This is a genomic window from Marinobacter sp. AN1, from assembly GCF_026013985.1.
Classification (GTDB): Bacteria; Pseudomonadota; Gammaproteobacteria; order Pseudomonadales; family Oleiphilaceae; genus Marinobacter; species Marinobacter segnicrescens.
Genome location: NZ_CP110342.1, coordinates 4,014,285 through 4,071,955, shown reverse-complemented (window position 1 = coordinate 4,071,955; position 57,671 = coordinate 4,014,285). Strand labels below are relative to the sequence as shown.

48 protein-coding genes (2 of these 48 cut by a window edge) are annotated in these 57,671 nt (G+C 60.9%); 25 read left to right on the top strand and 23 right to left on the bottom strand.

Annotation, left to right across the window (positions count from 1 at the left end):
• A protein-coding gene (locus LJ360_RS18720) for a 3-hydroxyacyl-CoA dehydrogenase NAD-binding domain-containing protein (protein ID WP_264994728.1) crosses the window boundary here: on the bottom strand, positions 1 to 1,766 show its 5' portion. Its footprint begins 328 nt before the window's first position; 1,766 of the gene's 2,094 nt are visible here — the first part of the coding sequence; the start codon lies at positions 1,764 to 1,766; its stop codon lies beyond the left edge, outside the window.
• Between the two features lie 248 nt (positions 1,767 to 2,014).
• Between LJ360_RS18720 and LJ360_RS18715 the strand changes: the two genes are divergently transcribed.
• Positions 2,015 to 2,659: a TetR/AcrR family transcriptional regulator gene (locus tag LJ360_RS18715; RefSeq protein ID WP_264994727.1), complete on the top strand. Its 645-nt coding sequence runs from the start codon at positions 2,015 to 2,017 to the stop codon at positions 2,657 to 2,659.
• A 36-nt stretch (positions 2,660 to 2,695) separates the two neighbouring features.
• Here the strand turns inward: LJ360_RS18715 and LJ360_RS18710 are convergent, their stop codons facing one another.
• The 4 genes from LJ360_RS18710 to LJ360_RS18695 form a co-directional block, all read right to left on the bottom strand.
• Positions 2,696 to 3,565, bottom strand: a complete 870-nt coding sequence (locus tag LJ360_RS18710; protein ID WP_264994726.1) for an alpha/beta fold hydrolase — start codon at positions 3,563 to 3,565, stop codon at positions 2,696 to 2,698.
• A gap of 242 nt (positions 3,566 to 3,807) precedes the next feature.
• A complete protein-coding gene (locus LJ360_RS18705) occupies positions 3,808 to 5,685 on the bottom strand; it encodes a carbohydrate binding domain-containing protein (RefSeq protein WP_264994725.1) in 1,878 nt (625 codons plus the stop codon).
• Positions 5,686 to 5,789: 104 nt separating this feature from the next.
• Positions 5,790 to 6,497 carry a hypothetical protein gene (locus LJ360_RS18700; RefSeq protein WP_264994724.1) on the bottom strand — a complete coding sequence of 236 codons (708 nt, stop codon included), beginning with the start codon at positions 6,495 to 6,497 and terminating at the stop codon, positions 5,790 to 5,792.
• Between the two features lie 181 nt (positions 6,498 to 6,678).
• Entirely contained in the window at positions 6,679 to 7,569 is an 891-nt protein-coding gene (locus LJ360_RS18695) for a DMT family transporter (protein WP_091852167.1), read from the bottom strand.
• Positions 7,570 to 7,679: 110 nt separating this feature from the next.
• On the opposite strand from LJ360_RS18695, the gene LJ360_RS18690 reads away from it, so the two are divergent.
• The 3 genes from LJ360_RS18690 (at position 7,680) to LJ360_RS18680 (ending at position 10,007) form a co-directional block, all read left to right on the top strand.
• A complete protein-coding gene (locus LJ360_RS18690) occupies positions 7,680 to 8,633 on the top strand; it encodes a LysR substrate-binding domain-containing protein (protein ID WP_091852164.1) in 954 nt (317 codons plus the stop codon).
• Positions 8,630 to 9,256 carry an exopolysaccharide biosynthesis protein gene (locus LJ360_RS18685; protein WP_091852161.1) on the top strand — a complete coding sequence of 209 codons (627 nt, stop codon included), beginning with the start codon at positions 8,630 to 8,632 and terminating at the stop codon, positions 9,254 to 9,256. Before LJ360_RS18690 ends, LJ360_RS18685 begins: the two co-directional genes overlap by 4 nt.
• A 76-nt stretch (positions 9,257 to 9,332) precedes the next feature.
• Entirely contained in the window at positions 9,333 to 10,007 is a 675-nt protein-coding gene (locus LJ360_RS18680) for a histidine phosphatase family protein (protein ID WP_264994723.1), read from the top strand.
• 22 nt (positions 10,008 to 10,029) lie between these two features.
• On the opposite strand, the gene LJ360_RS18675 is transcribed toward LJ360_RS18680, so the two are convergent.
• Positions 10,030 to 12,645 carry an acyl-CoA dehydrogenase gene (locus LJ360_RS18675; RefSeq protein ID WP_264994722.1) on the bottom strand — a complete coding sequence of 872 codons (2,616 nt, stop codon included), beginning with the start codon at positions 12,643 to 12,645 and terminating at the stop codon, positions 10,030 to 10,032.
• A gap of 208 nt (positions 12,646 to 12,853) precedes the next feature.
• Here LJ360_RS18675 and ftsH point away from each other — a divergent pair, with 208 nt between their 5' ends.
• Both ftsH and LJ360_RS18665 read left to right on the top strand, forming a co-directional pair.
• Positions 12,854 to 14,734 carry an ATP-dependent zinc metalloprotease FtsH gene (gene ftsH, locus LJ360_RS18670; protein ID WP_264994721.1) on the top strand — a complete coding sequence of 627 codons (1,881 nt, stop codon included), beginning with the start codon at positions 12,854 to 12,856 and terminating at the stop codon, positions 14,732 to 14,734.
• A 134-nt stretch (positions 14,735 to 14,868) separates the two neighbouring features.
• Positions 14,869 to 16,515: a methyl-accepting chemotaxis protein gene (locus LJ360_RS18665; protein ID WP_264994720.1), complete on the top strand. Its 1,647-nt coding sequence runs from the start codon at positions 14,869 to 14,871 to the stop codon at positions 16,513 to 16,515.
• A 23-nt stretch (positions 16,516 to 16,538) separates the two neighbouring features.
• Here LJ360_RS18665 and LJ360_RS18660 read toward each other — a convergent pair whose 3' ends face one another.
• Positions 16,539 to 17,426 carry an AEC family transporter gene (locus LJ360_RS18660; protein WP_264994719.1) on the bottom strand — a complete coding sequence of 296 codons (888 nt, stop codon included), beginning with the start codon at positions 17,424 to 17,426 and terminating at the stop codon, positions 16,539 to 16,541.
• Positions 17,427 to 17,591: 165 nt separating this feature from the next.
• On the opposite strand from LJ360_RS18660, the gene ovoA reads away from it, so the two are divergent.
• The 4 genes from ovoA (at position 17,592) to LJ360_RS18640 (ending at position 22,817) form a co-directional block, all read left to right on the top strand.
• On the top strand, positions 17,592 to 19,730 hold the full coding sequence (gene ovoA, locus LJ360_RS18655; RefSeq protein ID WP_264994718.1) for a 5-histidylcysteine sulfoxide synthase: 2,139 nt from the start codon (positions 17,592 to 17,594) through the stop codon (positions 19,728 to 19,730).
• Positions 19,727 to 20,911 (top strand): MalY/PatB family protein, encoded by a 1,185-nt coding sequence (locus tag LJ360_RS18650; RefSeq protein WP_264994717.1) that lies wholly within the window; start codon positions 19,727 to 19,729, stop codon positions 20,909 to 20,911. Before ovoA ends, LJ360_RS18650 begins: the two co-directional genes overlap by 4 nt.
• Positions 20,912 to 21,097: 186 nt before the next feature.
• Positions 21,098 to 21,631, top strand: a complete 534-nt coding sequence (locus LJ360_RS18645; RefSeq protein ID WP_264994716.1) for a macro domain-containing protein — start codon at positions 21,098 to 21,100, stop codon at positions 21,629 to 21,631.
• Between the two features lie 91 nt (positions 21,632 to 21,722).
• Entirely contained in the window at positions 21,723 to 22,817 is a 1,095-nt protein-coding gene (locus LJ360_RS18640) for a malate dehydrogenase (RefSeq protein WP_264994715.1), read from the top strand.
• A 6-nt stretch (positions 22,818 to 22,823) separates the two neighbouring features.
• On the opposite strand, the gene LJ360_RS18635 is transcribed toward LJ360_RS18640, so the two are convergent.
• From LJ360_RS18635 to LJ360_RS18625, 3 genes are all read right to left on the bottom strand, one after another.
• Positions 22,824 to 23,756 (bottom strand): DMT family transporter, encoded by a 933-nt coding sequence (locus LJ360_RS18635; protein ID WP_264994714.1) that lies wholly within the window; start codon positions 23,754 to 23,756, stop codon positions 22,824 to 22,826.
• Between the two features lie 49 nt (positions 23,757 to 23,805).
• Positions 23,806 to 25,209 (bottom strand): succinylglutamate desuccinylase/aspartoacylase family protein, encoded by a 1,404-nt coding sequence (locus LJ360_RS18630; protein WP_264994713.1) that lies wholly within the window; start codon positions 25,207 to 25,209, stop codon positions 23,806 to 23,808.
• Positions 25,210 to 25,454: 245 nt separating this feature from the next.
• Positions 25,455 to 27,098: an MBL fold metallo-hydrolase gene (locus LJ360_RS18625; protein WP_091852128.1), complete on the bottom strand. Its 1,644-nt coding sequence runs from the start codon at positions 27,096 to 27,098 to the stop codon at positions 25,455 to 25,457.
• 172 nt (positions 27,099 to 27,270) lie between these two features.
• Here LJ360_RS18625 and LJ360_RS18620 point away from each other — a divergent pair, with 172 nt between their 5' ends.
• On the top strand, positions 27,271 to 27,696 hold the full coding sequence (locus LJ360_RS18620; protein WP_091852125.1) for an acyl-CoA thioesterase: 426 nt from the start codon (positions 27,271 to 27,273) through the stop codon (positions 27,694 to 27,696).
• Positions 27,697 to 27,702: 6 nt separating this feature from the next.
• Here LJ360_RS18620 and LJ360_RS18615 read toward each other — a convergent pair whose 3' ends face one another.
• The gene (locus tag LJ360_RS18615) at positions 27,703 to 28,980 is read right to left on the bottom strand and encodes an MATE family efflux transporter (RefSeq protein ID WP_091852220.1); all 1,278 of its coding nucleotides are present in this window, start codon (positions 28,978 to 28,980) and stop codon (positions 27,703 to 27,705) included.
• Between the two features lie 163 nt (positions 28,981 to 29,143).
• Positions 29,144 to 30,688, bottom strand: coding sequence for a class I adenylate-forming enzyme family protein (locus tag LJ360_RS18610; RefSeq protein ID WP_264994712.1), 1,545 nt, complete (start codon positions 30,686 to 30,688; stop codon positions 29,144 to 29,146).
• 292 nt (positions 30,689 to 30,980) lie between these two features.
• Between LJ360_RS18610 and LJ360_RS18605 the strand changes: the two genes are divergently transcribed.
• From LJ360_RS18605 to LJ360_RS18550, 12 genes are all read left to right on the top strand, one after another.
• Positions 30,981 to 31,769, top strand: a complete 789-nt coding sequence (locus tag LJ360_RS18605) for an SDR family NAD(P)-dependent oxidoreductase (RefSeq protein ID WP_091852119.1) — start codon at positions 30,981 to 30,983, stop codon at positions 31,767 to 31,769.
• Entirely contained in the window at positions 31,769 to 32,215 is a 447-nt protein-coding gene (locus tag LJ360_RS18600) for a PaaI family thioesterase (RefSeq protein WP_091852116.1), read from the top strand. The genes LJ360_RS18605 and LJ360_RS18600 overlap by 1 nt, the downstream gene beginning before the upstream one ends.
• A 45-nt stretch (positions 32,216 to 32,260) precedes the next feature.
• Positions 32,261 to 33,475 carry an acyl-CoA dehydrogenase family protein gene (locus LJ360_RS18595; RefSeq protein WP_248233667.1) on the top strand — a complete coding sequence of 405 codons (1,215 nt, stop codon included), beginning with the start codon at positions 32,261 to 32,263 and terminating at the stop codon, positions 33,473 to 33,475.
• 13 nt (positions 33,476 to 33,488) lie between these two features.
• Positions 33,489 to 34,256 (top strand): SDR family NAD(P)-dependent oxidoreductase, encoded by a 768-nt coding sequence (locus LJ360_RS18590; protein ID WP_264994711.1) that lies wholly within the window; start codon positions 33,489 to 33,491, stop codon positions 34,254 to 34,256.
• A gap of 7 nt (positions 34,257 to 34,263) precedes the next feature.
• A complete protein-coding gene (locus tag LJ360_RS18585; protein ID WP_091852109.1) occupies positions 34,264 to 35,337 on the top strand; it encodes a phosphotransferase in 1,074 nt (357 codons plus the stop codon).
• Complete coding sequence (surE, locus tag LJ360_RS18580) at positions 35,334 to 36,125, top strand: 5'/3'-nucleotidase SurE (RefSeq protein ID WP_264994710.1); 792 nt, start codon at positions 35,334 to 35,336, stop codon at positions 36,123 to 36,125. The genes LJ360_RS18585 and surE overlap by 4 nt, the downstream gene beginning before the upstream one ends.
• A gap of 110 nt (positions 36,126 to 36,235) precedes the next feature.
• A complete protein-coding gene (locus LJ360_RS18575; RefSeq protein WP_264994709.1) occupies positions 36,236 to 37,894 on the top strand; it encodes a long-chain fatty acid--CoA ligase in 1,659 nt (552 codons plus the stop codon).
• A gap of 340 nt (positions 37,895 to 38,234) precedes the next feature.
• Entirely contained in the window at positions 38,235 to 39,098 is an 864-nt protein-coding gene (locus LJ360_RS18570) for a branched-chain amino acid ABC transporter permease (RefSeq protein ID WP_091852101.1), read from the top strand.
• Positions 39,099 to 39,100: 2 nt separating this feature from the next.
• Positions 39,101 to 40,135 carry a branched-chain amino acid ABC transporter permease gene (locus tag LJ360_RS18565; protein ID WP_091852098.1) on the top strand — a complete coding sequence of 345 codons (1,035 nt, stop codon included), beginning with the start codon at positions 39,101 to 39,103 and terminating at the stop codon, positions 40,133 to 40,135.
• Entirely contained in the window at positions 40,128 to 40,895 is a 768-nt protein-coding gene (locus LJ360_RS18560) for an ABC transporter ATP-binding protein (RefSeq protein ID WP_091852095.1), read from the top strand. The genes LJ360_RS18565 and LJ360_RS18560 overlap by 8 nt, the downstream gene beginning before the upstream one ends.
• A complete protein-coding gene (locus LJ360_RS18555; RefSeq protein ID WP_091852092.1) occupies positions 40,882 to 41,589 on the top strand; it encodes an ABC transporter ATP-binding protein in 708 nt (235 codons plus the stop codon). The genes LJ360_RS18560 and LJ360_RS18555 overlap by 14 nt, the downstream gene beginning before the upstream one ends.
• Before the next feature lie 73 nt (positions 41,590 to 41,662).
• Positions 41,663 to 42,802, top strand: coding sequence for an ABC transporter substrate-binding protein (locus LJ360_RS18550; RefSeq protein WP_091852089.1), 1,140 nt, complete (start codon positions 41,663 to 41,665; stop codon positions 42,800 to 42,802).
• Positions 42,803 to 42,899: 97 nt separating this feature from the next.
• On the opposite strand, the gene LJ360_RS18545 is transcribed toward LJ360_RS18550, so the two are convergent.
• Positions 42,900 to 43,358, bottom strand: coding sequence for a MaoC family dehydratase (locus tag LJ360_RS18545; protein WP_091852087.1), 459 nt, complete (start codon positions 43,356 to 43,358; stop codon positions 42,900 to 42,902).
• A gap of 107 nt (positions 43,359 to 43,465) precedes the next feature.
• Between LJ360_RS18545 and LJ360_RS18540 the strand changes: the two genes are divergently transcribed.
• A complete protein-coding gene (locus tag LJ360_RS18540) occupies positions 43,466 to 44,479 on the top strand; it encodes an NADP-dependent oxidoreductase (protein ID WP_264994708.1) in 1,014 nt (337 codons plus the stop codon).
• Between the two features lie 98 nt (positions 44,480 to 44,577).
• Here the strand turns inward: LJ360_RS18540 and tpx are convergent, their stop codons facing one another.
• The 3 genes from tpx to LJ360_RS18525 all read right to left on the bottom strand — a co-directional run bounded on the left by tpx (position 44,578) and on the right by LJ360_RS18525 (position 47,419).
• Complete coding sequence (gene tpx / locus LJ360_RS18535; protein WP_264994707.1) at positions 44,578 to 45,075, bottom strand: thiol peroxidase; 498 nt, start codon at positions 45,073 to 45,075, stop codon at positions 44,578 to 44,580.
• A 129-nt stretch (positions 45,076 to 45,204) separates the two neighbouring features.
• Positions 45,205 to 46,422 (bottom strand): multidrug effflux MFS transporter, encoded by a 1,218-nt coding sequence (locus LJ360_RS18530; protein WP_264994706.1) that lies wholly within the window; start codon positions 46,420 to 46,422, stop codon positions 45,205 to 45,207.
• A gap of 94 nt (positions 46,423 to 46,516) precedes the next feature.
• On the bottom strand, positions 46,517 to 47,419 hold the full coding sequence (locus LJ360_RS18525) for a LysR family transcriptional regulator (protein ID WP_264994705.1): 903 nt from the start codon (positions 47,417 to 47,419) through the stop codon (positions 46,517 to 46,519).
• Between the two features lie 89 nt (positions 47,420 to 47,508).
• Between LJ360_RS18525 and LJ360_RS18520 the strand changes: the two genes are divergently transcribed.
• Positions 47,509 to 48,432, top strand: coding sequence for an acyltransferase (locus tag LJ360_RS18520; protein ID WP_091852074.1), 924 nt, complete (start codon positions 47,509 to 47,511; stop codon positions 48,430 to 48,432).
• A 25-nt stretch (positions 48,433 to 48,457) separates the two neighbouring features.
• Here the strand turns inward: LJ360_RS18520 and LJ360_RS18515 are convergent, their stop codons facing one another.
• From LJ360_RS18515 to LJ360_RS18485, 7 genes are all read right to left on the bottom strand, one after another.
• Entirely contained in the window at positions 48,458 to 50,443 is a 1,986-nt protein-coding gene (locus LJ360_RS18515; RefSeq protein ID WP_264994704.1) for a ribonuclease R family protein, read from the bottom strand.
• Positions 50,444 to 50,559: 116 nt separating this feature from the next.
• Positions 50,560 to 52,293: a diguanylate cyclase gene (locus tag LJ360_RS18510; RefSeq protein ID WP_264994703.1), complete on the bottom strand. Its 1,734-nt coding sequence runs from the start codon at positions 52,291 to 52,293 to the stop codon at positions 50,560 to 50,562.
• A 162-nt stretch (positions 52,294 to 52,455) separates the two neighbouring features.
• Complete coding sequence (locus tag LJ360_RS18505; RefSeq protein WP_091852065.1) at positions 52,456 to 52,902, bottom strand: DUF411 domain-containing protein; 447 nt, start codon at positions 52,900 to 52,902, stop codon at positions 52,456 to 52,458.
• A 120-nt stretch (positions 52,903 to 53,022) separates the two neighbouring features.
• Positions 53,023 to 55,812 (bottom strand): heavy metal translocating P-type ATPase, encoded by a 2,790-nt coding sequence (locus LJ360_RS18500; protein WP_264994702.1) that lies wholly within the window; start codon positions 55,810 to 55,812, stop codon positions 53,023 to 53,025.
• Positions 55,805 to 56,248: a MerR family transcriptional regulator gene (locus LJ360_RS18495; RefSeq protein ID WP_091852062.1), complete on the bottom strand. Its 444-nt coding sequence runs from the start codon at positions 56,246 to 56,248 to the stop codon at positions 55,805 to 55,807. Before LJ360_RS18495 ends, LJ360_RS18500 begins: the two co-directional genes overlap by 8 nt.
• 580 nt (positions 56,249 to 56,828) lie before the next feature.
• Positions 56,829 to 57,140 (bottom strand): hypothetical protein, encoded by a 312-nt coding sequence (locus tag LJ360_RS18490; protein ID WP_264994701.1) that lies wholly within the window; start codon positions 57,138 to 57,140, stop codon positions 56,829 to 56,831.
• An 83-nt stretch (positions 57,141 to 57,223) separates the two neighbouring features.
• A protein-coding gene (locus tag LJ360_RS18485; RefSeq protein ID WP_320108777.1) for a putative bifunctional diguanylate cyclase/phosphodiesterase crosses the window boundary here: on the bottom strand, positions 57,224 to 57,671 show its final stretch. Its footprint extends 1,814 nt past the window's final position; 448 of the gene's 2,262 nt are visible here — the last part of the coding sequence; its start codon lies off the right edge, out of view — the gene reads right to left on this strand; the stop codon is at positions 57,224 to 57,226.

Below are 57,671 nucleotides of genomic sequence, written 5' to 3'. Positions count from 1 at the left end.
CACTCGTCGACAACCTTGTCCACTTCCGGATCGTGCAGGGCCTTGCGGTTGCCCGGTTCATACTTGTAGAAGCCGGAGCCGGTCTTCTGGCCATAGCGGCCCATCTCGCACAGGCGGTCGGCAATGAGGTTCTTCTTCATGCCGGGGTTTTCCGCGTACAGGCGCTTGCGGATGGCCCAGCCGATATCGCCGCCGGCCAGGTCGGCCATGCGCAGCGGTCCCATGGCAAAGCCGAACTTCTCGATGGCCTTGTCGATCTGCTGCACGCTGGCGCCTTCCTCCAGCATGGTCAGGGCCTCACGGGAGTACTGGTTGATCATCCGGTTGCCGATAAAGCCATCGCAGACACCGGAAACCACCGCTGTCTTGCGAATGGTCTTGGCGAGCTTCATGGCGGTGGCCAGGACGTCCTTGGCCGTTTTGTCACCACGCACCACTTCCAGCAGCTTCATGATGTTGGCGGGGCTGAAGAAGTGCAGGCCGATCACGTCTTCCGGGCGCTTGGTGAAGCTGGCGATCTTGTTCACGTCCAGGGTGGAGGTGTTGGAGGCCAGGATGGCGCCGGACTTGCAGATCTCGTCCAGCTTGTTGAACACCTGCTCTTTAACGCCCATTTCCTCGAACACCGCCTCGATGACCAGGTCTGCGTCCTTCAGGTCGTCATAGCTCAGGGACGGTGTCAGCAGGTCCAGCTTCGCCTTGGCCTTGTCCTCGGTCATGCGGCCTTTCTTCACCTGGCCTTCGTAGACCTTGCGGATGGCTTCCACGCCACGGTCGAGGCCTTCCTGCTTCATCTCGACGATGGTGACCGGAATGCCGGCGTTCAGGAAGTTGATGGAAATACCGGTGCCCATGGTGCCGGCACCGATCACGCCCACCTTGTTGATGTCACGGGTGGGGGTGTCAGACGGCACGTCGGAAATCTTGCTGGTCTTGCGCTCGGCAAAGAAGGCGTGGCGCAGGGCGGCGGACTCCGGGGTCTGCATCAGGTACTTGATGCCGTCACGCTCGACCTTCATGCCCTCGTCGAAGGGCTTGGTGGCAGCGGCTTCCACCGCTTCGAGGCACTTCAGCGGAGCGGGGTAGTTCTTTGCCATGGCACCGATGGTGTTGCGGGCGAACATGAAGAAGCCTTCCGGGTTGGGATGCTTCACCTTCAGGTCGCGTACCTTCTTCAGTGGCATCTTGTCGGCAACTACCTTGCGGGCGAAGGCCAGGGCGCCTTCCATCAGGTCGCCTTCGATGATTTCGTCCAGCAGCGGGGTGCCTTCAAACTTCTTCGCCGGCACTACCGCGCCGGAGACGATCATGTTCAGGGCCTGCTCGACACCGATAACCCGCGGCAACCGCTGGGTGCCACCGGCGCCCGGCAGGATGCCCAGCTTCACTTCCGGCAGGGCGAGGGTGGCGTCCGGCTTTGATACCCGGTAGTTACAGCCCAGGGCCAGTTCCAGGCCGCCGCCCATGCAGTTACCGCTGATGGCCGCGATAACCGGTTTTTTGGCGGTTTCCACATAGTGGATGGCGGTGGTGAGGATGGGCTCCTGCATCACTCTCGGGGTGCCAAACTCGGTGATGTCAGCGCCGCCGGAGAAAGCCCGGTCAGAACCGGTGATGACGATGGCCTCGATGGCGCTGTCCTGCTCTGCTTTCTTGATGCCGTCGACAATGCCCTGGCGCAGTCCGAGGCTGAGGCCGTTGACCGGCGGATTGTCCAGGCGGATAACGGCTACATTGCCGTTGGTGTCGTAGTGTGCGGTGCTCATGCTCGCTCCTTATTGGCGGTGGCAACAGGTGCCGTATAGCTCTGTCGGCTCTTTCCGGGACAGGTCGGTCCCCGGTTCGGCGCCTTATGGATAATGGAATGGGGGAGTTTTATTCCATACACTGGTGTCTGGAGAGTCCGTACAGTAATGTATGTTGGCGTAAAAGGTCAACGGGGTTGTACACTCCGCGCCCCTTGGCCTTCCAGGACCCAAACTGGCACACCCGCCACCCGATCGACAGGCAGACTATGGCATCCGACTCCAAAGGTACCCCCAGGGCCTCCGGAAAAACCGGCAAGCCCCAGTTGACCCGCGACGACTGGCTGGATGCCGCCGCTGGTGAGGTAGCCAGTGGTGGTTTTGGCAGTTTGCGGGTGCTCACGCTCGCCAAGAAACTCGGCGTTACCCGGGGCAGTTTCTACTGGCATTTCCGGGACCATGAAGACCTGGTAGACAGCTTCCTGGACCGCTGGCGGGACCGGCGGTTCGTCGAGCTGGACTACATGCGGCCTAAAGGGGAACACCCGGAAGAGGAACTGCACCAGTTGCTGCAACTGCTGCTGACTGACGCCTCCCGTAACGTACGCCGGTTACAGGTGGAACTGGCCGTGCGGGACTTTGCCCGCCGTAACCGCCATGCCGCCGAGATCGTCGAGGAGGTGGACCAGGCCCGGGTCGAGCAGAACAAGCTGTTGTTCCGCAACCTGGGCAGCGCCGATAGCGAAACCGAGGACCTGGCGATGCTGATGTACGTGGCATCTGTGGGTTCCCAGGTGGTGCTTTCCGGCCGCAAGGGTAACGAGGATGCGGTCGCCAGGATCGAGAACCTGGTGGCCCGGCTAGCCCTGGGGCAGGGCGGCGGCAGCGTGCGCGTGAAGGACGAAGAAGAGTAGGGCGGCCATCAGGACCGCCCTTTACGGAATGCCCGTTCAGCGGGCGTCGAAAAAGCCGTTCATGTGACCAGCCACCTCTTCCGGCTTTTCTTCCTGCAGGAAGTGCCCGGCATCCACCTGTTCCACCCGGATCTCTTCAAAGCAATCCTCGATGTGGTTCAGGTACTCCGGAATGATCACCTTGTCCTTGTTGCCGTAGATGTAGAGGCTCGGGATTTTCCATTTATGGCCTGACAGGGTGGCCCAGCGCTTGGCATCCTCCTTGAACGCGCGGTAATAGCTGGCGCCCGCGCCCGGGGTGCCGGGGATGCTGTACATGCGCACGTATTCGGCCACAGCGTCCTCCGGAATCGGTTTCACCACGCCGTTAACGAAGAAGCGGATCCAGGTGTCCTCATTGCCGGGGATCATCGCCTCCGCCAGGCCGGGGGCCTGCTGGAAGTGCTGGTACCAGTACGCCTTGCCGCTGCCGGAGCGGACCTTTTCGATCACTTCCATGTTGCCCTTGAGGTTATTGATGATGGCGATGTTCATGATCACCATCTTCTGGATCCGGCCCGGGATCGCCAGGGCCACTTCCTGGGCCACGATGCCACCCCAGTCATGGCCCACCAGTTGGAACTCCCCGATGCCCAGCTCGTCCAGCATGCTGACCACATCTTCCGCCAGGGCCTGTTTCATGTAGTGCTGTTGGCCTTCTGTACGCTCGCTGTCACCCAGGCCCCGCAGGTCAGGTGCGATCACCCGTAGCCCTTCTTTCAGGTGGCGACCGGTGTGCTCCCAGCAATAGGAGCTTTCGGGCCAGCCGTGAATCATGACCACCGGGGCGCCGGAGGGGTCACCGCCCTCGCGCCAGGTGAACGTGCCGCGTGGGGTGGAGAGGGTTTTGGGTTCGCTGAGATACATGGTGGGGCTCCTGCCTGTTGTTCTGTCGTTGGTGTTGGTTGGAATCAGGTTGCAAAACAAAACCTGATCCTAGACAGCCGGATGGTGGCTTGTCCAGTGGGTTGCGTCAGGGGAGGTGGGCGTGAGCGGGAAAGGATCAGGAAAAAGGGGGCACCCGGCCAGGGAAGCCGGGTGCCCAAGAGGTCACCGAGTACTTCTTCTGTTGCCGGCTGGCGGATACATCGCCAGCCGGAAAGCCTTTACTACAGGCCGAGTTTGACGTTATCGATAATAATGCGGCTCGAGGTGGCGGCGCCCATCACATGCAGTCTCAGCTGGTTAATATTGCCGGAAGGCTGCAGGCTGAACTGGCTGTTGATCGTGGACCAGCTGTTGGTGGCAACCTGGCCGCCGCCGAGCTTTTGCCAGTGGGCGCCTTCGTCATCTATGTACCACGCCCAGAGTTCCACCGCATCCGTGGCCTGGCGGCGGTTGCTCAGCATCACATCGAACGACGCCTGGTACGTCTTGCCGGCTTCCAGCAACCCTGTGGCCTCCAGCACCGGGCCGGCATTGGTGCTCATCCGGAACAGGGAGGCCAGGCCGAAGTTGCCTTCACTGGCGGTGCGGGTGCGGAAGACCCAGCTGCCCATATAACCGGACCAGCCGTTGCCGCCCTGCTCGAAGCCTTCTTCCAGGAGGGTGGTATTGCCGCCGTTGTTGTCATCACCCCCGTCGTCATCCGGGGCATCGGCGAGCTTCTCAAGCCGGACTTCATCCGCCACGAAATCAACGCCTTCGGCGGGGCCAGCGATCAGCAGGCGTGCCTGCCGGACGCCACCCTCGGCAGCGACGGTAAAGGTTTCGTCGTACTGGCTGAACTCGTTGGCGGTTACCGACAGTTCCGGGAGATCCTGGAAGTGGGTGCCCTGGCTGTCAGCGATTTCCAGGCTGATCCGGACCACGTCACGGATATCGGTCCCGGCCAGCGCCAGCTTCGCGGAGACCCGGTATTGTGCACCTGCTTCCAACCCATCTTCGATCAACTGCACGGGGCCGCCGTAATACTCGGTGCGGTCCGTTACCAGCAGCAGGTTGTCGCGGCCACAGCTGGTGTTGATGCTGGCGGTGGTCAGGCTGGCGGCGTTGTTGAAGCTGCCCCAGGGCGACAGCTCATTGAAGTCCGGTGCCCGGACCAGGTTGTTCTCGGCCAGCTTCGGCTTGTCACAGACTGGCAGCTCGGGGTCGTTGCCGTTGTCATCACCGTTGTCCCCGCCGTTGTTGTCACCGTCGTCCGGATCACCCGGGTTGCCATCGCCGGGGTTACCGGTATCCGGCTCTTCCTCTTCCGGGTCACCGTCGTCAATGACTGCCGTGGGCATGAAATCCGCCACCTGCGCCGCCAGGCGGTTGATGGCGGTCACCGCATCGGCGCCATCACTGCGATTGATGTCTGAGCCACAGGGCTGACCTTCGCAACGGACCTGGTCCGGGCTGGCGAACTGTGCCAGGTGGTTGCGGGTGCCGTAGGACTGGGGGTAGGCCATGACGGTACTGAACAGGCCCGAAACCCCATGGCCACGGCCCCAGGGGAACACGGAACCGAAGGAGTTCTGGGCATGGGAGTGGCCCAGAGACATGTTGTGGCCCAGCTCGTGGGCAAAGGTGTTATAGCCGCAGCTGACGCCGGTCATGCTGTAGCCATAGGCGGAGGCGTTGGTATAGAAGCGACCGGCATTCTCGTTGCCGCCGGGTTGGTAGCCGACACCGCAGATGTAGCCGGCGCCGCTGCGTTGCGGGGTGCTGATCAATGCGACCAGGTCCGCCCCGTATTGTTGACGCAGGCGGGCGACGTTGCTGTCGGACCGGAACCGGCCAAGAACATTGCCATCTACACTGCCGTAACTGCCCTGTACCGGTTCGGTGCCCACCAGCCGCAGCTGTACGTCGACATCACTGTTACGGTAGGCCTGGTTGGCGTGTTCCACATAGGACACGATGCGGGCTTGGATGTCCTGGCCGGAGGAGGTTGCGGCGGCTTCGCCCGTGTAGAACACCAGTACGTCGACCTGGTTGGCGAGGGCCAGCGGGCTTCCCAGGGCGAGGGAAAGGCCGGCCAGCCAGTGAATGGGTTGTTTCATAGCGTCAGTCCCTGATCAAGGGTGTGTTTGTACGACGGGTACTCCTGTCCGCCGTGGGGTTCGAGGTACTGCAGGCAGCAGCCGCCGCCTTACCGCAATATCGGTTAGCCAGAGGGTGGCAGTTGCTCCACGCCAGGCACCGGAATGGCATCATCCTCACCGGCCAGGTTGTCCTGTATGTCGGTTTCGCTGGTCAGGGTGGTGTCGCCGGTCTCGTTGTCGATGACCGCCGAGTAGACCCCCTCGCGGGTGCTGATCACCACATAGGTGGATTTCTTGCCCCGGGTAACCACAACGTTGTCGTCTTCGTGGCCACCACTGACCGGGCCACGGAATACCTGGATGTCGTTGAGCTGGTTATGGGTGCTTTCCAGGCGGGCGCTGAGGGTGCGGTCCAGGTCCGGTAGCTGCAGTGCCAGTTGCTGCCCCACGTGCAGCGAAGCGGCGGCTTCCTGGTCACCTTCCATACGAATGGCCGGGACGCCGTCCACCTCGGTCTTTTCAGGGTCACCGTCGGTACGCCACAGGGAAACCACGGGTCTGGCGTTACGGGAAGGGCTGTTGGGCCTCGCTGGCAGGGCGGAGGTGGCTTCGGGGTCTGGCCAGCGGGAAACGTTATCCGGCACACCGGCATCGGCCAGGCCTGCGGCAGGTGGTTCTCGGGTATCAGGGTTGTCGGTTGCCCGGGTGCCGGCTTCCGGGGTTTGTGCCGGTGATGCAGACTCCGGGTCGCTGGAAACCGGGGCAAACAGGAACAACAGTGCCGCGATGACAACGGCGATGCCTGCAACAAAGGCCAGGGCTTTGGACATGGGCGCCTCCTGCGAATAAATCGGTTCCGTATTTGTTGAGGCCATAGTGCCTGCTCAGCGCAGCCGACCTCATGTGAAAATCTGTTAAGTATCCCGAATTGGGAACCGGTTCAAAGACCTATGCGTGGGTCAGGCCTTGCCGGTTTGGGCGAGAATGGGGTGGTTCCCTGGGGGCGCGGGTTTATGCCCCCTGGGCCTCGGCGCCCGGCCGCCGATGAATCAGGCGGCGCTTGCGGCGCTGGTTCAGGCCGATCAGCACCAGGGGAACGATAATCATCAGGCTGCCGGTAAGGAACCACAGATCCGGTATTTCGCCAAACGCCAGCCAGCCCACGGCGATGGCCCAGATCAGCCCGGTGTACTCGGCGCTGGTGACCTGGTTGGCATCCACGTGTTTGTAGCCCTTCAGTACACTCGCGTTGTAGCCCAGGATGAACACTGCCGAACCAACGGCACTGGCAATGATTTCCCACCGCCAGGGGGCCCCTTCCCACATCGCCAGCGCGAAGCTGGCGGGAATGGCCAGTAGCGAATTGAGGAACAGCTTGTGCAGCGTGGACTGTCCGGAAGGCAGCCGGCGCACCATCAGTGCTGCTACCGCCAGGCAGAAGGCGGTGCCCAGCGCTGATAGTGCGGAGAAGTCCAGCGCTGTCGGCCGCAGGATCACCAGCACCCCGGCAAAGCCACTGATCACTGCCAGCACACTCAGGGGTGAGAGCCGCTCACCGTATACCAGCACCGACAGCACCATCAGGATCACCGGCGCTGCGTAGAAAACCGCGTTGGCCGTGGCCAGGGGCAGGGTGGTCAGGGCGACTACCATGCACAGCAATCCGGCCAGCAACACATGGGAGCGAATGGCATGGACCACGAACCCCTCGAACAACCGCCCGTATTCTGCCCGCTTCAGCAGCGGCATCAGCAGGAGGACGGTAATGAGATTACGCAGGAAAGCAAACTGGAACACCGGGGCTTCCGGCTCCATCAGTTTGATAAAGACGTCGGACACAATGGCCAGGGCATTGCCGATGATCAGCAGCAGAATAGCGCTGTTGACGGTTTTGCCCGACATGGTGCCTCCCTCTGGTTAATAGTGGCGTGTGTGGTGAAAGGGGGAAGTATAGGTTGGCAAGAATATCCGATAAAATGATATTTATTGCTCATCTATGAGAAAATTCGATAATGAAACTGCCACCCCTGAAATCCCTGCCCGTGTTCGAGGCAGTTGCCAGGCTCAACAGCTTCTCCCGTGCCGCTGAGGAGCTCAGCGTTAGCCAGAGCGCGGTCAGCCACCAGATCAAGCAGCTGGAAACCTTCCTGGGTGAACCCCTTTTCGAACGTCATGGTCGCAGCCTGGCCCTGACCCGGGGGGGGCAGGACTACCTGGAGGGCATCTCTTCGGCGCTGGTCCAGATCGACCGTGCCACGGGCCAGCTTCTGGGCCGTCAGGACAGCAGCCTGCGCCTGGCGGTATTCAGTTCCTTTGCGGTGCGATGGCTGGTGCCACGACTGCCGGACCTGCACCGCCAGCACCCGGAAATCCAGCTGATACTGGAGATGACCGGTGAGCACCCGGTGTTGTCCGGCCGTGTTGCTGACAGCTTCATTACCATCAATACGGATTCACCCGCCTACAGCTATGATCTGTTATACCGGGAACGGCTGTTTCCGGTGTGCAGTCGTCAATACTGGCAGGCGCTGGAGGGGAACGTGCTTACCCCCGAAAACATGGCGGAGCACACGCTGCTATCTACCTTCAGCATCTACAACCGGACGTGTGGCGACTGGGAGGCCTGGTTCGCGGAAGCCGACATGGGCATTCCTGCTACGGCCCAGGTCCAGCACTTCAGTCATATGCTGCTGGCACTGGAAGCGGCCCGTTATCATCAGGGTATCGCCCTGACCAATGACTATATGCTGAGCAACCGGGATGATGCCGGCGATTTTGTGCGCTTGCCCCTGCACAGCGTGGTCACCGGGGACAGTTTCTATTTCGCCATCAAGGCCAGCCGGCGCCAGGAGCCCGGATTGCGATCTTTACGAAACTGGTTGCTGGCCCGGGCTATCGACAGTGGCTTGCTCGATGACAAGCCCGTTATAAACGGCAATGCGGGCAACCGGAAGGAGAATGAATGAGCCAATCGAAGGACTCCGGGTCTGCCGATGGGCATCGCCTTGACAGCCTGGAGGGTCTGCTGGACCGGATTCGGGACACCGATGGTGATGGTCGGCGGGTAACGGTGAGGGAGATTCTGGATGCGGCCGGTACCCGAAGTTTCGGTCCCGTGGCGGTGGTGGCCGGACTGGTGGTGCTGGCACCACTGATTGGTGACCTGCCGGGCGTGCCCACCCTGATGGGGATGCTGGTCATTCTTACCGTTGGCCAGCGGCTGTTTCGCCGGGATTACATCTGGCTTCCCGCATGGTTGAGCCAGCGTCGGGTGCCACGGGACAAGCTGCACAAGGGGCTGGCATGGATGCGCAAGCCGGCCCGTTTCCTGGACCGCTTCACCGGGCCCCGACTGACCTGGCTGATGACCGGGGGTGGCAACCTGCTGCTGGCGCTGGCCTGCCTGGTGGTGGCACTGGCCCTGCCGCTGATGGAATTCGTACCCTTCAGTGCCAACGGCGGCGGCCTGGCCCTGATGGCCTTCGGCCTGGCCATGATTGCCCGGGACGGCGTGGTGGCAGTGCTGGCACTGGTGCTCAGTAGCGGTACCCTGGGGTTTATCGGCTGGCAGCTGGCCAGCAATTTCTGAACCGGTCGACTGGTCAACTGACCACAGCTGAGGCAGGATGTGGCTTTTGCAGTCACACACAGGTAGCACGTATCCCATGGCAAAACTCTTTATCGTCCGACACGGGCAGGCCTCCTTTGGCCAGGCAAACTACGATCAACTTTCCGAGCTTGGCTGGCAGCAGGCCCGCTGGCTGGGGGAATACTTCGCCGAGCGTGAACTGAACTTTCACCGGGTGGTGGCTGGCGACCTGCAACGTCAGCAGGACACCGCCAAGGGGGTGCTTGAGGGCATGGCACACGCTGGTATCGACGTTTCCACCCATCCCGGGCTGAATGAGTACGACGGCGAGATGATGTACCGGGCCTTTACCGGCCAGGGGGACCAACACCTGCACCAGAAGCGGGATTTCAAGGATTACTGGCGCACCTTCCGGGCGGCTTACGAGGCCTGGATCGACGACCGCCTCACTGACGTCGACGAGACCTGGGGCGACTTCGGCCAGCGTATTGAAGACGCGATCAGCCACGCCTGCGAGGGTGCGGGTCGGGACGATGCCGTGCTGGTAGTGACCTCCGGCGGCGTGATTGGCAGCGCCCTGACCCAGTTGGTCGAAGGCCCCCAGAAGGGCGCCATCCACTTCAACTTCCAGTTCCGCAACGCGGCATTCTGTGAGGTCATTATGGGCCGCAGTGCCCGCCGGGTGCTGAGCTTCAATAACGTGCCCCACCTGGACCGGCCAGGGCGCCGGCACGCCCTGACCCACGTTTGACGCCCGCCTGACGGCCGGAAGACTACGCTTTCCGGCCGTTTGCCTTGCTGCTGGTAGCCTTGCGGGTCTTTGTCGCACGGGTGGAGGCGTTCCCGCTGCCGGCGGGCTTCTCCGGCAGGACTGACTCAGTGTCCTGGTCGTCGCTGGCCGGGCGCTCCACCACCTTGCGCTTGCCCTTGGCACAGCGGGAGAGGGCCTTGAGGCCGTCCGCATCGAAGGCGTCCACCCGGATCACGTCGTAGAGCGCGGTCAGGGCCTCCAGCAGCTTGTCGCATTCCTCATCCCTGACAATACCTTCCTTGCAGGCCCAGTCCACCAGTTCCTTGCGCTGATGCCCCAGCAGCATATCAATGCCGCCGAGCTCTTCCGGGTCACGGTTGCGGATGGCGTCGTGCAGGCGGGCCCGCAGCTCCACGGTTTCATTGGCCAGGCGATAGGCATTGAGCACCCGGCCCAGGGCGTCGTCGGGCTTGTCGTTGAAGTAGGCCCCCCGGCTGATGCGCTGTCGCAGCGGTTTGTCTTTCACAATGGTCGCCGCCACTTCCGTACCCAGGCGGTCATCCGGGCCATTGAGGCCGGTGGCGCCCAGCGGCAAAATCAGGATTCGCAGCGGCCAGCGCAGGGCCGGCACCGGGAAGTTGATCACCGCCTCCCGCATCGCTGCCTGCAAGTCTTTCAGGCAGGTTTGCAGGCACCACTCCACCAGGGGCCGCTGATCGTCCGGATAGCCTTCCTCGTGCCACTGCTTTATGACGGCAGAGGCGTAGTACAACTGCACCAGGCAGTCGGCCATGCGGCCGGACAGCCGCTGACGGGCTTTCAGGCCACCACCAATGGTAAGCAGGGTGACATCTGTCAGCAGGGCAAAGCCGGCGGAAAACCTGGCCAGTTGCCGGTAGTACTTGCCAATGTTGCCCTCACGGGGGGCGGGCTCCGCCAGTCCGTGGGTCAGTCCCAGCACCAGCGCCCGCAGGGCATTGCGGGTGGTGTGGGCAATGTGCCGATAGAAAGTGTCATCAAACTTGCGCACCGCCTCCCGTTCATCGTCCATGCCCGCAGCCTCGATTTCATCCACGATAAACGGATGGCAGCGGATCGCGCCCTGGCCGAAAACCATCAGGCTGCGGGTCAGGATATTGGCCCCTTCCACCGTGATACCAATGGGTACCGCCTGGTAGGCCCGCGCCAGGAAGTTGCGGGGGCCGGTGATGACACCCCGGCCGGCGACCACATCCATGGCGTTATTGATCACTACCCGCATCAGGTCAGTGTTGCGGTATTTCAGCACCGCCGACGGCACCGAGGGCCGCACGCCCCGGTCCAGCATGCCGGCGGTCAGCAGGCGGGCGGAGTCCATCATGTAGGTGTAGCCGGCAATGGGCTCCAGGGCTTCCTGCACCCCTTCAAACTGGCTGATGGAACGACCGAACTGCTCCCGCACCAGGGCGTAGGAGCCGGTGGCCAGGCTGGCGACCTTGCCGGCACCGGTGCCCAGGGCAGGCAGCGAGATGGAGCGGCCGATGGACAGGCACTCCAGTAGCATGGTCCAGCCCTTGCCAAGCATCTCCTGGCCGCCGATCACCTGTTCCATGGGAATAAATACGTCGTTGCCCCAGGTAGGACCGTTCATGAAAACGGTATTCATGGGCAGGTGGCGGGCACCGGCATGGACACCTTCGGTGTCCCTTGGGACCAGCACACAAGTCACGCCTATATTGTCGTCGCCACCGAGCAGCTTGTCGGGGTCATAGACCTTGATGGCCAGGCCGATCAGGGTCGCCACCGGTGCCAGGGTAATGTAGCGCTTGTTCCAGGTGACCTTGAGGCCCAGCACTTCCTTGCCGTTCCACTGGCCCTTGCAGACAATGCCCTTGTCCGGAATGGCGCCGGCGTCGGAGCCAGCCACCGGTGAGGTGAGGGCGAAGCAGGGGATTTCCTCACCATTGGCGAGGCGGGGCAGGTAGTGTTGCTTCTGGTCATCGGTGCCGTATTCCATCAGCAGTTCGCCCGGGCCGAGGGAGTTGGGCACCATCACGGTGACGGCGGCGGACACGCTGCGGGTGGAGATCTTCATCACGATTTCCGAGTGGGCGGTGTGGGAGAAGCCTTTGCCACCCTGCTCCTTTGGAATCATCAGGCCGAAGAAGCCGTTTTCCCGAATGTATTTCCAGACCTTGTCCGGCAGGTCGTAGTCTTCGTGGGTAATCTTCCAGTCGTCCAGCATGGCGCAGAGTGTTTCCACCGGGCCGTCGAGAAACGCCTGCTCCTCGCTGGAGAGGTGGGCAGGCTTGGCATCCAGCAGTTTTGACCACTCTGGCTGGCCGGAAAACAGCTCGCCGTCCCAGTCTACGGAACCGGACTTCAGGGCCTCCTGCTCAGTGTCGGACAGTTTGGGAAGTTGTCCCCTTACCCAGCCCAGCAGGGGTTTGCTGAGCTTATCCCGGCGCAGCTCGTCAGCGTGCAGGATGATCATCGCCAGGGCCAGCAGGCCGCCGCCCAGGAGGATGCTGAGGATATGCCAGTCATCCTGGGCCATGCCGGCCAGGGTCGCGGCCACCAGCACCACGGTAGCTACCGTGCCGCCAAGGCCGAGATAGATCAGCACCAGGGCACTGATGATCAGGAACAGAACACTCATTGACAGACCTCCGTATCGGGAATGGAATACACCATGACTCCGTTTACCATCGGTCAAACCTGCCAGGCTTGCAAGGGGTGGCCGGTGCAGGAACGATAGCCGTGACCGTCCACTGAAAGCCGTTTGACGCATATCACCGGTTAGCTTGCGATGAACAGGCTATACTGGAACTCCCTGAAAAGTCAGAGCCGTCAACAGGAAGCGACCCATGCCTACACCAACGCCGGACAAGCGCACGCAATTTTCCATCTGGTACTTCGTGGGGGTTTTGCTGCTGCTTTTTCTGCTGCCGGACTGGCTTTCCACCCAGCCACAGACCATTCGCTACAGTGAGTTCCGGACCCTGGCCCTGTCCGGCGAGCTCCAGGACGTGACCGTTGCCGCCGAAGAGGTTAAGGCCTCGGTGCCCCGTAACCAGCTCTCGCCGTTCCTGACGTCGGACGAGCTGAGCCGACTGCGCTCCTCCGAGGGTGACCTGGTGAACATCCGCGCCATCCGGGTGGACGACCCGGACCTGGTGCCGTTGCTGGAGGAGGCCGGGGTGGACTACACCGGCGTCCGGGAAAACACCTGGCTCACTTCCCTGCTGTCATGGCTGCTGCCCTTTGGGTTGCTGGTGCTGCTGTGGAGCTTCCTGTTGCGCCGGATGGGCGGCATGGGCGGCGGTGGCGGCAGCATGATGTCCATTGGCAAGAGCAAGGCCAAGGTCTACATGGAGAAGGACACGAAAGTGACCTTCGATGACGTGGCCGGGGTGGACGAAGCCAAGGCCGAGTTGCAGGAAGTGGTGGATTTCCTGCGGGACCCGGAGACCTACAGTCGCCTGGGTGCCCACATTCCCAAGGGGGTACTGCTTGTTGGTCCGCCCGGCACCGGTAAAACCCTGATGGCCCGGGCAGTAGCAGGCCAGGCTGGGGTGCCCTTCCTGTCCATCAGTGGCTCGGAGTTCGTGGAGATGTTCGTGGGCGTTGGTGCTGCCCGGGTGCGGGACCTGTTCAACCAGGCCCGCAGCATGGCCCCCGCCATTATCTTTATCGACGAGCTGGATGCCCTGGGCCGGGCCCGGGGTGCCAACCCCATGATGGCCAACGATGAAAAGGAGCAGACCCTCAACCAGCTGCTGGTCGAACTGGATGGTTTTGATCCGTCCAGCGGGTTGATCCTGCTGGCGGCCACCAACCGCCCGGAGATCCTGGACCAGGCCCTGTTGCGAGCCGGCCGGTTTGACCGGCAGGTGCTGGTGGACCGGCCTGACCGTATCGGCCGGGCCCAGATCCTGAAGGTGCATATCCGCAAGATCAAGCTGGATGCAGATACCGACCTGGACCACATTGCCGCCCTGACACCGGGCTTTACCGGCGCCGACCTGGCCAACCTGGTGAACGAGGCCGCCCTGCTGGCGACCCGGCGCAATGCCGACGTGGTTACCCTGGACGACTTCAATGCGGCGATCGAGCGTATCGTGGCCGGCCTGGAGAAGAAAAACCGGATTCTCAGTGAAAAGGAACGACGCACCGTGGCCTACCACGAGCTGGGCCATGCCCTGGTGGCGATGTCACTGGAAGGGGTGGATCCGGTGCAGAAGGTTTCCATCATCCCCCGGGGTATCAGCGCCCTTGGCTATACCCTGCAACGCCCCACCGAGGACCGCTTCCTGCTGTCGGAGCAGGAACTGCGTAATCGTATGACCGTACTGCTCGGTGGTCGCGCCGCCGAAAGCCTGGTATTCAAGGCCACCTCCACCGGCGCTGCCGACGACCTGGAAAAGGCCACCGATATCGCCCGGGATATGGTCACTCGCTTTGGCATGATCCCGGCCCTGGGACAGGTGACCTATGAAAAAGCCGGGCAGACCCACCTGCAACAACGCTGGCTGGACAGTTCCCGCCAGTACAGCGAAGCCACTGCCGAAGCCATCGACCAGGCTATTCGGGAGCTGATTGACCAGGCCTTCAACCAGGCTACGGCCATTCTCGAGTCCCACCGGGAAACACTGGAGAGTGGTGCCCACAAGCTGTTAGAAGTGGAAGTGCTCAGTGGTGACGCCCTGAAAAAACTGCTGGGACAGGAAGGCCAGAAAGGCGCCTGACCGGCCGGGCTCATCAGGTTGCATTGCAAACTGATGTAAAAAGTAACAAATCTGACCCGAAACATTGATCCAATCTTCGAGTTTCAGGGAACTCATAGGCTCGATCAATAAATTTACGGTGTCGGAGTATTGCCATGTTCGGTCGGCTATCGGTTGCGGGGCGCCTGGGTCTCGGTTTTGGAGTGGTTCTTTCCCTGATGGTGCTGGTCAGTGTGATTGGCAACCTCCGGGTCGGTTTCATGGATCGCACCCTGATGGACGTGCGCGAAGGTGCGTCGGTCAAGCAGCGCCATGCCATTAACTTCCGCGGTAGTGTCCATGACCGGGCCATTGCCATTCGCGATGCCGTGCTGGTTCGCAACGACGCGGACCTGCAGACGCACCTGCAGGATGTTGACCGGCTGAAGGCCTTTTATCAGGACTCTGCAGTGGCGATGGACCGGCTGTTCGATGAACTCGGTGCCAGTGAGCAGGAAACCCGCCTGCTTGGGGAAATCCAGGCCATCGAACGGCGCACCCTGGCGCTGACAGGGCAGCTGGTCACCCTTCGCCAGAGTGAAGGCCCCGAGGCGGCCCGTGTCTTCCTGCTGGAACAGGTGTCCCCGGCCTACACGGAATGGCTCGCCCGGGTAAACGCATTTATTGACCACCAGGAAGACATCATTGCCGGGGATATCGATCGGGTTCAGGATGCAGCCTCCGGCTTCCAGGCCCTGATCTTTATCATCACCGGGTTGGCCATACTGGTGGGCATCGCCGTGGTGGTGCTCATCATTCGTAACCTGAAAGCAACCCTTGGGGCGGAGCCGGAAGAAGTGGCTGAGGCAATCCGCGCACTGGCAGACGGTCAGCTGGACCAGGCGATCGATACCCAGTATCCGAACAGTGTGATGGGTGCCCTGAAGGAAACCACCACCCGTCTGTCGGACACCATGGCGCGGGTCCGCCAGGCCTCCACCCAGCTGGCTGAGGCGGCCACCGAACTGATGGACACCGCTGGCAATAACCGTGAACAAATCCGCCTGCAGTCCGAAGAGGCCCAGCAAATGGCGGCGGCGGTCAACCAGATGGCAGCCACCGTCAACGAAGTCGCCGGCTTTGCCGGCAATGCGGCCTCTGCCACCCGCACCGCTGATGAAGAAGTGGAGAAGGGCAACCGGGTAGTGGCTGACACTGCCGCTGCCATCGGTAACCTGGCCGATACCCTGGAAGGCGCCACTGAAACTGTGCGCCAGGTCAGCCAGGACAGCGCCAATATCGAGTCCATCATTGAAGTGATCAACGGCATCGCCGAACAGACCAACCTGCTGGCCCTGAATGCGGCTATTGAGGCGGCACGGGCCGGGGAGCAGGGCCGGGGCTTTGCGGTGGTCGCCGATGAGGTGCGCTCGCTGGCGACCCGCACCCAGGACTCCACCCGGGAAATCCAGGAGATGATCGGCAAGCTGCAGACCGGTGCCGGTCAGGCCGTCTCGGTCATGGAGACCAGTCGCGAACTGGCGCGGGAGACCGTGGCTCAGACCGGAGAGGCCCAGGAAGCCCTTGGTCGGATCCGCCACGAAGTGGGTGCCATCAACGATATGAATGCCCAGATTGCCAGCGCGGCGGAGCAACAGAGTGCGGTGGCGGAAGAAGTGAACCGCAACATCAGCCGGATCCACGACGCCACGGTAGAGACTGCCGCCGGCTCCGAGCAGGTAGCTTCCTCAAGCCGTGAGCTGGATACCCTGGCAGACCAGTTGCGCAAGGAGGTCTCTTTCTTCCGCGCGGGACAGGCCTGAGGCGTCCATGACGCCGGTTATGCTCAGAGGTAACCGGCGCTGAATACCAGTCCCAGTACAATGGGCATCACCACCAGGCTGCCCAGGTTGCTGATCAGTACCAGGGAGGCCACCTTGTGGGGCTCCTGCCGGTACTGCTCGGCGACCATATAGTTGAGTACCGCTGGCGGTAACGCGGCGAATACCCACAGGCTGGCCACCTGGATGCCGGGCAGGTCCAGCACCGCAATCAACGGCCAGGCCAGAACCAGGCCGCTGGCGGGGCTGGCGATAGCGCCGAGCAGGCCCAGCTTCCAGTCACTGAAGTCCACTTCCAGCATGCGGATGCCCAGGGTGAACAGCATCAGCGGAATGCAGATGCCGCCCAGCATATTCAGGGCTTCCATCAGCCATCCCGGCAGGGCCACACCCCCGATATTCACTGCTAGCCCGGCAATGGTCGCCAGTACCACCGGCACCCGCAGGCGCCGGATCATGGAGGTGTGGGGGTCCAGCATGTACAGGCCTACCGAGAAATGCAGGATCATCTCGACGATAAACAGCACTACGGCGGCGGGCAGGGCGGCCTCGCCAAAGGCGAGAACGATCAGCGGAATGCCCATGTTGCCGGAGTTGTTGAACATCATCGGCGGCAGGAAGGTTTTCAGGTTCAGCCGCAACATCTTTGCCAAGGGCCACAACAGCAGGCCGGAACCCAGCACAACGACCACGCCGGCGGTGGCCAGCCAGGCATAATCCGCCAGTGGCGCCTCCTGGTCGGCCAGCACGGCAAACACCAGCATGGGCACGAACAGCTCCATGTTGACGGTGTTCATGCTCTGGATGTCGGGTGATCGATAGCGACCGTAGAGGGCTCCGCACCCGGCAATGAGGAAGACGGGCAACATCGTTGAAACAATCTGGCCTATCATGGATTCTCCGGGAACGGAACAGCAAGCAGGGTAAAGGGTAGGGTGGCAATTGTAGTGTTTCCTGGCCGGACCGTCATGGGTGCGACGCACGGATCATCGCTTTTGATGGTCCGAAAGCCATGCCGAACAGTATCAGCAAGGACAGTGATTGTAGGAGCATGCGTGATGAGTATGTTGGAGAGCATTGAAGAAACCACCCGCAGCCGGTTGTTCGAGCGTACGCCCGACCTGGCGTCCGGCGACCCGGAGTCCAGGCGGGACGAGATCAGGGAGTATTTCCTGGCCACCTGGGCCCGTTACGAGTCCCTGTTCCGCACCCTTGCCCGGGATGAGGCCTATTTCGAAAAATCCATTCCATTGCGGCATCCACTGATCTTCTATCTCGGCCATACCGCGACCTTTTTCGTCAACAAACTGGTCCTGGCCAAGCTGTTGCCGCATCGCATCGATTCCCGCATGGAATCAACGTTCGCCGTTGGCGTTGACGAAATGAGCTGGGATGACCTGGATGATGATCACTACGACTGGCCCTCGGTTGCGGAAGTCATGGCGTACCGGGACAAGGTCCGACATGCGGTCCTCGACCTCATCGATACCCTGCCGCTGACGCTGCCGATCAACTGGCGCAGTGACTGGTGGCCGATCATGATGGGGATCGAGCATGAGCGGATTCATCTGGAAACGTCGTCCGTCCTTATTCGCCAGCACAAGCTGGACTACATCCGGAGCGACCCGGACTGGCGGCCATGCCCGAAAACCGGCGAGGCGCCCGAGAACACACTGGTGGCAGTGCCCGGTGGCGAGGTTGTCCTGGGGAAACCGTTCGATGCCCCTTTCTATGGCTGGGACAACGAATACGGTGAACACCGTGCTGACGTGCCGGCGTTTGAGGCGAGCCAATACCTGGTGAGCAACAGCGAGTTCCTGAAGTTTGTGGAAGCCGGCGGTTACCAGGACGACGAGGTATGGGAAGAGGAGGGCCGCAAATGGCGGGACTTTACCGAAGCTCGCCATCCGACGTTCTGGGTCTGGAACAACCAGTGGTATTTGCGGTTGATGACAGAGCAGGTCGAGATGCCGTGGGACTGGCCGGCAGAGGTCAACTATCACGAAGCCAAGGCATTCTGTAACTGGATGGCCCGGGAGACCGGCCAATCAGTACGCTTGCCGACGGAAGACGAGTGGTATCGCCTCTATGATGTCGCTGGCGTTGGAGAGGTGCCACGTAACACGTCTGCCGGCGCCAACCTGCACCTGGATCACTGGGCGTCATCGTGTCCGGTCAGCTGGTTCCGTCATGGTGACTTCTTTGATGTTGTGGGCAACGTCTGGCAGTGGGTGGAGACGCCCACCTATCCATTTGATGGCTTTGAAGTGCATCCGCTCTACGATGACTTCACGACCCCGACTTTCGATAATCAGCATAACCTGATCAAGGGCGGGTCCTGGATTTCCTGTGGCAACGAGACCCTGCGCTCGGCCCGCTATGCATTCCGGCGTCACTTCTTCCAGCATGCCGGTTTCCGGTATGTGGTCTCCGAAGCCGAGGTGCGGCCCCCGGCCACCCAGTACGAAACCGACAAACTGCTGTCGGAATATGCCGAGTTTCATTTCGGGGATGAAAACCTGGGTGTGCCCAACTACCCCAAAGCCATTGCGGAACTGGCGATCAGCGCCATGGGGGATCGACCCGCGATTGCCGCGCTGGATATTGGTTGTGCCTCCGGTCGCTCAACATTCGAACTGGCCAGGCATTTTGACCATGTCACCGGGGTGGATTTCTCGGCCCGTTTTATTGCCCAGGGCGTGTCCATGGCGGATCAGGGCGCGCTACGTTATACCCTGGTTGATGAGGCAGAGCTGGTTGGCTACCGTACCCGCTACCTGGATCAGTTGGGCCTGGCTGAGGTTTCCGGAAAGGTTCACTTCTGGCAGGGGGACGCCTGCAATCTCAAACCCCAGTTCACCGGCTATGACCTTGTGCTGGCGAGTAACCTGCTGGATCGGCTCTATGACCCGGAACGCTTCCTCGCGGAGATTCACAGGCGGATTAAGGCCGGCGGTTTGTTGGTGCTGGCCTCCCCCTATACCTGGCAGGAGGAGCATACGCCCCGTGAGAAGTGGCTCGGTGGTTTCAAGAAGGATGGTGAAAACTACACGACCCGCGATGCGCTGGATGAGCTGTTGGGCGAGCATTTCTCCCTGGTTGGCGAACCGGGACGGATGCCTTTTGTCATTCGCGAGACGACCAATAAATACCAGTACAATTTCACGGACATTACGATCTGGGAGCGTAAGGCTTGAGTAATCCGTTTGACCAGGTGTTCTCTCGAGAGGGCACCTGCGCCGTAAAGTTTGACGCCCGCAGAGCAGTGTTCGGGCGGGAGGATGTGATTCCCCTGTGGGTGGCGGATACCGATTTTGCTGCACCGCAGGCGGTCACCGATGCCCTGGTGGCGCGGGCGCGCCATCCGGCCTATGGCTACACGCTGTTTCCGGACAGCCTGTACGAGTCCATGATCGACTGGTTCCGGGAGCATCATGACTGGACCATTCAGCGGGAGTGGGTTCGCATGGCCCCCGGGGTGGTGCCGACCCTGCATGCGGCCGCCATGGCGTTTGCGGAGGCAGGCGAGGGAGTCATGATCCAGCCACCGGTGTACCCGCCGTTTTTCAGCAGTATTCGCAAGGCCGGTCGCCGGGTGGTGGAAAATCCGTTGGTGGAGCGGGACGGCCGGTATGAGATGGATCTGGAACACCTGGAAAGCTGTGCTTCCGATCCATCCAACAAGGTGCTGTTCCTGTGCTCACCCCATAACCCGGTTGGTCGGGTGTGGTGTCGTAAGGAGCTGGAGGGTGTGATGGCGATTGCCCGTCGCCACGAGCTGGTGGTGGTTTCTGACGAAATCCATGCGGATCTGGTTTACCGGGACCGGCCGGCGCACACCATGCTGGCAACGGTCTGTGAGCTGGGTGATCCGCTGCTTACCACGGTGGCTCCGAGCAAGACGTTCAATATTCCAGGCATGGGGCTGTCTGCGGTGGTGTCGGAGCGGGCGGACCTGCTGGGGCAGCTGAACGGGGTGTTTGATTCGCTGCATATGGTGCAGTGCAATCCGTTCAGTGTAACGGCCTTTGAGGCGGGCTATCGCCACGGTGGCGAGTGGCTGGCGGAGATGATGGACTATGTTCGCGGCAACCGGGATTTTGTGCTTGGCTTTGTGGAGCAGCGGTTGCCGGAGGTAAAGGTAACGGACCCGGAGGGGACCTATCTGCTTTGGCTGGATTGTCGGGGCCTTGGGCTGGATGACCCGGAGCTGAAGCGGTTTATGGTGGAGCAGGCCGGGGTTGGGATGAATCCTGGCATTACCTTCGGGGAGCAGGGCAGCGGGTTTATGCGGCTGAACCTTGGGTCGCCTTTGGGGGTGATTCGGGGGGCGATGGAGCACATTGAGGGGGCGGTGGCTGGGCTGCGAACTTCCTGATTAGAGATTGGGGGGCATGCGAGCTGCGGTGGGGGCTTTCTCCGCTCCAATTCACGGCACTTCCTTGTGCCGACCTTGGACCGCGCCATCCCTGGCGCTGCTCCGAAAGCCCCCACCCCATCTCGCGTGAGACTTCCGTGCAATCTTCCTCCAGAGCTGGGGTTAATGATGGTTGATTTATGCAAGATGAAAAATCGTTTCAGGATCGAATGCATCCAGGGCGATATCACCAACCAGCCGGACCTGGATGTGGTGGTCAACGCGGCCAATGCGCGTTTGATGCCCGGTGGCGGTGTGGCCGGGGCGATCCACCGGGCGGCGGGGCCGGAACTGGCTGAGGCGTGTGCGCCGCTGGCGCCGATTCAGCCCGGGGAGGCGGTGATGACCGAGGGTTTCGGGCTGCCTAATAGCCACATTATCCATTGCCTGGGGCCGGTGTATGGGGTGGATGAGCCGTCGGATTCCCTGCTGGCGGACTGTTACCGTCATGCGGTACAGCTGGCGGAGCAGCATGGGCTGAAGTCTGTTGGCTTTCCGGCGCTGTCCACCGGGGCGTTTGGTTATCCCTTGGAGGCGGCGGCCCGGGTGGCGTTCGCTACCCTGCTGGCCGAGGCGGAGCGTCTGGCGTCGGTACAGCTGATTCGTTTCGTGTTGTTCAACGAGCGGGATCGGGAGCTGCACCAGCGGGTACTTGATGAACTGGCGGCGAGAATCAGCTAACTTCATTAATTGGACGTTTTTGAAATTCGACTCATATTTTTGGCGTCAACCTGATATGGTTTGCGGCTCCCGTGACATAAGGAGCCCGACCATGAAGCGTCCCGTGCGTATTGCTGTGACCGGTGCTGCCGGCAGCATCAGCCATTCCCTGTTGTTCCGTATTGCCGCCGGCGAGATGGTTGGCCGTGACCAGCCGGTGATCCTGCAGCTTATCGAGGTGCCCGGGGCGATGGAGCCCCTGCGGGGCATTGCCATGGAGCTGGAGGACTGTGCCTTCCCGTTACTGCACAGCATCAGCATGCATGACCGCTTCGAGGACGGGGTAGTCGGCGCCCACTATGTGCTGCTGATTGGTGCCCGTCCCCGCGGGCCCGGCATGGAGCGTAGTCAGCTGATTACTGCCAATGCGCCCATCTTTGCCGGCCAGGGGCGTGCCATCAACGAGTTTGCCAACCGGGATGTGAAGGTATTGGTGGTGGGTAACCCGGCCAATACCAATGCGCTGATTGCCAGCCGCAACGCCCCGGATCTGAGCCCGGCCCAATTTACGGCCCTGACCCGGCTGGACCACAACCGCACCCGGGGTATCCTTGCCAATCACACTGGCGCCAACCCCAGGGGCATCCGGCGTATTACCGTGTGGGGTAACCACTCCTCAACCCAGTTCCCGGATCTGGGCCATGCCACCATCTATGGCGAACCTGCGCTGGCCCAGGTGGATGAGCACTGGTACCGGGAACAGTTTATCCGCAAGATCCAGAGGCGGGGGGCGGCTATTATCGAGGCCCGGGGGCATTCCAGTGCCGCATCGGCCGCCCAGGCGATCCTCAATCACATGCACGACTGGATCAACGGCACTCCTGAGAACGACTGGGTCAGTATGGGTATTGTCAGTGACGGCAGCTATGGTATCGAGAAGGGCATTTTCTACTCGTTCCCGGTGCGCTGTGATTACGGTCGCTACCAGATTGTTCAGGGCCTGGAAATCAGCGATTTCGCCCGGGACCGCATGAGGGAAACCGAGCGGGAATTGCTGGAGGAAATGCAGACGGTGGCGGAACTGCTGCCTGTGGACACAGAGGCCTCTCACCGCAATCTGTCAGTTTGCCTGCGCTCGGGCATCACCCTGTACGATGACGGTATTTCCTTGCCGGAGCAGTACCTGCAGACTGACCGGGTGCTGTAGGGTCGGTCACTCCGCCGTTTTCCGGGCCGGGGCTATGGGCGGGTTCCGGGTGGTGAACCAGAGTCCCACCAGGATCAGCCCGCCGCCGGCCAGGTGGTACCAGCCCAGGCGCTCGCCAAGGAACACCCATGCCAGCACGGCGGCGAATACCGGCGTCAGGTACATGAACATGGCGGACTTTGCCGGGCCGACGTTGAGTACCCCGTAGTTCCAGAATGCGTAGGCAAGAATGCCGGGGAAAATGGCCACGTACACCAGCGGTGGCAGGGTGGTCCGGGACAGTTCGAAGCCACCGGAGAAGAACACCAGGTCCACAAGGTAGATCGGTGCCAGCACCGCAGTGCCCAAAGCAATCTGCATGGTGAGGAAGGTCAGGCTTTTCACGGGAACGGACAGGCGTCGTAACAGCACCGAGAAGACGCCCCAGCTGGCCACTGCCGTAACCATGATCAGGTCCCCAACCGAGAATGACAGCCCCACCAGCCGGCCAAGGGTTCCCTGGCCGATTACCAGCAACATGCCGGCCAGGGCCACGGCAATGCCCAGGCCCTGGATGGCCCGGGTGCGTTCGCCGAGCAGCAGGAAGGCCAGCAGCGCCACCATGATCGGAATGGTGGAGTTGATCAGGGCGATATTAATGGCGGTTGTGGTCGTGGCGGCCAGGTAGAGCAGGGTATTGAAGGCGGTAACGCTGAACAGGGCCAGAATCAGGATACGGTGCCAGTGGTCGCGGATAACCGCCCACTCCCGTCGCACGCCGCGTAGTCCGAAAGGCAGGATAATGAGCAGGGCCAGCACCCAGCGCCAGAACGCCAGGGAGGTGGGTGGAATATCATCCACGACGCCCCGGGCAACTACGGCGTTGCCGGCCCAGAACAGGGGTGTCAGGACCAGCCCGATATAAGCCAGTGCCAGGGGATGCTTTGCATATCGAGCCACGGGTACTGCTCCGTCACGATTCTATAAGGGGAACACCGGGCCCGACAGTCTACTCCACTTCTTCTTCGGTTTCCGCCCGTGACCCCAGGTGATAGGCGGCAAATCCCGCCATCACCACCTGGTCCACGGCCATGCCGATAATGCGGCCGTCGGCATCGGCGCGGATGTCCGACTGTTCGTTGGTGATGGGGTCGGACACCGTTCCCAGTATCGTGCCTTCTGTGACATAGGCCCCCAGTTTGACGTCGCTGAACAGGATTCCGCCCTGGTTGGCACGGACCCAGTGGGACTGGTAGTAGACCGGCTCGGGGTCACCCCACTGGAACAGACGGGCGGTCATGCCCTGCTTTTCCATCAGGCTGATCAGGCTGTTGACCCCGGCGTCGATGTGCTCTTCCTGGATGCGCATGGACTCGCCCACCTCCATGGTGACCGCAGGAACGCCGGCCTCGGTGGCTGCAGTGCGCAGCATGCCAGCGCTGCCGCTGCTGTGGACCACCACCATGGAATCAAAACCCTTGCTCAGTTCCGCCACGTCCGGATTGTTCATATCCGCCCGCAGCTGGGGCAGGTTGGTGCGCTTGAGGGAACCCGTATGGATGTCCACCAGCATGTCGCAGTTAAGGATGACCTGTTCGAACAGGCTGTGGGCGATGCGGTGGGCCAGGCTGCCGTCTTCACTGCCCGGGAAATAGCGGTTGAGGTCACGGCGGTCGGCCAGGTAGCGACTGCCCTGCTGGAAACCCTGCAGGTTGACGATGGGGATTCCTACCACGGTGCCTGAGAGTTCGCGGGGGTCCAGTTCGTAGATTACCCGGCGGATAATCTCGATGCCGTTGAGTTCGTCACCGTGCACTGCACCGGTCATGCACATGACCGGGCCGGGCTTGTCTCCGTTGACTACAAGCACCGGGGTGGGCTGTGACAGGCCGGCAATCTGGATGCCGGGAGACCATGCCAGCCGTGCAGTGGTGCCGGGCAGCACCTCTCCGCTGAGCAGGCGAAATGGCTTTGCCTGGGCCGGACTGGTCTCGGGAATGACTTCGACGGTGCCTGGCGGATTATCTGCGGCAGTATCCACCGCAGGAACGTCAGCGGTGTCGGGCTCATGCGTAACGCCCGGGGCCATTGCGTCGCCTGCTGTTGCCGGAGGCTCTTCCCTGGTGGGGATGTCCTGGTCGGAGGGCGCGATATCCTCCACCGATTCGTCTTCCGGTAATTCGATGACAGCGGGTGCTTCTCCCTCTTCATCTTCGGCGCTGGCAGTGGCGGAGGCATCCACTGAAGCAATGACAGGCGCGTCGATAACCGCTGGCCCGTCATCCCGGGTTTGCGTCGGGTTTGTGGTTTCTTGCTCCGGTGCGCTTCCCGAAGACTGACTCCAGGCCACCGGGGCGAGGGTCAGGCCCGCCAGCAAGGCTGGTAACAAGCGTTGGGTCAGGCGTTTGCGCATCGGGTCTCCCATGGGTGGACAGTCGCTGAATCCGGCAACGGCGTAGGCTAACCGAAAGCGAAAACAGTGGTATAGAGGTCTGACCAAGGTTTAACCGTACTGTCATTCGCTGGTGGATTCCTGATCACCCCATTGATACCCCGTTCCGGTGTAAATTGGGGTGTGAATTTGCAACGAATTGTCAGGATTCTTGAACTTCCTGCCCGCCGCGCACCCGCCGTGCTGGCGGGGCGCGGAGCTGCGGGTCACTCGGTGAGTGAGGCCCACACCTCGCCGTCTTCCCGGGCCTTGCCTTCCTTGCGCAGCTTGATCAGGTGGGCAAGCAGCGAACGGGTAGCCAGGCCATGGATGTTGGCTGGCACGTCATCGTAGGCGTGTTTTACCAGCTCCTTGAGGGTGCCGGGGCCATGTTCGGCCAGGGCTGTGGCGATCTTCTTTTCCCGGGTCAGGCGGTGGGTGATCAGCCAGTCGACCACCGATTCCACCTTGCCGATCAGAAAGCCGTGGGCCGGGGCGAACCAGCGGATCTCTTCGATCAGCAGGCGGTCGAGGGACTCCAGGTAATCCTTCATATCGCCGTCGGGGGGGTTAATGACCACCGTCGAGCCCTGCATGATGTGGTCACCGGCGAACAGCATGCGTTCGTTCTCCAGCAGGAAGCACAGGTGGTTAGACGCGTGGCCGGGAGTGAACAGCACCTTCAGAGTGCCGGCGGCGGTTTCGATCCGGTCACCATCCACCGGCACCGAATCGGGCCGGAAGTCGTGGTCCTGTATCGGGTCTTCCGGCGGTGCTGGCATGCCTCGTAACGGGGCCCCTGTGCGCTCCCGAAGCCAGCTCGCTCCCGGGGAATGATCCGGGTGGGTATGGGTTGCCAGTACCTGGCCGATACGGCCACCGGTTACTTCCAGGATGCGGGCCATATGGGATTCGTCCGCCGGGCCCGGGTCGATGACTGTCCAGTCCTCACCCGGGTGGCCGAGCAGGTAACTGTTAGTGCCAGGGCCGGTCAGGGCGCCGGGGTTGGGGCAGGTAAGCCGAATAACGCCGTCAGCCAGCTGGACCGGCTCGCCGGGGACGATTTCCGCCAGGGCGTGGCCGCGGCCCTCGGGGTCGACCTTGTGGACTTCATCGAACGCCGGGGTACCGGGCTCCACCGAGACCGGCTTGCCCTGGCGCATTGCCGGCCAGGGCTTGTCCGGGGCCGGCGCAGGTGGCTGTGAGTGGGCATGGCGCAGCAGGTCCGAGGTGGTGTCGAAGCCAGCCAGTATGCGCAGTGTCCGCAGGGTGGGGGAGGCGAACAGGCGGGTACCCTGGCGGTGCTCGTCCATCGCCTGTTCCGGGGTCAGCCAGACGTGGTCAATGGTTTCTACCCGGTCATGGGCAGGCGTCTGTCCGTCCGGCATCACTGCCACAAAAAAGCGGGTATCAAAGCGCCGGGGCGGCCCAGGCGGTGTGATCCAGTGGGCCAGGTAGGCCAGCCGGTCAACCGGCAGGCTTAACTGGTGCTGGTGGCAGATGCCAGCCAGGGTCTGGTCACCGGCGATCATGGCGTCGCGGTCAGCGAACACGGGGTGGTCCTGGGGCAGGAAATCACCGTTGTCATCCAGGGCCAGAAGGACGCCGGCCTCCTCGAAGCTTTCCCGGATGGCAGCAATCATATAGTGACTGCCGCCCGCGTCGAGGCCGAGGTCATGGCTCACCGAGCGGTCATCGCCGCCGGTGAGGTATTCGGCGCAACGCTGGTCGGCTTCGTCCACCGCGCCTCCGGGGAAAACGTAGAAGCCGGGCATGAAGCTGGCATCCCAGGTGCGCTGGAGCAGCAATACCTGGATACCGTCAGAGGAGTCCCGGGTCAGGGCCAGGGTGGCCGCAGGGCGGATTTGCATGGGCGTTACCTTGATCTGTTGCAACTTGGGGGATGGTCGTTTTTATGGTTTTTGGCGCATTCGATAGGTCCTAACATAACGGAAGTTGCCGGAAGGCTCCAGATGATTTGGCGGCCTCATGGGGGTATGATGCGCACCTTCTTTTTCGATCCACCTGCCCGGTTACTGTGTCATGGCCCGTATCAAACTGTCGTTTCCCGATGAGGTATTTATTTTCTCCACCAACATGCCGGTACGGATTACCGACATCAACGGGGCCAATCACCTGGGAAACGATGCGCTGATTTCGATGCTGTCCGAGGCCCGGGCGCAGTTCATGGTGAAGATGGGGCTTCAGGAGCAGATTGTGGATGGTGTGGGTATTGTGGTCACCGACCTGGCCACCATGTACCAGTCCGAATCTTTCTTCCCGGAGATCCTGCGCTTCGAGGTCGGGGTGACCGACCTGAACAAGTATGGCGGTGACTATGTGTTCCGGGTTACCAAGGCAGCCAGCGGCCAGCCGGTTGCCCTCGCCAAGTATGGCTTTGTGTTCTTCAGTTTCCGACAGAAAAAGGTGGTGGAGCTGCCGGATTACTTCCGTGAGCGTTTTTCCTGAGCGCCGCTATGTCCGGGACTGCCTGAGATGGGCGATGCCCTGCCGGTAAAGCAGGTAGGCCATGGTACCGGCCATCAGGTTGCCGACCAGGGCGCCGCTCATCAGCCCCGGCAGACCGCCGAACTGGCCGCCGAGCCAGAGCATGGGCAGGTAACAGGCGAACAGGCGCAGGGTGGAAATCAGTAGCGCCCGCATGGGTAGCCCCAGGGCGTTGTTAACCGAGACCATCAGCATACAGACCCCAAGCCCGCTGTAACTGAGCGGGACCCGCAACAGATAGTCCCCCAGCACTCGGCTGACTTCGCGGTCGGACGTGAACAGCTCTGATATCAGCCCCGATGCGGCCAGCCACACCAGGGCGATGCCAAGCTGCCAGACAACCACGAACCTCACAGCAAGCCGCACCAGTTTGCGAATGGTGCCGATATCTCCCTGACCCAGCAGGCGTCCCACCATGGGTGGCATGGACATGGTCAGTGCCAGCACCACTACGATAGAGAAGAATTCCAGCCGGGTGCCCAGACCCCAGGCAGCGACAGCTGCGGAGCCAAATCCGGCTACCAGCGCCGTGGCCAGCATGGCGGACAGCGGAGGCATCAGCTGGCTGACCATGGCGGGCGCCATGATGCTGCCCAGTTGCTTGAGGGACTGGCCCAGTTTCAACGTGCCGAGGTCAAAACTCAGCCAGCCCCGCTTCAGCAGGGCCGGGTAGATGACCAGGCAGCCAACCCCGAACGAGGTGATGGTTGCCAGCGGGGCCCCCGGCAAGCCCCAACCGAACACAAAGATGTAGAGCGGGTCCAGGGCGATGTTGAGCAGGCTGGCTACCATCATCATCAGGCCCGGTAGTTTGGTATCCCCGTGGGACCGGCAGATGCTGTAGCCAAAATAGAGCACCGCCCCGGTCCAGGCCGCCACCAACCAGGGCATCCAGTACAGGCGGATCATCGGCAGCAGGGATTGCTCCGCCCCCAGCAGGGTCATGATGGTGTCCCGCAACAGCCACATGGCCAGGGCCAGCATGAATACCAGGACGGCGCCCGTTGTGACCACCAGGCCGGCGAGCCGGAAGGCCCGCTGTTCATCCCCGGCGCCCAGGGTGCGGGAAATGATCGCCGTCGTGGCAATGCCAAGACCCACTTGCAGCCCGGTGATCAGCTGTTGCATGGGCACCGTAAAGCCCAATGCCGCCAGCGGGTCACGGCCCAGTTGACCGATAAAGATGCTGTCCGCCAGCTGGAAGGTCATCAAGGACAACACGCCGAACAGCATCGGCCAGGTCATGGTATAGAGCTGGCGGGGCAGGCTGGCCTGTGGGTCGGTGGCGTTCACGGGTGCAGGTACAGCTCCGGCTGGTGGGGGAGACGGGAGTCTAGCAGCTTTATCCTGGCAGCAATAAAAGAGGCGACCGGGTGGTCGCCTCTTCGGGGTTGCGTGGACTCAATGGTTATTTCTTCTGGTCAGCCCAGTAGGGCTCACGCAGTTCCCGCTTGAGCACCTTGCCGATGGTGGAGCGCGGCAGCTCATCCCGGAACTCGACCCCGGCCAGGCGCTGGGTCTTGCCCAGCTTGTTATTGGCAAAGCCAAGGATGTCTTCCTCGGTGGCCGACGAGCCTGGCCTGCGGACCACCAGGCCCAGTGGCGTCTCGCCCCAGTGTTCGCTGGGAATGCCGATCACGGCTACGTCCGCAACGGCGGGGTGCTCCAGCAGGACCTTCTCCAGGTCCACCGCATAGATATTGAAGCCACCGGAGATGATCATGTCCTTGCGGCGATCGAGGATATAAAGGAAGCCATCCTCGTCCATCCGCCCCATGTCGCCGCTGCGGTAGAAGGTAAGCCCCTCCGGGCTGGTCCAGAGCATGTCCCTGGTCTGCTGTTCCCGGTGGTAATAGCCCCGCATCATGGAGATGGCGCGGCCGACGATCTCGCCGATTTCGCCCTGGGGTAGCTCCTTGCCGTTGTCATCGATGATGCGGATTTCTGCCCCTTCGGTAGGCACACCGACGGAATCCCACTTGGTGGGGTTGGCGGCGCAGTCCAGGGTGGTGGAAATGCCCCCTTCGGTGAGGCCATAGACCTCGCGGATATTGCCCGGCCAGCGCTTCATGGCTTCAGCAATGACGTTTGAGCGCAGCGGCGCGCTGGTACACAGTTTGAGTTTGAAACTGGACAGGTCGAACTGGTCAAAGTCCGGTTCCGCCATGATACGGCTGTACTGTACCGGAACCAGCATGGCGTGGGTTACCCGGTGCTCTTCCGCCAGTTCCAGGAAGCGGTGGGCATTGAACTTGCCCATCAGCACCAGGGTGCCTCCGTGGTACAGGGTAGGCAGCGCCGACACCAGGGTGGTGTTGGAATACAGTGGTGTGGACACAAGGTTGATGGCGTCACCGTCCAGGCCGAAGTTGGCCAGACGGATCAGTTGACGCTGGCGGAACCGGTAATCGTGCAGTATACCTTTGGGAGTTCCGGTGGTGCCCGAGCTGTAGATAATATTGAAGGGGTCGTCCATGGTGACTTCTGCCGGCTGGGCTTCGTCGCCGGTGTCACCCAGCCAGGTGTCCAGGTCCTGGCCACTGTCGACGTCACTGGTACCAAGTCCGATGCGCTGGGCTGGCTGGACCCGCTTGAGCTGGTCGCGGATTTCGTTGAACAGCGGGAGGTTTTTCTCTGATACAAAGAGGAAGCGGGTGTCGCAGTCTTCCACCATCAACGCCAGGGCTTCACCGCTGGCCATGCCGGAGAGAGGCACCATGCAGCCCCCGGCAATCAGGGTGCCAAGGTACAGGCACATATAGTCGTTGCTGTTTTCCGACAGGCCTGCGACCGTGTCCCCGGTTTGCAAGCCGTCGGCCCGCAAGCGGTTGGCAATACGGTTGGAACGGCTGATCATCTGGGCCCAGGTGAGGGTGCCTTTTTCGTCGGTGAGCGCCCTCTTTTCTCCCTGCGAACGGGCGAAACCCTGGATATGGTGACCGATGGGGTCCATGGTTTCGTGGTCAGCGCTGGAGCGTAGTTCGGCATCGCTGCAACGGTTTGTCTCATTTGGGGGCCTCTGTGGTTGTTGTGTTTTGACTAGTGAAATTTATTTCCGAATATATTGACTCAAAACTGGAAGGCGTGACAAATTAAACGCCCTGTTCAAGCTTTTGAAAAGCACGCTAATCAATTATTATGGTTTGTTTTTCAAGCAGTTCTGTCGGAATTATGTTCCGAATCAGGCGATTAAGCATCCGAATTTACAATCATAAAAGCAAGGCAAGGTTAAAGGAGCACAGACTATGACGCGTTTCACTGGGCGAGTCGCCATTGTCACCGGTGCCGGCAGTGGTATCGGCCGCGCCACTGCCCTGAGACTCGCGAGCGAAGGCGCCCGCGTAGTCCTGGCGGACTGGTCCGAAGAGGGTCTGCTGGAGACCGCCTCACTCTTGCCCTCCGAAGCTGTCCACGTCGAACGAAAGCTGGATGTATCCGATGAAGACGCGGTCAAGGCACTGGTATCGGAAGTCAAGGAACAGTTCGGCCAGATCGATATCCTTGTGAACAACGCCGGCATCTCGGGCGGTAGTTATCCCCCGGTTACCGAGAACGAAAAAGCCGACTGGGAGAAGATCCTGGGGGTGAACCTGATCGGCGCCATGCTGATGATCAAGCACGTGGCGCCCCATATGCAGGAGCGTCAGCAGGGTGCGATCGTAAATACCGCGTCGGTAGCCGGTATTCGTTCCGGCGCTGGTGGCAACCCCTATAGCGCCTCCAAGGCCGGCGTTATCAATCTGACCCAGACTGCGGCCTGTGACCTGGGTGGCTATAATGTGCGGGTCAATGCGGTTTGCCCGGGGCTGGTGGAAACTGGTATGACCAAGGCGGTGTTCGACTACGCCCGTGCCAACGAGAAAGAGCACAAGCTCGGCTCCCGCTGTGAGTTGCGCCGGTATGGCCGACCGGAAGAATTGGCGGCGGCTATCTGCTTCCTGGCGTCGGACGATGCCAGTTACATCACCGGACAGGCCCTGCCCGTCGATGGCGGCAACACCGCGTCCCTGAACATGCCCGGAATGAAAGTGTAATGAGCGAAGCAACACAGAACCTCCACATCACCGGTGGCAAGGATCTGCCCGGCTTTCACAATATGCTGGGATACCGTCAGGTTTCCTGGGAGGAAGACAAGGCTGTGATCGCCCTGGACCTCAAGCCGGAGCATCTCAACCTGGGGGGCGTGATCCACGGTGGTGTGCTCACGTCACTGCTGGATATTGTACTGGCCGAAGCTGGTACCTACTGTCCTTTTCCGGGTCGGATGCGCAAGGCGATCACCCTGACCCTGACAACCACGTTTACCGGCCAGTGTTCCGCTGGCACTATTACCGTCACTGGAATCAAGCGCGCCGGCGGTACCCGAATTTTCAACAGCACCGGTGAAGTTCGCGATGACAAGGGCAACCTGCTTGCCATTGCCGAGGGTACTTTCCGAATCCGATCCGGTAGTGAAAAACCTGAGGGCGTTCCTATCTGAACGCGCACCCCTCCTCCATCAAATAAATAATAGAGAGGCACAACGATGTTGTACGAACCGTCTGACAGAGCCAAGAAGCTGCTTAATGAACTCAACGAATTCATGGATGCCTATGTGTACCCGAACGAGCACAAGCATCACGAGCAGGTAGAACAGGCAGAGAATCGCTGGGCTCCGACTCCGATCATGGAAGAACTGAAGGCCAAGGCCAAGAGCGCCGGCCTGTGGAACCTGTTCCTGCCGGAAAGCGAGCGTGGCGCGGGCCTGACCAACCTGGAGTACGCCCACCTGTGCGAAGTCATGGGTCGCTCTCACATGGCACCGGAAGTGTTCAACTGCTCCGCCCCGGACACCGGCAACATGGAGACCATCGAGCGCTATGGTAACGAAGAGCAGAAAGAGAAGTGGCTGAAGCCGCTGCTGGAAGGCGAGATCCGTTCCTGCTTCTCCATGACCGAGCCGAATGTTGCGTCTTCCGATGCCACCAACATTGGTACTGAAATCCGCCGCGAAGGCGACGAGTACGTCATCAACGGCAAGAAATGGTGGTCTTCCGGTGCCATGACTACCACCACCAAGATCGCCATTGTCATGGGCAAGACCGACCCGACCGCTGAGAAGCACAAGCAGCAGTCCATGATCCTGGTTCCGCTGGATGCGCCGGGCGTGGAAATCGTTCGTGCCCTGCACGTGTTTGGCTATGACCACGCGCCCCACGGCCACGCCGAGGTTCACTACAACAACGTACGTGTGCCGGTTTCCAACATCCTGCTGGGTGAAGGTCGCGGCTTTGAAATTGCCCAGGGTCGCCTTGGGCCAGGCCGTATCCACCACTGCATGCGTACTATTGGTGTTGCCGAGCGCGCCCTGGAACTGATGTGTGAACGCGCCAACGCCCGTGAAGCCTTTGGTCGCCCGCTGGTGGAATTCGACTCCATCCGCAAGGACATCGCCCGTTCACGCCTGGAAATCGAGCAGGCCCGCCTGATGACCCTGAAGGCCGCTCACATGATGGATACCGTAGGTAACAAGGTTGCCCGTCAGGAAATCGCCATGATCAAGGTGATCGCGCCGAATATGGCCCTGAAGGTTCTGGATCGTGCCATCCAGGTTCACGGTGGTGCCGGCGTCAGCCAGGATACCTTCCTGGCCGCAGCCTGGGCCAGTGTACGTACCCTGCGCCTGGCGGACGGTCCGGACGAGGTGCACCTGGATTCCATCGCCAAGATGGAACTGAAGAACTACCCGCGCACCCATTAATCCCGGAGCTGTCATGACAAACCCTCTGTTTGATATGACCGGCAAGGTGGCCCTGATTACAGGGTCCACCAAGGGTATCGGCCGGTCCATCGCTGAAGAGATGGCCCGGCTCGGTGCGAAGGTGGTGATCTCCAGCCGCAAGGCCGATGCCTGTGAGCAGGTGGCCGGTGAGCTCAAGGCCCAGGGCTTTGAGGCCATTGCCATTCCCTGCCACGTGGGCAAGAAGGATGACCTGCAGAACCTGGTGGACAAGACCCTGGAAGCCTGGGGCAAGATCGACGTACTGGTGTGCAACGCTGCCACCAACCCGGTCTACGGCCCCACGTCGGAAATGACTGACGAGGCCTGGGACAAGATCATGGACACCAACGTCAAGGGCACCTTCTGGCTCACCAACATGGTGCTGCCGGGCATGGCTGAGCGTGGTGAGGGGGCAGTGGTTCTGCTGTCCTCCATCGCCGGCATCCGTGGCAATACCACCATCGGAACCTACGGTGTGTCCAAGGCCGCGGAAGCGGCCCTGGCCCGTAACCTGGCGGTGGAGTGGGGGCCGAAGGGCATCCGCATCAACAGCATTGCGCCGGGGCTGATCAAGACCGATTTCGCCAAGGCCCTGTGGGAAGACCCGGTTCGTGTCAAACGCGCCGAGGAAAAGACCCCCCTGCGCCGTATCGGCGACCCGGTTGATATTGCCGGGCTGGCGGTGTTCCTGTCCACCAAGGCCAGCGCCTATATCACCGGTCAGGTGATTGTGGCGGATGGCGGCGAAACCATTTGCTGAGGTTCTTATGAGTACTGGACCCAACCTGGTGGACGTCCTCGACGCCCACCGGTTTGATGAGGCAGCCCTGCTGAAGTGGCTGCAAAAGGAGATTCCCGAATTCGGTGGCGACCTTGAGGTCAAGCAGTTCCAGGGTGGGCAGTCCAATCCCACCTTCCTGCTGACGTCTGGTGGCAAGCGCTATGTTCTGCGCAAGAAACCGCCCGGAAAAACCCTCCCCTCCGCGCACATGGTGGAGCGGGAATACAAGGTGATCCGGGCCCTGTCTGACAATACTGATGTACCTGTGCCCAAAGCCCGGGTGCTGTGTGAAGACAGCGACCTGATCGGCACGCCGTTCTATGTCATGGACTTCATGGAAGGTCGGGTGCTCAGCCATCCAGCCTTGCCGGAGCTTGACAAGGCTGAGCGCCGACCGGTGCACTACGCTGCCATAGACACTATGGCGAAGATGCATTCGGTCGATGTGAACAAGGTCGGCCTGGGTGACTTTGGTCGCCCGGAAGGCTACGTGGCCCGCCAGGTCGCTCGCTGGTCCAAACAGTATGACGCGTCAAAGACCGACGACATGCCGTCCATGGACAAGCTGATGAAGTGGCTGCCGGAGAACCTGCCGGCGAAGGACGAAAGCGCCATTGCCCATGGTGACTACCGCCTGGGTAACCTGATGCTGCACCCGAACAAGCCGGAAGTCATCGCCATCCTCGACTGGGAGTTGTCCACCCTTGGCCATCCGCTGGCGGACCTGGCTTACTACTGCCTGCACTACCACCTGAGTTCCAGCTTTGAAGGTATGCGTGGCGTAGTGGGGGAGGACCTGGTCGAACTTGGGATTCCCAACGAGCAGGAGACCATTGAGCGCTATTGCAAGGCGACCGGCCGTGACGGCATCGACGACTGGCACGTATTCGTGTCGTTCTCGCTGTTCCGGCTGGCGGCCATCGTCCAGGGCGTCTACGCCCGGGCCCTCGCAGGCAACGCCAGTAGTGCTGACGCGCTGGAAGTGGGCAAGCGTGCCCATATCCTGGCAGACGCCGGCTGGGCCGTTGCCCAGAAGGGTAGCAAGGGCGCAGGCTTATGAGCGATCAGGCAGCGGCGGACCCCATGGTTCGCCGCATACTCATCACCAATGACGACGGCGTTGCGGCCCCTGGTCTGAAGATCCTGGTGGATATTGCCAACCGGTTGGCGGAAGAAGTCTGGATCGTGGCACCGGAGCACGACCGCAGTGGCGCCGGACAGAGCATCTCCCTGCATGATCCCCTGAGGGTTTACCAGCATGGTGAGCGGCACTTTGCGGTGTCTGGTACGCCGGCTGACTGTGTGCTCTACGCCCTGGCCGAATGGTTTGGTGAAACGCCACCGGACCTGGTCCTTTCCGGCATCAACGCCGGTGCCAACATCGGTGATTCCGTGCAATACTCCGGCACCGTGGGGGCGGTACTCAGTGCCGAGCACCTGGGTATACCGGCCATCGCGTTGAGTCAGTCCTTTGTAAACCGGGAGCAGATTGACTGGACGCCGGTGACCGAACTGGGTGAGGCGGCCATCCGGGCGCTATGGCCCTCTGCCAAGGATGACAAGTGCTGCTGGAATGTGAACTTCCCGGCGTGCGCGGCCAGTGACATCACCACCATGGAATACGCTTCCCAGTCCGCCGGTTCCATTGCCCGGCCGCAACTGCTGCCGGGGCAGGACAGTCGTGGGTTGTCCTACTGGTGGCTGGGTTTTGACCGGAACACTGAACACCAGGTACCGGACGATTCCGATGTGGCCGTTCTGCGCCGCCGTGGTGTGGCGGCCTCGCCCTTGCGGGGAGAGCACAGGATGCCTGGCGACGGGGCATCCATCGCGCTACGAAAGACCTGACAGAGCCGCTCCGGGCGGAATCAGTTGGTAATATCCGGGCATGGCCCGGCTATCGCTGGTTCGGCCCGGGGCGGTTGCCGTCTGCAAGCTAGATAACCGGAGACTACTGAATGTTTACACGACACCACAAGGTCTGGCCGAGAGAATTGCCCAAGACCATGACCCTGCCGCAGACCAGCCTGTTTACCAACCTGGAAATCTCGGCCCTGCGGTACCCGGACCACACCGCTATCATCTACTACGATACCAGGATCACCTATCGTGAACTGCTGGACGAAGTAGAGGCGCTGGCCGGATGGCTGCAGAAGAACGGCGTCAAGAAGGGCGACCGGGTGCTCCTGTACATGCAGAACTCCCCCCAGTATGTGATCGGCTACTACGCTATCCTGCGGGCAGACGCAGCGGTGATTCCGGTCAACCCCATGAACCGCGCTGCTGAGCTGGAACACTATGTCTCCGATACCCAGGCAACCATCTGCCTGGCCGGAATGGAGCTGGCAGAATTTATCGCCCCGCTGGTAGGTAACACCTACCTGGAGCGTGTGGTAGTGGCGGCCTACAGCAGCTATGTGCGCCAGCCCACCGACCTGAACCTGCCGGCGGAAGTGTCGGCGGAACCCCGCGAGCTGAACGCTCCCGGCCTGATTTCCTGGGAAAATGCCCTGAACTCCGGTGACAAGCCCGGCGAGCACACCGCAGGGCCGGACGACCTGGCGGTGATCCCCTACAGCTCCGGCACCACCGGTCAGCCCAAGGGTTGCATGCACGTGCACCGGGGCCCTATGGCGACGGCGGTACAGCGGTCATTCTGGAACATTACCACGTCCGACTCCGTCCAGCTGTGTACCCTGCCGTTCTTCCATGTGACCGGCATGACCGGTTCCATGAACAGTCCCATCTTCTCCGGCGCCACCATGGTCATCATGACCCGCTGGGACCGGAATGTGGCCGGCACACTGATCGAGCGTTACAAGGTGACTGGCTGGACCAACATCGTCACCATGGCGGTGGACTTCCTGTCCAACCCGGACCTGGGCAAGTACGACATCAGTTCCCTGGTCACCATTGGTGGTGGCGGTGCCGCCATGCCCCAAGCAGTGGCGAAGAAACTCAAGGACCTCACCGGCCTGGATTACATCGAGGGCTATGGCCTGTCCGAAACTATGGCAGCAACGCACATCAATCCGCCCAACGCACCGAAGGCCCAGTGCCTGGGTATTCCGGTGTTCGACGTGGATTCCCGCATCATTGATGTGGATACCCTGGAAGAGAAGGGCCCTGGCGAAGTGGGCGAGATTGTCTCCAATGGGTATCAGGTGACCGTGGGTTACTGGAACCGCCCGGCGGAAACCGAGGCGGCGTTTGTGGAAATCGACGGCAAGAAGTTTTTCCGCACCGGTGACCTGGCCTATTACGATGAAGACGGCTACTTCTTCATGGTTGACCGGGTCAAGCGGATGATCAATGCGTCCGGCTTCAAGGTATGGCCTTCGGAAGTGGAGAGCATGATGTACCAGCATCCCTCCATCCATGAGGTGTGCATCATCTCCGCGCCCCACGAAAAGCGGGGCGAAACCGTCAAGGCTGTCGTGGTACTGACCCCGGAGGCCGAAGGGTCAACCACCGAGGAAGACATCATCGCCTGGTGCCGGGAACAGATGGCCGCCTACAAGGTGCCCTCCGAGGTCCAGTTCGTCAGTGAGCTGCCCAAGTCCCCCACCGGGAAGCTGATGTGGCGTGCTTTGCAAGAAGAGGAATGGAAGAAGTAAACCTGTTCTGACTGACTGCCCCACTGGCCATCCTGGCCAGTGGGGTGCCTGACCTGCCACTGCCTCCCGGCCTATTATGACGGCCATTGGAGGACCTTCCTGAATTTCATTTTCACCATTAAAATTAACAATAAGGTTCGCATAGCGAAATCACATTCTGTCTATTGACAGTGCATGCTCGCAGTGTACTCTTGTGCATCGGCGTGAGGCATTTTGCCGATACGTCTGAATTGCAACGAAAAGTAAAAACAATCCAGAAAACGTAAACCCAATAAAATCAATGACAGTGTTGCGGTAACGGCAACTCTACAAAAACAACGTCGCCACGGGAGGGGCCGGTTTGACTATATTTCTCCAACAGGTTTTCAACGGGTTGACCCTGGGCAGTATCTACGGTCTCGTAGCGCTCGGTCTGACCCTTGTTTACGGGATACTCCACATCCCGAACTTTGCACATGGTGCGCTCTACATGGTAGGCGCGTTCATGTCGTACTTCTTTATGGTGGACATGGGTGTCCACTACTGGGTTGCCATGGCCGGGTCGGCCGTAGTGGTAGCCGTGCTGGGCATCATCTGTGAGCGCCTGGTTTTCCATCCCCTGAGAAATGCGCCCCCAATACACGACAAGATCGCCGCCATCGGTATCCTCCTGTTCCTGGAGGCCGTGGTGCACATGTTCTGGGGCTCCGATTTCCGCCGGATGTCCACGCCTTTCGGAGGAGTGGTGAACCTGGACGGCGTTTTCCTGCGTGAGCAGGGCATTCTGATCATTGCCTCCACCGTCGTCCTCGTCGTTGCCCTCAACCTGTTCCTGCGCAAGACCATGGTGGGTGCCACCATCATTGCCATGGCCCAGAATCGAGAGGGTGCTTTCCTGGTAGGCATCGACGCCAACCGGGTCGCGATGATGACCTTTGCCATTTCCGGCATCCTGGCCGCTGTAGCCGCCACCCTGTATGCGCCGATGAACCTGGTTTACCCCGCCATGGGCCACCTGGTCATTATGAAGGCGTTCGTGATCATCATCCTCGGTGGCATGGGCAGCATCCCCGGCGCCATTGTTGGAGGCATGATCATTGGTTTCGCGGAAGCCTTTGGTGGTTACTACATTTCTGACGCCTACAAGGACATTATCGCCTTCGCCCTGCTGGTGGTAATCCTGTCCATCCGTCCACAAGGTCTGTTTGCCAAGGGGGCGCACTGATCATGATGTTTAAACTCGGAGCCCTTATCATGCACCCGGCCAGCAAGTACGCGCTACTGGCCCTGGCCCTGCTTTTCCCGGCACTGGCCGCCAACGAATACCAGGTCTATGTAATGGCTACGGCCTTTATCTGGGCCATCGCTGTTTACGGTTTCAACGTGATTACCGGTTACTGTGGTCAGCTCAACCTGGCCCATGGTGGCTTCTTCGCCATTGGCGCCTACGCCGTGGCGCTGCTTACCGCTGACTATGGCTGGAACTTCTGGCCGGCCTTTATCGGTGCCCTGGTGATCACCGCTGTTCTCGGTTTCCTCGTGGGTGCCGTGTCGCTGCGCCTGAAGGAGCATTACTTTGCCATCTTCACCCTGTGCGTCGGCTTTATCATCTACCTGCTGCTGGACAAGTGGGAAGAGCTGACCCACGGCGCAATCGGTGTTCGTGGCATCGCCGCGCCCGACGGCTTCGGCCTGGTCAACTTCCGGGAAACGATACCCGTTTACTACCTGATCCTGTTCTTCCTGGTGTTCATTATCTGGTTCACCAGCCGTATCCAGAAGTCCCTGTTGGGCCGTACCTTCATCGCCATCCGTAACGGTGATGACCTGGCCGAGTCCCTGGGCATCAACCTGATGAAGAACAAGATCCTGGCGTTCGTGATCTCCACCACCTACGCAGGCCTGGCCGGTGCCCTGTACGCAGGCATGATCCGCTTTGTGGGTCCGGAGGATGGCAACATCCTGCACACCTTCAACATGATTACCTACCTGCTGGTTGGCGGTATTGGCACCCTGTTCGGTCCGCTGATCGGTACTCTGGGCATTGTCTGGATCACCCAGTCGCTGCAGTTCCTGGAAGAGTACCGCATGATCATCTTCGGTCCGCTGCTGGTGATCCTGGTGATCTTCTTCCCGCTGGGCGTTTCCGGCTCCTTCCTGACCTGGATGCACCGCAAGGCACAGGCCCTCGGCCTGGGCCCCAAAAAAGTGCAGCAAGAAAGCAAGGTCAACACCGCCCGGGAGGTAGAGAACAATGCTTAAGGTAGAACACCTGACCAAGATGTTTGGTGGCCTGGCTGCGGTTAACGATGTATCCGTGGAGTTTGGCGCCAACCAGATCAATGCCATTATCGGCCCCAACGGGGCCGGCAAGAGTACCTTTTTCAACCTGATTTCCGGCGTTCACCAGCCCACATCCGGCAGAATCCTGCTGGATGGCACAGACGTCACCACCATGCGGTGTGACCATGTGGCCAGGCTGGGGGTTGGCCGGACCTTCCAGACCACCAACCTGTTCGAGACGGCGACGGTGCTGGACAACCTGATTGTTGGTCACCGTCTGCGTACCCACTCAGGACTCTGGGACGTGCTGATCAACTCCAAACGCCTGCAGGCGGAAGAGAAAGCGGCCCGCGAAAAGGCCCGTGAAGCACTGGATTTCGTCGGCCTGACCCATGCAGAAAACCGCTATATCGCGGACTGTACCCAGGAAGAGCGAAAGCGTGTGGCCTTTGCCCTCGCGCTGGCCACGGATCCCAAGATCGTCCTGCTGGATGAGCCGGCCGCCGGGGTTAACCCGGAAGAAACCGAGGGCTTGGCTGAGCTGATGAAAAAGATGGTAAAAAATGGCCTGACGGTGTGTCTTATCGAGCACAAGATGGACATGATCATGGGCATCGCCGACAAGATTATGGTGCTGGACCACGGCGAGAAGATTGCCGAAGGCACGCCGGAAGAAGTGAAGAATAATCCGGTGGTCATCGAAGCGTACCTGGGGAGTGATCACGATGCTGCAGCTTAAAAACGTTGACGTCCACTACGGTAGCTTCAAGGCTCTCAACAACATCAACATGACCGTCGACACCGGTGGCCTGGTGGTATTGCTGGGTGCCAACGGTGCGGGCAAGTCCACACTTTTCAACGCCATCAGTGGTCTGATCAAGCCTTCGGCCGGCAATATCGAGTTCGAGGACAAGATTCTCAACGGCATGAGGCCCAGTGCCGTGGTTTCTGCCGGTGTGGTCCAGTGTGCGGAAGGCCGTCAACTGTTTCCGCAGATGAGTGTCCACGACAACCTGATGCTGGGAGCCTATGTCCACCGCAAGGACAAGGAAGGCAATCGCAAGCGCCTGAATGAGGTGCTGGAGCTGTTCCCCATCCTTGAAGAAAAGGCCCATCAGCCGGCTGGTTCCCTGTCCGGTGGTCAGCAGCAAATGGTGGCGATTGGTCGTGCCATGATGAGCCGTCCGCGCCTCCTTATGCTGGATGAGCCGTCGCTGGGCCTGGCGCCCCTGGTGGTCAAGCAGATGTTCGAGACCATCCAACAGATCAACAGCCTCGGCACCACGGTGCTGCTGGCTGAACAGAATGCCTTTGCGGCACTTAAAATTGCCACACACGCATACGTTATGGAGAACGGCCAGCTCGTTATGGACGGCGACCGTGAAACGATGCTGGGTAACGAGGAAGTGCGCAAAGCATACATCGGGGCCTGATACGGCCCCGGCTCGCTTGTAAATATACCTGACAAGCGCCTGTGAAAAGGCGAAATAAAACCAGGAGAAAACAATGAAAACAGCGAAAAAACTTGGACTGGCAGTTGCTGTAGCAACCACAATGGGTATGAGCTCCGCCATGGCGGCCGAGGTCAACATCGGCTTCTCTGGCCCGCTTTCCGGCGGCGCCGCACTGTACGGCGAAAACGTTCTGTCGGGCCTGCGCATGGCCGCTGACGAAATCAATGAAGCAGGCGGTTTCGACCTGAATGGCGAGAAGACCACCATTAATATCATCGCCCTGGACGATCAGTATTCCCCGGCTCAGGCAGCCACCAATGCCAAGCGCCTGAAGCAGGAATCCAATGTTCCGGCCATCTTCATTCCCCACTCCGGGGGCATCTTCGCACTGATGGACTTCAACGTGGAAGACGACTTCATCGTGATGGCCTATACCAGTGTTCCTACCATCACCGAGCAGGGTAACCCGCTGACCATACGGATCCCGCCGACGTTTGATGGCTACGTGAAGGCATTCACTGACTACGCCCTGGAGAACTGGGGTACCAAGCTGGCCATGGGTGGTGCAACCCACGAGTACGCCAAGATCTGGGCGTCCATGGTTGAGAAGGCCTGGACTGCCAAGGGTGGCGAAATCGTTGCCCAGAATCCGATGGACTACAACAAGTCTGCGGACTTCTTCACCGGCGTTAGTCGTCTGATCTCCGAGAACCCGGACGTCATGTTCGTTGGTGGTGCTTCTGAGCCGACCGGTCTGGTCATGCAGCAGGCACGTCAGCTGGGCTACGAAGGTGCCTTCATCATGATGGACCAGGCCAAGATCGACGAAGCCGCCAACGTGGTCGGCGGCTATGAGCTGCTGGAAGACACCGTCGGTGTGGTTCCGCTGACCGTGTACGAGACTGAGGCTGCCCAGTCCTTCATCGAGCGTTATGAAGAGATCTACGGCAAGACTCCGGGCTCTGAAGCGGCCTTCAACTACGGCGCTCTGCACGGCCTGGTTGCTGCGATGGACAAGACAGAAAGCACCGATCCGGAAACCATCCGGGCGGCCCTTGGGGATGCCATTGCCAACCTCGAGGACAGCAAGAACCCGTATGTAGTGGAAGGCGTTGACGAGAAGGGTGGCTTTATCACCGCGCCGACCATGGCTGTCGTCAAGGACGGCAAGATCGTCGAAGAGGAGTTCTGATCCGTCCGGACAGACACCACTGAATAAGAAAGGGGGCCTCGGCCCCCTTTTTCATGCCCGGTGACCGCCCAGCCAGTCACCGGATCACGGACCGGGTTTACGGCTTGACGTACATGGCCAGGTTCTCGGCCACGACGGCGGGCTTGTCCTCGCCCTTGATCTCGATCACCGTTTTGTAAGTCGCCAGAACCCGCTTCTCATCCACATCCTGGATATCAACCAGTTCAACCGTAGAGCGGATATCCGAGCCGGATTTGACCGCGGCAGGCAGGCGTACCTTGTTCATACCGTAGTTGATGGTTGCGGCAGGACCTGTCACGGTCATGGCCTGTTGGTTGAGCTGAGGAATCAGTGACAGGGTCAGGAAGCCGTGAGCGACCGGGGCACCCCAGGGCGCTTCTTTCTTTGCCCGCTCCACGTCCACGTGGATCCACTGGTGGTCGCCGGTGGCGTCGGCAAAGGCCTGGATCATCTCCTGGCTGACGTTCTTCCAGGTGCTCTGGCCCACAACCTTGCCCTTGTGGTTCGGCAGATCTTCGAGTGCGATACTTGTCATTATTGTCTCCTGGTTTCGTTTCGCGAAAATCAATTTCGTAAGCTATTCTCATGGACCCGGGCTTTCGGTGCAACAACAAAAACTCCCCCAGAATAAAGAGGTGTGATATGTCCAAGAAGCAACAATACACGCTGGTACAGCGTCCGGTCGGCATGCCCGACGAAACCCACCTGAAACTGGAAGAGGTGGACATGCCCGTCGCCGGTGAGGGCGAGGTGCTGCTGAAGACCCGATATCTGTCACTGGATCCGTACATGCGGGGTCGAATGAACGATTCGGCGTCCTATGCGACCCCGGTAGCCCTGGGTGATGTGATGACCGGGGAGGCGGTCAGCGAAGTGCTGGAAAGCAACCACCCGGACCTGTCGCCCGGGGACATGGTCATCGGCCGTACCGGCTGGCAAACGCACTCCGCCGCAACGCCCGACATCCTTTACCGTATTGACCCGGACCTCGCCCCGCCCAGCGCCTGGCTCGGGGTGATCGGCATGCCTGGCTTCACCGCCTACGTCGGCCTGCGGGAATTTGGTCAGCCCAAGGCCGGTGAGACGGTGGTCGTATCGGCGGCATCCGGCGCGGTCGGACAGGTCGTGGGCCAGATCGCGAAGATGAAGGGTTGTCGTGTGGTGGGCGTCGCCGGCGCCGATGACAAGTGTCAGCACGTGGTGGACCACTATGGCTTTGATGCCTGTGTGAACTACAAGGATGAGGATTTCGAGGAGCAGCTCCAGGCGGCTTGCCCGAATGGCATCGATGTATACTTCGAGAATGTCGGTGGCAAGGTGTTCGATGCGGTCATGAAGCTGGTCAATGACTTTGCCCGCATCCCGGTCTGCGGACGTATTGCCCACTACAACCAGACGAAGCTGCCGGAAGGTCCGGACCGGCTGATTCCGTTTATGGGTCAGATCCTGGTCAAGCGGCTGATGTTCCACGGCTTTATCCAGTCCGACCATAGCGAACTGCTGCCGGATTTTCGTCGGGATATGGGGCAATGGCTCAGGGAAGGCAAGGTGAAATACCAGGAAGATGTGGTCGAGGGCTTTGATCACACGCTCGACGCCTTCCAGGGGCTGCTGCAGGGGCGCAATCGCGGCAAGCTGGTGATCAAGGTGTCCTGAATAGCCGCTCTAAACGCAAAAGGGGCTTACCCGTAAAGGGCGCCCCTTTTTTGACAGCTGCTGACAGCGAATTCTCCGCCAGCAATCACCTGGACCGATCAGAGTACGGCCAGTGCTGCGTCGTAGTCCGGTTCGTTCTTGATCTCGTCGACCAGCTCACTGTGCAGTACCTTGTTGTCCTCGTCCAGTACCACAACGGCGCGGGCACAAAGGCCGGCCAGTGGCCCGGTCTGTAAGGCAACCCCGTAGTCCTGCTGGAAGCTGTAGTTGCGGAAGGTGGACAGGGTCTGCACGTTCTTCAGACCTTCGGCACCGCAAAAGCGGCCAGCGGCGAAGGGCAGGTCGGCGGAGACAACCAGTACTTCGGTGTTGTCCAGGTTGCCGGCCTTCTCGTTGAACTTGCGGGTTGAGGTCGCGCAAACGCCGGTGTCGATGCTGGGAATGATATTGAGGATCTTGCGCTTGCCGGCAAACTTGTCCAGGCCAACATCCTGCAGATCACCGGTGGTCAGGGTGAAATCCGGTGCCGTGTCGCCGGGCTGGGGAAAGGTGCCGCTGACTTCCAGCGGGTTGCCGTCGAGTGTGACTTTGCTCATGGGTGTCTCCTGACTTTCGGGTTGGTTGTTTCCAGTATCCATAACATACACCTGTTTAGTGCATTTTGGATGACCCGTCGAGGAGGAAAACTTCCTTTCGCTTCCGGTCAGCCACCGTCGGTCAGGGCGTCATTGGGTGGCCTTTGCGGGCTCAAAGCCGGGCGCGGGGTAACGCTGCACCAACAGCAGGTAGGCGCCCATGGCTGCGACCGCGCAGATGGCGATGATGCTGGCCATAACCAGCGAAGTGCCGGTGTAAAGATAGCCCACCAGTGAACCCACACAGGCTGCCAGCGCCATCTGAACGAACCCGAACAGGGCCGAGGCCGACCCGGCCATGCGGGGGAAGTTGGCCAGTGCGCCAGCCATGGTCTGGGGCAGTGTCATGCCCACGCCGGCCATGAACAGGCTTTGCGGAATCATCACCGCCCAGACGTTATAGACCTCGGCCATTGCCAGTCCGGCCATGGCGGTCCCCCCGGTCACACTGACCAATAACCCCCGCACCAGGATCTGATCCGGCAGCCAGCGCCGCCCCAGCTGCATCGCCAGGAGGTTGCCGGCGATGTAGCCAGCTACTACGCAGGCAAAATAGAGCCCGAAATGCTCCGGTTTCACACCGAGAAAATCGATCAGCACATAGGAAGAGCCGGACAGGAACGCAAACAGGCCGGCAAAGGCAAAGGCATTGGTCAGGGTATATCCGATAAAGCTGGGATCAGTGCCGATGTACCGGTAGTTTCTGGCCAGGGACCCCAGTTTGAGGGATTGGCGGTTTTCCGGTGCCATGGGTTCACGGATACCAAAGGCAACAATTCCGGCTACGACCAGTCCATAGACGCCAAGGGCGACAAAGATGGAAGGCCAGCCGAAACCGGTCAGCAGGAAACCGCCAACGGTGGGTGCCACTGCAGGGGCAAGGGCCATGATACTGGCCAGCAGTGCCATGATGCGGGCAGCCTCTCTTGGTGTATAGATGTCGCGGATAGCCGCCCGGCCAAGAACGGGGCCGGCCGAGCCCCCGAGTGCCTGCAGGAAGCGGAACAGCATCAGGGTTTCCACGTTGCTGGCCAGGGCGCAGCCGATACTGGCGAGGAAAAACAGCAACAGCCCGCCGATCATCACGGGTTTGCGGCCAAACCGGTCGGCAAGCGGTCCACAGAACAACTGTGCAACGGCAAAGCCTGCCATATAGAGGCTCAAGGTAAGCTGTACCTGGTCAGGACCCGCCGACAGTGCCTGGCCCATGGCCGGCAGCGCAGGCAGGTACATGTCGGTGGCCAGCGGTCCGAGGGCTACGGCTGCCGCCAGCAATATGGTTGTCCAGATACTGGTCAGTGCGAGCATGGATATTCCGGTCTTTAAATGGGAGCACCACTATACGGCGAGTGGCTGCAAAGATAACGACCGGCCCGATCATAGAATCCATGCACGAAATCGATTAATGGCCAAGATCCCTTGCCACAGCGGCCAACCGGTTACGCAGCCAGCGATGGCCGCTGTCGGTCTGGTAGCGCTGGTGCCAGATCATCAGGAGGTGCACGTCCCGGTAGTCAAAGGGCAGGGGCGCCGTGGCAAAGCCCCGCAACAGCTGGTGTTGCATGCGGGACGGGGCGGAAGCCACCAGGTCTGTACCGCGCAGGAATTCCGGCAGTCCCGAGAAGTTGGAGACGGTAACGGCGATATTACGGCTAAGCCCCCGCGCCCGCAGGGCATTCTCAAGCCCGGTGCGCTCACCCGTGCCGAACAGCACATCCACATGCCGTGCCCGGAGATACTCCGCCAGGGTGGCCGGAGCAGACCGCACGGAGGGGTCGTAGAAAATCACCATCTGATCCCGGAGCAGCCCTTTCTGGATAATGTCACCGGTATCGGGTGCGTGGGGGGTAATGATCAGGTCGCACACATCCTCCCTCAGCAGTTCCGGTCCGGGAATACCTGAAGGGACCACCTGCAGCCGGATGCCAGGGGCGTCCAGGGCTAGCTGCTTCATCAACGGCGGCAGTAACAGGTCCCGCTGATAGTCGTTGGCCGCAATGGTGAAGGTAAATTCGGCCGAGGCTGGCTCGAATGGGGGACCGGCGGACAGGGCTCGCAGTTCATCCAGGATTTGCTGGATATGGGGCCCGGTTTTAAGGGCATAGCGGGTCGGTGCAATACCCCGGCCGGATTTCACGAAGAGCGGGTCGCCGAGGGTCTGGCGTAGCCGCTCAAGGGTGTGACTGACCGCGGACTGGCTCATACCCAGGGACACTGCCGCCCGGGAGACACTGTTCGCCCGGAGTACAGCCAGGAAGACCTCCAGGGAGCGGGTATCAAGGTGGAATTGATCAACGGATTTCATGAATGCAGTGTAGCACGCTATAGGCCTGCCCAATCGAGGCCTCCATTGTTATGATGCACGCCTTATAACACCGGAAAACGGACGACAAGATGCTGGGATTCCTGCCTAAGCCCCTGATTGGCGTGATTGCGGTCACCCTGTTGATTCTCAATACCCTGTTCTGGGCGCTTTTTCTCTACATACCGGCCCTGCTCAAGCTGATCGTGCCCCACAAGGGTTTCCGGGTCGGCTGTACCCGCCTGATTATCTGGGTGGCTGAGAACTGGGTGGCCGGTAACAATGCCTGGATGCGCCTGACCCAGCGCACCCGCTGGTACGTCACCGGCGCCGAGGAACTGGAGCGGGAAAGCTGGTACCTGGTGCTGAGCAATCATCAGAGCTGGGTGGATATCCTGGCGATGCAGTGGGTGTTCAATCGGCGGGCACCGTTTCTCAAGTTCTTCCTGAAGAAGGAGCTGATCTGGGTGCCGGTGATCGGTATCGCCTGGTGGGGGCTGGACTTCCCCTTCATGAAGCGGCATTCCCCCCAGTACCTGTTAAAGCACCCGGAAAAGCGCGGACAGGATCTGGCGACCACCCGCAAGGCCTGTGAGAAGTTCCGCTTTACGCCGGTCAGCGTTATGAACTTTGTCGAGGGCACCCGCTTTACGCCCGAGAAGCACCGTAAGCAGAAATCCCGCTATCAGCACCTGCTGCAGCCCAAGGCCGGAGGCGTCGGATTTGTGCTGGATGCCATGGGGGACGCCATGGAAACCCTGGTGGACGTGACTATTGCCTATCCCGGTGGCGCGCCCAGTTTCTGGGATTTCGTTTGCGGCCGGGTCAGCGAGGTGCGTATGGAAATCCATACCCACCCGATTCCGGACGCCCTCAAGGGCCGGGACTACGCCAAAGACGCCGAATACCGTCGTCAGCTCAAGGACTGGTTGGGAAATCTGTGGCGGGAAAAGGATCAACGGCTGGAGCGAATGCTGGCGGAAGCCGGCAAGGGCGAGCCCAGCGTCAGCCGCTGAGCCCTTGCCCGGGCCCGGTCATCAGTCACTCTTCAGAGCGAGTCGGCGCCTGGTCAACGGTGTCAGCAACCAGTTCCAGGTTGATCTGGCGACGCTCCTCATCAATACCTGCCAGCTTTACAGTTACCGCCTGGTCCAGCTGGAAGGTCCGGGCACCCTTGGTGGCTTCCAGGCGCAGGGTAACCGGATCAAAGCTGAACTTGCCTGACAGGGTCTTGCAGCTGACAAAGCCTTCCAGCCCGTTGCTGTCCAGCCGCACGAAAAAGCCGGCAGGTACGGTACGGGTGATGACTCCGGTGAAGGTGGCGGCGCTATCCAGCTGACGTGCGTAATCACTCTTGAGCCAGCTTTCCAGGGAGTTGGATGCCTGGCGCGCCTGCATCTGGGCGGACTGCAGGCTGTTCAGGCCCTCTTCCGCCAGCCGGTCGTGTTGCTCATCCCAAAGGGCTGCCTTGATCAGCCGGTGCACGTAGAAATCCACGTAACGCCGCAAGGGAGAGGTAAACGTGGTGTAGGCAGGCAGCCCCATGCCCTGGTGGGGTGCTGCCTCGAATACCATCTCGGCCCGTGCCAGCTGGCGTGCGATGATGGTTCTCACCGGTACTTCCACGTCGAGGTCTGACGTCCGCACCATCAGTTCACGGAAGCCTTCCGGGGTGGCGGGGTCGATGCTTGCCAGTTCCGGTGCATAGCGCTCCAGCAGGGTGCGAATGTTATCGGCGCGGTCGTCTCGCAGGCCCGGATGGGCAATAAACAACCCGTGGTCCTGCCGGGCAAGGAAATCTGCGACACAGCGGTTGGCGGCGACCATGCATTCTTCCACCAGCCGGTGGGCTTCATTCTGGACAGCTGGCTCGATGGCACGGATGCGTCGGTTCTCGTCCAGCCGCAGGCGGAATTCGGGTCGGTCGCCGTTCAGCAGGGCATGGTCCGAGCGCCATTTGCGCAGTGCCGTGGCCGCCTGGTGAAGCTGGTCCAGGTTGTTGGTGACCTCCGGTGCCAGGGCATCGGTTTCCTCGTTGTGCTGGTCTTCAAGCAGCTGGCTGACCAGCTCATAGCTGAGCTTGCCGCGGGACCGGATAACCGCCCGGTGGAAACTGAACTCGCCAAGGCTGCCGTCGTTATTCACCTGAAGGTCGCACACCAGGGCGAGTCGGTCGGTGTCCGGCATCAATGAGCACAGCCGCGTGCTAATGGCTTCCGGCAGCATGGGGCGCGGTTCGCCGGGAAAGTAGATGGCAGTGGCACGGTTACGGGCTTCGGCGTCAGCAGGGGACCCTTCCGGAATCAGCGCAGTGGGGTCGGCGATAGCCACCGACAGGCGCCAACCCGTCGCGTTGGGTTCGGCCAGCAGGGCGTCGTCCATGTCCTGGGTGCCCGGGCTGTCGATGGTGACGTAGGGCTGACCAGTGCGGTCCTCACGGCCTTCCCGCAAGGGCGTGATGGAATCTTCCGATAGTCCGGCTGCCATTTCTTCCACCGCTTCGGGAAACGCATCGTCCATGTCGAAACTGGCGAGGGTAAAGTTACGCTCTATGCCCGGCTCACCAGCCTTGCCGATCACCCGGATAACCTGGGCCTGGCCCTTGCCGTCCTTGATGGGGTGGCGAAGTATACGGCAGTAGATGAAGTCATCCGGCTTTGCGTCGTTACGCTCTTTGGGCGGAATAAAGATCCAGCGACCAATGCCGGGGGTTTCAGGCGCCACAAAGTGCCCCTTTCCCTTTACCAGGTAGCGGCCCACGAAGGTGTCAAGGCTGGTTTCCAGCAGTTCCTCGACGATGCCCTGGGTCCGGCCCTTTTCACCGGACACTTCGGAGACGGTGATACGGTCGCCGGGCAGGACTTTTTGCATTTCCTCGGGCGGCAGGAACACGTCGCGGCCCTCGTCCAGTGCCACAAACCCGAATCGACCGTTGGTGGCCTTGACGGTGCCGGGGTAGACCACCTTGTGTTCCTTGATGTCGGTTTTGAGCTGGCGCAACTGGTTGAGCGCGTCGGCATTAAGCATGAATGAAACCTGGCTGGTAAGAGTGACTGTTGGCGGGAGTATACCGGTTATGGCTGGCTGAGTCAGATGGTCTGTGGTTGAGATTCAGTGCCGGTAACCCGCGAATTTCGGTGGCCTCAGGTTTCGCTCGGTTCGTGCTGAGTAGCCGTTTCGGACAGTGCATCGCTGGTGACCAGCTGGTTCCGGCCTGCCTGCTTGGCCCGATAGAGGGCCTGGTCGGCTTGCCTCAGAATTTCATCCAGCGGTTCCCCCGGCTGGGCGAGGTGGCCGCCAATGCTTACGGTCACCGGCATGCCCATGGCCCGGCTCTGGCTTTCAATATGGGTGCGTATACGCTGGCCGATATGACTGAGGGTATGGGCGTCGCAGGGCGCAAGGATCACCACGAACTCATCACCACCCCAGCGGCCAGCCTGGTCATAGGGGCGCAGGCTCGCCCGCAGCCAATGGGCGACATCGCACAGGATGGCATCGCCACTCTGATGCCCCTGTTCGTCGTTGATGCCCTTGAAGTGATCAATGTCGAGCCATAGCACACCGAAGCCGGTGCCCTGGCGGTGGCTTCGTTCAATCTCGGCGCTGAACAGTTCGTCCAGGGCCCGCCGGTTGCCGAGTTCCGTCAGGGGATCCATGCGGGCAAGCCGGTGCAGGTCCCGGGTACGCTCGTCTACCTGCCCCTTGAGATCGTCATTAATGGTTTTCAGACTGGCGGTCATGGCCTCGAAATGGGTGCTGAGCCTGCCAATCTCGTTATTCGGCTTGGGCAGGGGCGGCAGCTGGAAATTGCCCTGCTTTACCTGGTACACCGCCCCTTCCAGCGCCAGTACCGGGCTCAGCACCCGGCGGCTGATCAACCAGTGGAACAGCAGCAGGCTGACCATCAGGGTGGCGAGGAAAACGCCCACCAGCGGCCAAAGGTAACTCACCGGCAGCAGGGTTTGCAGGTCCAGCAGGGTAATCTCGAACCAGCCAATGGCGGGCAGGTAGGCGACCCCTGCCAGGTGCTTGCGACCATCCACCTCAACAAAGCTGCTGGCGACGGCCCCTTCGCGGCCACCTTCGTTCTTGAGCATCTGCAGCATGCCCAATACTTTCTTCTGGTCGTCCGGTGACTCGAACAACAGGTCGACCGTATTCTTCTGGCCCTCGGGCTTGATGATGCTGGCAAAGTCGATGTAGTTGCGGTCCCGGTACAGCTGGATGGCACCATTGTAGTCGACAAACAGGGTAGTGATGCCGTCCTGTCCAATGTCCACGATATCCTGCAGGAACTTATCCAGGTCCATTCCGGTACCCACCATGCCCAGAATCTCACCTTCCGGGCCACGCATCAGCACATCGATCCAGAGCTTGGTAACGCCCAACTCGGTATCCGGGTTCACATTCAGGTGGAAGTCGCGGCCCTCCTCAATCAGCTGGTAAAACCAGGCATCGTCCGGGTCATCGGGATTGAGCACGTAACGGAACTGGTTATCAGCGTAGTCGTTGGCCTGGTTGTTGAAGTAATAGCGACCGGATTCCCGGAGGGCGACGAAATAGCTGTTGTCGCGGAAGTTGGCCCGGAAGCTCTCCATCTGCTGGATTGCCGCGGCCTCCAGGGCAGGGTCATCCGGGTTCCGGGCCCACTGGATCAGGGTCGCAGAGTCAGCCATCTGGCGGGCCAGGCCGATCTCCCGTTCAAGGGATTGCAGCAACCGTGCACTGTCGTAACGAACCTGGATCTCGGCAACCTGCTGACCCCAGCGTTCAATAATATCTTCCGAGAGGGCGCGATAGGCCAGCCATGAGGCAGCTGAGGCTGCCATGATCAGCAGTGCCGTCAGGCCAAGGATGCGGGTTTTCAGGCTCAAGGCGGTAATCCTTCCGGCTTGGGGTCAGGTGAGTCCATGATAGACCAGGCTGCGCTCTATGCGTAGAAAACCTGCCGATTCGAACGACAGGATTTTCTGCCATATTCCAGAGATCAGCCTTACCGGTACCACCGGTTCCATGCGGATGGATGAGGCTCACCGTCAGTGGTAGTCGGCAAACACCCGGGTCTGGCCGGCCTTGTTGAACAACAGCACCTGGTAGTTGTCCTTGCGGTCACCCATTTCCATACCCGGTGAGCCTGCGGGCATGCCGGGCACGCTGAGACCATGGGCCATGGGCTTGTCTTCCACAAGCCGGCGGATATCGGCTGCCGGCACATGGCCTTCGATGACATAGTCATCGATGAAAGCGGTGTGGCAACTGGCCAGCTGTGGCGTCAGGCCAGCGTCCATTTTTACCTGGTTCATGTTGTTGGTGTCTGTGACGTCCACTTCGAAGCCATTTTCTTCAAGATGATCTACCCAGTCGCCACAGCAGCCACAGGTGGGTGATTTGTAGACCTTGATGTTCAGGTCGTCCTCGGCCCAGGCGCCCTGGCCGGTGGTCAGGACGGCCGCCAGGCCCAGGGCAATGGTCAGTTTCTTCATGGTGTGGTCCTCAATGATGATCGTGTTGGGTGCCGGCATCGCCGGATTCCGAGAGCCAGAACCACCAGACGATGGCGCCCATTAATACCAGTCCTGCAAGGTTGACTAGCACTGTTGTCATCAGTTCCCCTCCTGCGTTTCGGATTCGTGACGGGGTTTGAAAAGTCGTAACCGGTTGGCGTTGGTGACCACGGTGACGGATGACAGTGACATGGCGGCGCCTGCCAGGATCGGGCTCATCAGCACACCCCAGACTGGATACAGCACCCCGGCGGCAATGGGAATGCCCAGGGTGTTGTAGATAAAGGCACCGAACAGGTTCTGGTGAATGTTGCGGACGGTGGCGCGGGAGATCTGTATGGCGTCCGCCACCCCGTGGAGCGATCCTCGCATCAGGGTGATGGCGGCACTTTCGATGGCGACGTCAGTACCGGTACCGATGGCAAAGCCGACGTCTGCCGCCGCCAGTGCCGGTGCGTCGTTGATACCGTCTCCCACCATGGCCACCGTGTGGCCCTTGCGGCGCATTTCTTCCACAATAGCTGCCTTGTCTTCGGGCAGAACTTCGGCGCGAATATCGTCAATCCCGGCCTTGCGGGCGATGGCTTCGGCGGTGGCTTGCACGTCACCGGTCACCATCATGACCCGGATCCCCGCATCGTGCAGGCGCCGGATAGCCGCTTCGGAGTCTTGCTTTATCGCGTCGGCCACCCCGATTACGCCCAGCGCCCGGTTACCCCGGGACAGGAACAGCGGCGTGCCGGCCTCATCGGTAATGGTGCGGGCGGCACTGTCCAGGTCAGACAAGTCGATGCCTACGCCTTCCAGCCAGCGCCGGTTGCCCAACCGCAGGGGCTCGCCGTCCAGCTCGCCCTGTACGCCCTTGCCGTTCAGGGCTTCGAAGCCAGTGACGGAACGTTTGGCTGCCCCATCGGACTTTGCCCTTTCGAGAATGGCCTCTGCCAGGGGGTGCTCGGAGTGCTGCTCCAGGCCTGCGGCCAGCGCCAGCAGTTCGGCTTGGTCACCTTCCGCGGCGTGGACATGGGTAACCGCCGGGTGACCTTCGGTAATGGTGCCGGTCTTGTCCAGGATTACCAGGTCCAGCTTGCCGGCAGTTTGCAGGGCATCCCCCTGACGAATCAGGGCACCATACTCTGCCGCCTTGCCAACACCGACAATGACCGACATTGGGGTGGCCAGTCCCAGCGCACAGGGGCAGGCGATGATCAGCACGGTGGTGGCCGCCACCATCATATGGACCACCCGCGGGTCAGGGCCGAAGTTGAACCAGGCGAGGGCGGTGACCACGGCGATCAGCATGACACTGGGCACGAATACGGCAGAGATCCTGTCAGCCAGCCGGCCGATGGCCGGCTTGGAACCCTGGGCCTTTTTCACCAGCCGGATGATCTGGGCAAGGGCTGTTTCGCTGCCCACACGGGTCGCTTCGTAGACGATGGAACCATGGGTATTCAGGGTGCCGGCGGAAACCTCGTCACCGCTGGCCTTGTTGACCGGCATGGGTTCGCCGGTCAGCATGCTCTCGTCGATGCGGGTGCTACCGTCAACGATAATGCCATCCACCGGCAGCTTCTCACCGGGCCGCACGCGGATCTGGTCGCCCTTGCGCACCTGTTCGACAGGAATGTCCTGCTCCTCACCATCCCGGATCACTCGGGCGGTCTTGGCCCGCAGGTCCAGCAAGCGCCGCACCGCTTCTGATGTCTTGCCCTTGGCCCGCAACTCCAGGGCCTGGCCCAGGTTGATCAGGCCGATAATCATGGCCGACGCCTCGAAGTAGACGTGGCGGGCCATATCCGGGAACACGTCCGGGAATAATGAGACCACCATGGAGTAGAGCCAGGCGGTGCCGGTACCCAGGGCAATCAGTGTGTCCATGTTGGCGTTGTGGTGGCGGAAGGCCTTGGCCGCACCCACGTAGAAATGCCCGCCGGTGACGACCATGACGGCGAAGGTCAGTATGCCCAGGTTGATCCAGGTCAGCTGGTTGGCATCGCTGATCATCATGGAACCGAAGCCCATGCCATAGGCCATAAGCCCGATACCCAGGCCAAGGCTGACCGCCATCTTGATCATCATGTCCCGGTATTGTTTGCGATCCTGCGCCTGCTTCTGCTCATCGGCGGCGTCCGGGTCTTCGATGACGCTGGCGCCATAGCCGGCACTCTCCACGGCCTGCACCAGGGCATCGGGGTCGGCGTCGCCGGTGGCGGTGGCGGTGTTGTCGGCCAGGTTCATATGGGCGCCGGTCACGCCCTTGACGGACATCAGGGCCTTTTCGATGGTGGCCACGCAGGAGGCGCAGGTGGCACCGGTCACCGAGAGTTGCACCTGGTCATCGTTGCTGGCTGGCGCCGGTAAATCCGCTTCCGGAGTTTCGTCGTGCTCAGGTGTTTTGTGGGTCCTGTTTGTTTCCTGCTCTGGCTGCTCTGGCTGCTCCGGTTCGACGGGCTCTTCGTCGTTCAGGGGCCGTGCCGGGTACCCGGCTTCCGTTACTCGTTCAGCCGCGTCGTTCCGGTCAATACCGGGCATCAGCAGAATGGTCTGCTTTTCCAGATCCACATGGGTGCGCTCCGGCGCGCCGGTTAGTGGTTCCAGGGCGTTGCGAATCTTGCGGGCACAACCCTGGCAGGTAGCACCGGAAACCGAGAGTGCCGGCTGCCACAGGGGTTCAGCCGGGTAGCCGGCATCGGTGACCCGCTGGGCCGCATCGGCCAGGTCGGTATCAGCTGGCAGTGCCACGGTCTGGTTCTCCAGGTCCACTTCAACGCGGTCAGTGCTGCCGGTAAGGGGCTCCAGGGCCGCCCGGATCTTTTTGGTGCAACCCTGACAGCTGGCGCCAGTAATTGACAGGGCCGGTACCAGGGTTTCCATTTCAGCTTCAGCCATGGTGGCGGTCCTCCTCGGGCCTGGATGGGGTGTCGTTGTCCCAGTGTTCGATCAGCCGGCAGATGGTGTGGCCGTCGGGTGTGCCGTCCGGCATTGCCTGCCAGGCAGTGAGGGCGCTCTGCATGCGTTCCCGCAACTGCTGCAGCTGTTCGATCTCTTTCTCCACCTGGGCGAGTCGGTCCTCGAACACTTCGCGGACCATGGGGCAGGGTGAGTGGTGGTCATCCGCCTGCTCCAGGATGGAGCGAATCTCCGGCAGCGAGAACCCCAGCTGCCGCGCCTTGCGGGCAAACCGCAATCGTCGCAGGTCTTCGGCGTCATACTGCTGGTAGTTGTTGTCCGGGTTGCGGGTCGGGTTCAGCAGGCCTTCGCGGGTGTAGAACCTGACCGTGTCCGGCTTCACCTTTGCCGCCTTTGCCAGTTCGCTTACTTTCATTGGGTTTATCCGGTATTCGGTTGATATGAGCTTAGACTAGAACCTGTGAGTTGCTCATAGGTCAAGGGTTTGTTTTTGGTTCCAGCTGGCGAGTATGGGACTTTTATTCGGGGGCGGGCCCGGGGGTGGGTGGGGGTATTACTCCGCCGCAATTCACGGTCCGTCCGTGGACCGGCCTTGCTCCGCGCCATCCATGGCGCTGCTGCGTAATACCCCCACCCACCCCCAGACCTATGAGCAGATGCAGTTAACGCCGATTTTTTGCGGGGCCTGTAAGCCGGGTTGGTTATTGTTTCGCCATCGTTCGATGAGGCATCAGGTGGCATTTCAGGAGACAAGTTTCGGAGAAGATTGATCGATCCGATTGTGTTGTAGTGGTGTTGGAGGATTGCTCATTAGTCTGACGGATCTGGGGTGGCCCGGGGATTTTGGAACAGCGCCATGGATGGCGCGGAGCAAGGCCGGTCCACGGACGGACCGTGAATTGCGGTGGAAAATCCCCGGGGCGCCCCAGAGCCAGGCACCAAAACTCAGCAGGCATAGTGATGCCCAGTCCTATAAGTTTGGGGCGACATCCGGGTCAATCGGAACGAGACCGAAGAAACACCCCACAGTGCCGACACTGATCCGGCGCCATCAACTTGGCCTGCCAGCCGATAGGGTGCCCACAGGCCGGACACTTCAGCTGCAGTTGCAGGACGATGATGGGAATAACCAGAAGGGCAATCAGCACACCCAGAGGGCCCCAGCTATCACCGCTGGACAGCCCAAGCTGACTGCTGAACACCAGCAGGATAATCAGCGCCGCGAAGGCGAAAATGAAATAGCCCTTGTTAGCGGCTTCCCAACGCCGCAGGCGCTGGTTCTGTTCGGGCGTCAGATAGCTTGCCATGGGATCCTGTTTGCCAGAAATGCGGGAGATTCAGCCTGAATCCTAACACGATCGGCTCCCGAGAGACTCTCTTGGTGCCGGATTCAGTGGGGTTCCTGGAGGGATACGGGTAACACCCCGCTTTCGATCAGTCGGGGCAGCTCCCTGGCCGGTACCGGACGGCTCATCAGATAGCCCTGGGCCAGGTCGCAATGGTTCTGTCTCAGGAAGCGGAGCTGGTCCTCGGTTTCGACGCCTTCAGCCACTACCCGTATACCCAGGTTGTGGGCCAGGTTGATCACGGCGCGGGTAATCACCGCGTCATCGTGGCGCCGGGTGACATCGGTGATGAAGGAACGATCAATCTTCAGCTGGTCCACCGTAAAGTCGCGGAGATAACCCAGGGACGAATAGCCAACTCCGAAATCATCGATGGCGAGCTTCACGCCCAGCTTGCTGATACGTCGCAGCTGCTTGTGGTTGTGCTCGATATTGGCGATGAAAGACTCTTCCGTCAGCTCGATTTCCAGTCGGCCCGGTTCGACACCGTAT

What these genes read in the sequence shown, in the direction of transcription:
- LJ360_RS18625 (WP_091852128.1), bottom strand. Translation starts at nt 27,098, where the DNA reads ATGCAAATCCGCCCTGCGGCCACCCTGGCCCTGACCCGGGACTCCTCT.
- LJ360_RS18645 (WP_264994716.1), top strand. Translation starts at nt 21,098, where the DNA reads ATGAAAAATCGTTTCAGGATCGAATGCATCCAGGGCGATATCACCAAC.
- LJ360_RS18585 (WP_091852109.1), top strand. Translation starts at nt 34,264, where the DNA reads ATGAGTACTGGACCCAACCTGGTGGACGTCCTCGACGCCCACCGGTTT.
- LJ360_RS18705 (WP_264994725.1), bottom strand. Translation starts at nt 5,685, where the DNA reads ATGAAACAACCCATTCACTGGCTGGCCGGCCTTTCCCTCGCCCTGGGA.
- LJ360_RS18690 (WP_091852164.1), top strand. Translation starts at nt 7,680, where the DNA reads ATGAAACTGCCACCCCTGAAATCCCTGCCCGTGTTCGAGGCAGTTGCC.
- LJ360_RS18530 (WP_264994706.1), bottom strand. Translation starts at nt 46,422, where the DNA reads ATGCTCGCACTGACCAGTATCTGGACAACCATATTGCTGGCGGCAGCC.
- LJ360_RS18620 (WP_091852125.1), top strand. Translation starts at nt 27,271, where the DNA reads ATGGCCCGTATCAAACTGTCGTTTCCCGATGAGGTATTTATTTTCTCC.
- LJ360_RS18565 (WP_091852098.1), top strand. Translation starts at nt 39,101, where the DNA reads ATGATGTTTAAACTCGGAGCCCTTATCATGCACCCGGCCAGCAAGTAC.
- LJ360_RS18500 (WP_264994702.1), bottom strand. Translation starts at nt 55,812, where the DNA reads ATGGCTGAAGCTGAAATGGAAACCCTGGTACCGGCCCTGTCAATTACT.
- LJ360_RS18710 (WP_264994726.1), bottom strand. Translation starts at nt 3,565, where the DNA reads ATGTATCTCAGCGAACCCAAAACCCTCTCCACCCCACGCGGCACGTTC.
- LJ360_RS18525 (WP_264994705.1), bottom strand. Translation starts at nt 47,419, where the DNA reads ATGAAATCCGTTGATCAATTCCACCTTGATACCCGCTCCCTGGAGGTC.
- LJ360_RS18520 (WP_091852074.1), top strand. Translation starts at nt 47,509, where the DNA reads ATGCTGGGATTCCTGCCTAAGCCCCTGATTGGCGTGATTGCGGTCACC.
- LJ360_RS18695 (WP_091852167.1), bottom strand. Translation starts at nt 7,569, where the DNA reads ATGTCGGGCAAAACCGTCAACAGCGCTATTCTGCTGCTGATCATCGGC.
- LJ360_RS18495 (WP_091852062.1), bottom strand. Translation starts at nt 56,248, where the DNA reads ATGAAAGTAAGCGAACTGGCAAAGGCGGCAAAGGTGAAGCCGGACACG.
- LJ360_RS18560 (WP_091852095.1), top strand. Translation starts at nt 40,128, where the DNA reads ATGCTTAAGGTAGAACACCTGACCAAGATGTTTGGTGGCCTGGCTGCG.
- LJ360_RS18615 (WP_091852220.1), bottom strand. Translation starts at nt 28,980, where the DNA reads ATGACCTGGCCGATGCTGTTCGGCGTGTTGTCCTTGATGACCTTCCAG.
- LJ360_RS18685 (WP_091852161.1), top strand. Translation starts at nt 8,630, where the DNA reads ATGAGCCAATCGAAGGACTCCGGGTCTGCCGATGGGCATCGCCTTGAC.
- surE (WP_264994710.1), top strand. Translation starts at nt 35,334, where the DNA reads ATGAGCGATCAGGCAGCGGCGGACCCCATGGTTCGCCGCATACTCATC.
- ftsH (WP_264994721.1), top strand. Translation starts at nt 12,854, where the DNA reads ATGCCTACACCAACGCCGGACAAGCGCACGCAATTTTCCATCTGGTAC.
- LJ360_RS18545 (WP_091852087.1), bottom strand. Translation starts at nt 43,358, where the DNA reads ATGACAAGTATCGCACTCGAAGATCTGCCGAACCACAAGGGCAAGGTT.
- LJ360_RS18540 (WP_264994708.1), top strand. Translation starts at nt 43,466, where the DNA reads ATGTCCAAGAAGCAACAATACACGCTGGTACAGCGTCCGGTCGGCATG.
- ovoA (WP_264994718.1), top strand. Translation starts at nt 17,592, where the DNA reads ATGAGTATGTTGGAGAGCATTGAAGAAACCACCCGCAGCCGGTTGTTC.
- LJ360_RS18600 (WP_091852116.1), top strand. Translation starts at nt 31,769, where the DNA reads ATGAGCGAAGCAACACAGAACCTCCACATCACCGGTGGCAAGGATCTG.
- LJ360_RS18630 (WP_264994713.1), bottom strand. Translation starts at nt 25,209, where the DNA reads ATGCGCAAACGCCTGACCCAACGCTTGTTACCAGCCTTGCTGGCGGGC.
- LJ360_RS18490 (WP_264994701.1), bottom strand. Translation starts at nt 57,140, where the DNA reads ATGGCAAGCTATCTGACGCCCGAACAGAACCAGCGCCTGCGGCGTTGG.
- LJ360_RS18660 (WP_264994719.1), bottom strand. Translation starts at nt 17,426, where the DNA reads ATGATAGGCCAGATTGTTTCAACGATGTTGCCCGTCTTCCTCATTGCC.
- LJ360_RS18550 (WP_091852089.1), top strand. Translation starts at nt 41,663, where the DNA reads ATGAAAACAGCGAAAAAACTTGGACTGGCAGTTGCTGTAGCAACCACA.
- LJ360_RS18595 (WP_248233667.1), top strand. Translation starts at nt 32,261, where the DNA reads ATGTTGTACGAACCGTCTGACAGAGCCAAGAAGCTGCTTAATGAACTC.
- LJ360_RS18640 (WP_264994715.1), top strand. Translation starts at nt 21,723, where the DNA reads ATGAAGCGTCCCGTGCGTATTGCTGTGACCGGTGCTGCCGGCAGCATC.
- LJ360_RS18590 (WP_264994711.1), top strand. Translation starts at nt 33,489, where the DNA reads ATGACAAACCCTCTGTTTGATATGACCGGCAAGGTGGCCCTGATTACA.
- LJ360_RS18505 (WP_091852065.1), bottom strand. Translation starts at nt 52,902, where the DNA reads ATGAAGAAACTGACCATTGCCCTGGGCCTGGCGGCCGTCCTGACCACC.
- LJ360_RS18665 (WP_264994720.1), top strand. Translation starts at nt 14,869, where the DNA reads ATGTTCGGTCGGCTATCGGTTGCGGGGCGCCTGGGTCTCGGTTTTGGA.
- LJ360_RS18610 (WP_264994712.1), bottom strand. Translation starts at nt 30,688, where the DNA reads ATGGACCCCATCGGTCACCATATCCAGGGTTTCGCCCGTTCGCAGGGA.
- LJ360_RS18555 (WP_091852092.1), top strand. Translation starts at nt 40,882, where the DNA reads ATGCTGCAGCTTAAAAACGTTGACGTCCACTACGGTAGCTTCAAGGCT.
- LJ360_RS18700 (WP_264994724.1), bottom strand. Translation starts at nt 6,497, where the DNA reads ATGTCCAAAGCCCTGGCCTTTGTTGCAGGCATCGCCGTTGTCATCGCG.
- LJ360_RS18680 (WP_264994723.1), top strand. Translation starts at nt 9,333, where the DNA reads ATGGCAAAACTCTTTATCGTCCGACACGGGCAGGCCTCCTTTGGCCAG.
- LJ360_RS18675 (WP_264994722.1), bottom strand. Translation starts at nt 12,645, where the DNA reads ATGAGTGTTCTGTTCCTGATCATCAGTGCCCTGGTGCTGATCTATCTC.
- tpx (WP_264994707.1), bottom strand. Translation starts at nt 45,075, where the DNA reads ATGAGCAAAGTCACACTCGACGGCAACCCGCTGGAAGTCAGCGGCACC.
- LJ360_RS18715 (WP_264994727.1), top strand. Translation starts at nt 2,015, where the DNA reads ATGGCATCCGACTCCAAAGGTACCCCCAGGGCCTCCGGAAAAACCGGC.
- LJ360_RS18515 (WP_264994704.1), bottom strand. Translation starts at nt 50,443, where the DNA reads ATGCTTAATGCCGACGCGCTCAACCAGTTGCGCCAGCTCAAAACCGAC.
- LJ360_RS18605 (WP_091852119.1), top strand. Translation starts at nt 30,981, where the DNA reads ATGACGCGTTTCACTGGGCGAGTCGCCATTGTCACCGGTGCCGGCAGT.
- LJ360_RS18575 (WP_264994709.1), top strand. Translation starts at nt 36,236, where the DNA reads ATGTTTACACGACACCACAAGGTCTGGCCGAGAGAATTGCCCAAGACC.